The organism is Streptomyces sp. NPDC002536, assembly GCF_053594995.1.
In genome coordinates this window covers 1-57,671 of sequence record NZ_JBSFWU010000040.1, presented here as the reverse complement: position 1 = coordinate 57,671, position 57,671 = coordinate 1, and the positions used below count along the sequence as shown (strand labels likewise).

General features: G+C 73.5%; 45 protein-coding genes and 3 pseudogenes (1 of these 48 running past the window's edge). 21 read left to right on the top strand and 27 right to left on the bottom strand.

Translation table 11 applies throughout. The features are described 5' to 3' along the window. The 9 genes from ACWD4B_RS17075 to ACWD4B_RS17035 form a co-directional block, all read right to left on the bottom strand. Positions 1-1,175: the 5' portion of an acyl-CoA reductase gene (locus ACWD4B_RS17075; RefSeq protein WP_451421480.1), read on the bottom strand. 1,333 nt of this gene lie to the left of the window's left edge; only the first 1,175 of its 2,508 coding nucleotides appear in the window; it begins with the start codon at positions 1,173-1,175; the stop codon falls past the left edge of the window. Beyond that, positions 1,172-2,335 carry a LuxE/PaaK family acyltransferase gene (locus tag ACWD4B_RS17070; protein WP_451421479.1) on the bottom strand — a complete coding sequence of 388 codons (1,164 nt, stop codon included), beginning with the start codon at positions 2,333-2,335 and terminating at the stop codon, positions 1,172-1,174. The genes ACWD4B_RS17075 and ACWD4B_RS17070 overlap by 4 nt, the downstream gene beginning before the upstream one ends. After that, positions 2,332-3,468, bottom strand: a complete 1,137-nt coding sequence (locus ACWD4B_RS17065) for a GNAT family N-acetyltransferase (RefSeq protein ID WP_336410876.1) — start codon at positions 3,466-3,468, stop codon at positions 2,332-2,334. Before ACWD4B_RS17065 ends, ACWD4B_RS17070 begins: the two co-directional genes overlap by 4 nt. Beyond that, positions 3,465-4,763, bottom strand: coding sequence for an MFS transporter (locus ACWD4B_RS17060; protein WP_451421478.1), 1,299 nt, complete (start codon positions 4,761-4,763; stop codon positions 3,465-3,467). Before ACWD4B_RS17060 ends, ACWD4B_RS17065 begins: the two co-directional genes overlap by 4 nt. Further along, positions 4,760-6,031, bottom strand: coding sequence for a phenylacetate--CoA ligase family protein (locus ACWD4B_RS17055; protein WP_451421477.1), 1,272 nt, complete (start codon positions 6,029-6,031; stop codon positions 4,760-4,762). Before ACWD4B_RS17055 ends, ACWD4B_RS17060 begins: the two co-directional genes overlap by 4 nt. Before the next feature lie 229 nt (positions 6,032-6,260). Continuing rightward, positions 6,261-6,914 (bottom strand): response regulator, encoded by a 654-nt coding sequence (locus ACWD4B_RS17050; RefSeq protein ID WP_451421476.1) that lies wholly within the window; start codon positions 6,912-6,914, stop codon positions 6,261-6,263. 27 nt (positions 6,915-6,941) lie between these two features. Beyond that, complete coding sequence (locus ACWD4B_RS17045; RefSeq protein ID WP_451421475.1) at positions 6,942-8,627, bottom strand: sensor histidine kinase; 1,686 nt, start codon at positions 8,625-8,627, stop codon at positions 6,942-6,944. A 94-nt stretch (positions 8,628-8,721) separates the two neighbouring features. After that, on the bottom strand, positions 8,722-9,168 hold the full coding sequence (locus tag ACWD4B_RS17040; RefSeq protein WP_451421474.1) for a large conductance mechanosensitive channel protein MscL: 447 nt from the start codon (positions 9,166-9,168) through the stop codon (positions 8,722-8,724). A gap of 145 nt (positions 9,169-9,313) precedes the next feature. Further along, positions 9,314-9,583, bottom strand: a complete 270-nt coding sequence (locus ACWD4B_RS17035) for a DUF1876 domain-containing protein (RefSeq protein WP_171085443.1) — start codon at positions 9,581-9,583, stop codon at positions 9,314-9,316. 394 nt (positions 9,584-9,977) lie between these two features. Here ACWD4B_RS17035 and ACWD4B_RS17030 point away from each other — a divergent pair, with 394 nt between their 5' ends. The 6 genes from ACWD4B_RS17030 (at position 9,978) to ACWD4B_RS17005 (ending at position 15,935) form a co-directional block, all read left to right on the top strand. Continuing rightward, complete coding sequence (locus ACWD4B_RS17030) at positions 9,978-10,118, top strand: hypothetical protein (protein ID WP_451421473.1); 141 nt, start codon at positions 9,978-9,980, stop codon at positions 10,116-10,118. Then, complete coding sequence (pqqC, locus tag ACWD4B_RS17025) at positions 10,115-10,813, top strand: pyrroloquinoline-quinone synthase PqqC (protein ID WP_451421472.1); 699 nt, start codon at positions 10,115-10,117, stop codon at positions 10,811-10,813. Before ACWD4B_RS17030 ends, pqqC begins: the two co-directional genes overlap by 4 nt. A 3-nt stretch (positions 10,814-10,816) precedes the next feature. Continuing rightward, on the top strand, positions 10,817-11,113 hold the full coding sequence (pqqD, locus tag ACWD4B_RS17020) for a pyrroloquinoline quinone biosynthesis peptide chaperone PqqD (RefSeq protein WP_451421471.1): 297 nt from the start codon (positions 10,817-10,819) through the stop codon (positions 11,111-11,113). After that, positions 11,110-12,210 carry a pyrroloquinoline quinone biosynthesis protein PqqE gene (gene pqqE, locus ACWD4B_RS17015; RefSeq protein ID WP_451421470.1) on the top strand — a complete coding sequence of 367 codons (1,101 nt, stop codon included), beginning with the start codon at positions 11,110-11,112 and terminating at the stop codon, positions 12,208-12,210. The genes pqqD and pqqE overlap by 4 nt, the downstream gene beginning before the upstream one ends. Positions 12,211-12,267: 57 nt before the next feature. Beyond that, positions 12,268-15,390, top strand: a complete 3,123-nt coding sequence (locus ACWD4B_RS17010; protein WP_451421469.1) for a hypothetical protein — start codon at positions 12,268-12,270, stop codon at positions 15,388-15,390. Positions 15,391-15,476: 86 nt separating this feature from the next. Then, on the top strand, positions 15,477-15,935 hold the full coding sequence (locus ACWD4B_RS17005) for a hemerythrin domain-containing protein (protein WP_451421468.1): 459 nt from the start codon (positions 15,477-15,479) through the stop codon (positions 15,933-15,935). A gap of 134 nt (positions 15,936-16,069) precedes the next feature. Here ACWD4B_RS17005 and ACWD4B_RS17000 read toward each other — a convergent pair whose 3' ends face one another. Beyond that, positions 16,070-17,404, bottom strand: coding sequence for a wax ester/triacylglycerol synthase family O-acyltransferase (locus ACWD4B_RS17000; RefSeq protein WP_451421483.1), 1,335 nt, complete (start codon positions 17,402-17,404; stop codon positions 16,070-16,072). Positions 17,405-17,723: 319 nt separating this feature from the next. Then, positions 17,724-19,106, bottom strand: coding sequence for a condensation domain-containing protein (locus ACWD4B_RS16995; RefSeq protein ID WP_451421467.1), 1,383 nt, complete (start codon positions 19,104-19,106; stop codon positions 17,724-17,726). A gap of 190 nt (positions 19,107-19,296) precedes the next feature. Here ACWD4B_RS16995 and ACWD4B_RS16990 point away from each other — a divergent pair, with 190 nt between their 5' ends. Beyond that, positions 19,297-22,149, top strand: a complete 2,853-nt coding sequence (locus tag ACWD4B_RS16990) for a glycosyl hydrolase (protein ID WP_451421466.1) — start codon at positions 19,297-19,299, stop codon at positions 22,147-22,149. Between the two features lie 89 nt (positions 22,150-22,238). On the opposite strand, the gene ACWD4B_RS16985 is transcribed toward ACWD4B_RS16990, so the two are convergent. From ACWD4B_RS16985 to ACWD4B_RS16975, 3 genes are all read right to left on the bottom strand, one after another. Beyond that, on the bottom strand, positions 22,239-23,396 hold the full coding sequence (locus tag ACWD4B_RS16985) for an RNA-guided endonuclease InsQ/TnpB family protein (protein WP_451421465.1): 1,158 nt from the start codon (positions 23,394-23,396) through the stop codon (positions 22,239-22,241). Positions 23,397-23,694: 298 nt separating this feature from the next. Next, positions 23,695-24,441, bottom strand: coding sequence for a DUF998 domain-containing protein (locus ACWD4B_RS16980; RefSeq protein ID WP_451421464.1), 747 nt, complete (start codon positions 24,439-24,441; stop codon positions 23,695-23,697). Between the two features lie 11 nt (positions 24,442-24,452). Then, positions 24,453-25,325, bottom strand: a complete 873-nt coding sequence (locus tag ACWD4B_RS16975) for a DUF6777 domain-containing protein (RefSeq protein ID WP_451421463.1) — start codon at positions 25,323-25,325, stop codon at positions 24,453-24,455. A gap of 346 nt (positions 25,326-25,671) precedes the next feature. On the opposite strand from ACWD4B_RS16975, the gene ACWD4B_RS16970 reads away from it, so the two are divergent. From ACWD4B_RS16970 to ACWD4B_RS16960, 3 genes are all read left to right on the top strand, one after another. Further along, positions 25,672-26,961, top strand: coding sequence for a streptophobe family protein (locus ACWD4B_RS16970; protein ID WP_451421462.1), 1,290 nt, complete (start codon positions 25,672-25,674; stop codon positions 26,959-26,961). 47 nt (positions 26,962-27,008) lie between these two features. Next, positions 27,009-27,458 carry a gamma-glutamylcyclotransferase family protein gene (locus tag ACWD4B_RS16965; RefSeq protein ID WP_451421461.1) on the top strand — a complete coding sequence of 150 codons (450 nt, stop codon included), beginning with the start codon at positions 27,009-27,011 and terminating at the stop codon, positions 27,456-27,458. 276 nt (positions 27,459-27,734) lie between these two features. Further along, entirely contained in the window at positions 27,735-29,546 is a 1,812-nt protein-coding gene (locus ACWD4B_RS16960) for a M4 family metallopeptidase (RefSeq protein WP_451421460.1), read from the top strand. A 91-nt stretch (positions 29,547-29,637) separates the two neighbouring features. Here the strand turns inward: ACWD4B_RS16960 and ACWD4B_RS16955 are convergent, their stop codons facing one another. Beyond that, positions 29,638-31,251, bottom strand: a complete 1,614-nt coding sequence (locus tag ACWD4B_RS16955) for a carboxylesterase/lipase family protein (RefSeq protein WP_451421459.1) — start codon at positions 31,249-31,251, stop codon at positions 29,638-29,640. Between the two features lie 133 nt (positions 31,252-31,384). On the opposite strand from ACWD4B_RS16955, the gene lanL reads away from it, so the two are divergent. From lanL to ACWD4B_RS16935, 4 genes are all read left to right on the top strand, one after another. Further along, entirely contained in the window at positions 31,385-34,183 is a 2,799-nt protein-coding gene (gene lanL, locus ACWD4B_RS16950; RefSeq protein WP_451421458.1) for a class IV lanthionine synthetase LanL, read from the top strand. A 170-nt stretch (positions 34,184-34,353) separates the two neighbouring features. Continuing rightward, positions 34,354-35,586, top strand: a complete 1,233-nt coding sequence (locus ACWD4B_RS16945; protein ID WP_451421457.1) for a lanthionine synthetase C family protein — start codon at positions 34,354-34,356, stop codon at positions 35,584-35,586. Between the two features lie 177 nt (positions 35,587-35,763). Continuing rightward, positions 35,764-36,621 (top strand): helix-turn-helix transcriptional regulator, encoded by an 858-nt coding sequence (locus tag ACWD4B_RS16940; protein WP_336410899.1) that lies wholly within the window; start codon positions 35,764-35,766, stop codon positions 36,619-36,621. 61 nt (positions 36,622-36,682) lie between these two features. Next, complete coding sequence (locus tag ACWD4B_RS16935) at positions 36,683-37,606, top strand: phytoene/squalene synthase family protein (protein ID WP_451421456.1); 924 nt, start codon at positions 36,683-36,685, stop codon at positions 37,604-37,606. Positions 37,607-37,624: 18 nt separating this feature from the next. Here the strand turns inward: ACWD4B_RS16935 and ACWD4B_RS16930 are convergent, their stop codons facing one another. The 7 genes from ACWD4B_RS16930 to ACWD4B_RS16900 all read right to left on the bottom strand — a co-directional run bounded on the left by ACWD4B_RS16930 (position 37,625) and on the right by ACWD4B_RS16900 (position 48,145). Then, positions 37,625-38,680, bottom strand: coding sequence for a hypothetical protein (locus tag ACWD4B_RS16930; protein ID WP_451421455.1), 1,056 nt, complete (start codon positions 38,678-38,680; stop codon positions 37,625-37,627). Positions 38,681-38,729: 49 nt separating this feature from the next. Next, the gene (locus ACWD4B_RS16925; protein WP_451421454.1) at positions 38,730-39,518 is read right to left on the bottom strand and encodes a thioesterase II family protein; all 789 of its coding nucleotides are present in this window, start codon (positions 39,516-39,518) and stop codon (positions 38,730-38,732) included. Between the two features lie 108 nt (positions 39,519-39,626). After that, a complete protein-coding gene (locus tag ACWD4B_RS16920; protein WP_451421453.1) occupies positions 39,627-40,442 on the bottom strand; it encodes a DUF4142 domain-containing protein in 816 nt (271 codons plus the stop codon). Positions 40,443-40,627: 185 nt separating this feature from the next. Then, on the bottom strand, positions 40,628-42,310 hold the full coding sequence (gene nirD, locus ACWD4B_RS16915; RefSeq protein WP_451421452.1) for a nitrite reductase small subunit NirD: 1,683 nt from the start codon (positions 42,308-42,310) through the stop codon (positions 40,628-40,630). Then, complete coding sequence (gene nirB, locus ACWD4B_RS16910) at positions 42,307-44,844, bottom strand: nitrite reductase large subunit NirB (RefSeq protein ID WP_451421451.1); 2,538 nt, start codon at positions 44,842-44,844, stop codon at positions 42,307-42,309. The genes nirD and nirB overlap by 4 nt, the downstream gene beginning before the upstream one ends. Further along, positions 44,841-46,031, bottom strand: a complete 1,191-nt coding sequence (locus tag ACWD4B_RS16905; RefSeq protein ID WP_451421450.1) for an NAD(P)/FAD-dependent oxidoreductase — start codon at positions 46,029-46,031, stop codon at positions 44,841-44,843. The genes nirB and ACWD4B_RS16905 overlap by 4 nt, the downstream gene beginning before the upstream one ends. Continuing rightward, a complete protein-coding gene (locus ACWD4B_RS16900; RefSeq protein ID WP_451421449.1) occupies positions 46,028-48,145 on the bottom strand; it encodes a molybdopterin oxidoreductase family protein in 2,118 nt (705 codons plus the stop codon). The genes ACWD4B_RS16905 and ACWD4B_RS16900 overlap by 4 nt, the downstream gene beginning before the upstream one ends. Before the next feature lie 190 nt (positions 48,146-48,335). On the opposite strand from ACWD4B_RS16900, the gene ACWD4B_RS16895 reads away from it, so the two are divergent. Continuing rightward, on the top strand, positions 48,336-49,463 hold the full coding sequence (locus ACWD4B_RS16895; RefSeq protein WP_451421448.1) for a uroporphyrinogen-III synthase: 1,128 nt from the start codon (positions 48,336-48,338) through the stop codon (positions 49,461-49,463). Beyond that, complete coding sequence (locus ACWD4B_RS16890; RefSeq protein ID WP_451421482.1) at positions 49,463-50,242, top strand: sirohydrochlorin chelatase; 780 nt, start codon at positions 49,463-49,465, stop codon at positions 50,240-50,242. Before ACWD4B_RS16895 ends, ACWD4B_RS16890 begins: the two co-directional genes overlap by 1 nt. Here the strand turns inward: ACWD4B_RS16890 and ACWD4B_RS16885 are convergent. Beyond that, positions 50,137-50,487 (bottom strand): annotated as a pseudogene (locus ACWD4B_RS16885) (ATP nucleotide 3'-pyrophosphokinase); the annotation flags it as partial. The gene ACWD4B_RS16890 and the pseudogene ACWD4B_RS16885 overlap by 106 nt on opposite strands. A gap of 430 nt (positions 50,488-50,917) precedes the next feature. On the opposite strand from ACWD4B_RS16885, the gene ACWD4B_RS16880 reads away from it, so the two are divergent. After that, complete coding sequence (locus tag ACWD4B_RS16880; RefSeq protein ID WP_451421447.1) at positions 50,918-52,417, top strand: MFS transporter; 1,500 nt, start codon at positions 50,918-50,920, stop codon at positions 52,415-52,417. An 83-nt stretch (positions 52,418-52,500) separates the two neighbouring features. Here ACWD4B_RS16880 and ACWD4B_RS16875 read toward each other — a convergent pair. Then, positions 52,501-52,854: pseudogene (locus tag ACWD4B_RS16875) on the bottom strand (RNA-binding S4 domain-containing protein); the annotation flags it as partial. A gap of 135 nt (positions 52,855-52,989) precedes the next feature. Here ACWD4B_RS16875 and ACWD4B_RS16870 point away from each other — a divergent pair. Both ACWD4B_RS16870 and ACWD4B_RS16865 read left to right on the top strand, forming a co-directional pair. Beyond that, entirely contained in the window at positions 52,990-53,607 is a 618-nt protein-coding gene (locus tag ACWD4B_RS16870; RefSeq protein ID WP_451421446.1) for a DUF6875 domain-containing protein, read from the top strand. 127 nt (positions 53,608-53,734) lie between these two features. Then, positions 53,735-54,274, top strand: coding sequence for a hypothetical protein (locus ACWD4B_RS16865; RefSeq protein ID WP_451421445.1), 540 nt, complete (start codon positions 53,735-53,737; stop codon positions 54,272-54,274). Here the strand turns inward: ACWD4B_RS16865 and ACWD4B_RS16860 are convergent. Both ACWD4B_RS16860 and map read right to left on the bottom strand, forming a co-directional pair. Continuing rightward, positions 54,269-54,784, bottom strand: coding sequence for a DM13 domain-containing protein (locus ACWD4B_RS16860; protein ID WP_451421444.1), 516 nt, complete (start codon positions 54,782-54,784; stop codon positions 54,269-54,271). The genes ACWD4B_RS16865 and ACWD4B_RS16860 overlap by 6 nt on opposite strands. Positions 54,785-54,887: 103 nt before the next feature. Then, on the bottom strand, positions 54,888-55,655 hold the full coding sequence (map, locus tag ACWD4B_RS16855) for a type I methionyl aminopeptidase (protein WP_451421443.1): 768 nt from the start codon (positions 55,653-55,655) through the stop codon (positions 54,888-54,890). Positions 55,656-55,721: 66 nt separating this feature from the next. Here map and ACWD4B_RS16850 point away from each other — a divergent pair, with 66 nt between their 5' ends. Further along, on the top strand, positions 55,722-55,994 hold the full coding sequence (locus ACWD4B_RS16850; RefSeq protein ID WP_336410913.1) for a helix-turn-helix transcriptional regulator: 273 nt from the start codon (positions 55,722-55,724) through the stop codon (positions 55,992-55,994). 93 nt (positions 55,995-56,087) lie between these two features. Beyond that, positions 56,088-56,780 carry a helix-turn-helix domain-containing protein gene (locus ACWD4B_RS16845; protein ID WP_451421442.1) on the top strand — a complete coding sequence of 231 codons (693 nt, stop codon included), beginning with the start codon at positions 56,088-56,090 and terminating at the stop codon, positions 56,778-56,780. On the opposite strand, the pseudogene ACWD4B_RS16840 reads toward ACWD4B_RS16845, so the two are convergent. Then, positions 56,713-57,582: pseudogene (locus tag ACWD4B_RS16840) on the bottom strand (GlxA family transcriptional regulator); the annotation flags it as partial. The gene ACWD4B_RS16845 and the pseudogene ACWD4B_RS16840 sit on opposite strands and share 68 nt — an antisense overlap. Positions 57,583-57,671: the final 89 nt, after the last annotated feature.

Sequence of the window (57,671 nt, the reverse complement as noted above, 5' to 3'; positions counted from 1 at the left end):
TCCGCGGTGCTGCCCGCGATGCCCGCGGTCTGCAGGTAGCGGCGCATCGGGCGCAGGGTGGCGATCAGCTGCTTGCGGGGCAGCGGCTTGACCCACACGCTGCGGTGCAGCGGGGAGGCGGTGAGCGCGGCCCGGGTGTCGGCCAGGACACGGCAGGAGCCGTCGGGGGCGGCGAAGACCCGGGTCAGGCCCAGGTGTTCCTCAAGACGCGCGATGAGCTCGGTGGTGGTGAGCTCGGCCTCCTCGGCGGGACCGGGCTCGTCCTGCCGTACCGCCGCGGGCATGCCGGCCAGGACGACGGCGAAGCGCTCGGCGAAGGCGAAGACCTCGTCGTGGTCCTCGGTGTCGAGGTAGACCACCTGCGGGCTGGAGCAGGCCTGCTGTTCGTGCAGGCAGACGTCCGAGGCGAGGGCGTCCAGCACGGCCTCGTCCTGTGCGGCGTCGCGCGTCAGGTAGGCGAAGGAGATCTTGTGGCCCCACTCCACCAGGCGGCAGCCGGGCGGCACATGGGCGGCCACGCCCTCGACGGCGGCCTCGCCGCCCCACACCGCGACGGCGTCGGCGGGCGCGCACATCAGGCCCAGCCAGTCCTGGCGGGAGGAGGGGAAGCGCAGCACGATCACGCGCTCGGCGACGGCCCCGGTCGGGTCCAGCGCGGCGAGTTCGGCCAGCAGGTGCTGGGCGAGGAGGGTGTCGGCGCTGCTCGTCTTGAGGACGTTGACGTTCCCGGCGAGCAGTCCCTCGACGACGCTGAGGGGTGCGACGGTGACGGCGTTGCCGGGGGCGATGTGGGCGACGAGGCCGACCGGGGCCCAGGCCTCGTAGACGGTCTCCTTGGCGTCGGGGCGGCCCAGCCGCTGCGGGGCGGTGCCGCCGAGTTCGCAGCGGAGCTTGCGGGTGAGCTCCTCCCGGCCGAGGAAGACGCCGAGTTCGGTGAGGACGGACACGTCCTCACCTTCGGGCAGGTGCGCGGCGAGGCGGGCGTGCACCGGGTGCGCGGGGTCGCGCAGGGCGGTGCCCAGGGCGTCGCAGGCGGCCAGGAGCGTCTCGGTCTCCAGCGGCGTGGCCAGCGCGGCCTCGACGGCGGCGGGCAGGCCGGCGAGGCGTCGGCCGGCCTCGGCGTCGTCGACGAACGCGCCCTGCCAGTAGTGGTGTGCGGGGTTCTCGACGGTCACGACATGCCCTTCATCAGTTCGGCGGCGGCCACCGCGCAGCTGCGGTTGCGGCTCACTCCGGCGCGGCCGTGGATGGTGAACCACGGCGTGTCCAGCGCACACCCGCACTCCTCGCCGGGGTGCAGGGAGGCGAGGTCTCCCATCAGGACGCTCTGCGCCGGTACGGAGGTGATGTACGGCGAGACGAGGTGCAGGTAGCCGACCTCGCCGTACGGCAGCGGTTCGAGGGTGCGGGTGGAGCGGATGAACACCCGTGACCACACGGGGGCGTGCAGCCGGTGGTGGTCGCACTCGATGTAGGGGATGCAGTGCTCGACGGAGCCGAAGGTGTCGCGGATCCGCTCGGAGGGGATGCCCAGTTGTTCGGTGACGCGGGCGTAGAGCTCGTCCTTGCCGACCTGCCGGTCGGCGTGGCCCTTCCAGCCGCCGCCGAGGATCACCAGGGAGCCCTCGGGCAGGGTCAGGGGCGGCATGCCCAGGGCGCGCATGCGCTCCAGGGTGAAGAACAGGAATGCCGGGAAGCCGAGGATGCGGACGGGCGCGTCGTCCTGGGCGTAGCGCTGCAGGGCGGCGATGCAGCCGAAGGGGTCGAACTCGTGGCCGTTGCCGGTGTGGCGCAGGGCGTGTTCGACGTGCCGGGCCGGTGCGAAGTCGCACAGGTAGTTGTCGGTGAAGGAGGTGCCGAGCTTCAGGTCGCGGGCGGGCTCGTAGCTGTAGAGCAGGTAGTTGACCTCCTGCTCGGGGGTGATCCAGCCGTTGTGCTCGAAGATGCGGGCGACCATGCGCTGCGCGGAGCGGATGGTCCACTGGTCGAAGAACATCTGCGACTTCTGGCCGGTGGTACCGGAGGAGGTCAGGTGCAGGTCGACCTCGTCGCGCGGGATGGAGAGCACTTCGTGGCGCTTGAAGAAGTTGGCGTGCACCAGGGGTGCGCGGAACGGTGCGTCACCGTCTTCCGTACCGGCTTCCGTGCGCTCGTACAACGCGCTGAAGAACGCGGACCGTTCGCGGTGCCAGGCGTTGGTCTCCGCCATGGCGGCGGCGAACAGCTCGTCCTCGGCGGGGCCGCAGGCGTAGGGGGCGGTCAGGTCGCACAGCTGCTGCACGTGGGGCAGCAGGCCGGGGTCGGGGACGCCGATCGGGGCGAGATGGGGGTTCACGGGGCAACCTCGAGTGTGGGCAGGTAGGTCGACGCCCAGGCCGACAGGTAGGAGTCCAGGTAGGGCTGGAGCGGTGCGTCGACGACCACGCCGCGGAAGTCGATCTGCTCGGCGGTGCGGGACATCACCACGTAGTCGTGGAATCCGTCGCCCTCCGGGCGCATGGCCGGGTAGAGGGCGCTGGGGATGAAGCCCTGGTGCAGGAACGCGGAGATCGCGCGGTGGTGGTCGAGCGGCACGAGTGCCTCGACGTAGCCGGCGCCGGCGCGGGTGAGGGTCTGCGTGAGCGGCTCCAGCCAGGCGGCCGCGGCGGCCGGTTCGGGGTGGGCGGCCACCAGGGCGCAGTACCGTCCGGTGCGGTTGAGGTAGGCGTAGACCTCGAAGCCGCCGTCGTCGGGCATCAGCAGCACGTTGGGCGTGTGCAGCGGGTAGAACCACTGGGCGCTGTCGGGGAAGCGCTCGCGGAAGCGGCGGCGCACGAAGGCGGGCGCCTCGATCATCTCCAGCCGCGCCGCCGCGGGCCGGGGCGGCGCGGGGACGGGGGCGGTGGCCTCGGTGTCCGCGTAGCTGACGCCCAGGCTGCGCTCGACGTTGCGCAGCAGCGGGGCCAGCGGGGCGGGCACTTCGGGAACGGGGATGCGCCGGTCCAGCACACCCTGCGAGTAACGCGCGTAGAGTGCCAGGCTCTCCCGGGAGTTCAGGTCCACGGCGTTGGGCAGGATGCCCATGGGCCGGAAGCCGTTGCGCGAGACGACGCGCTGCGGTCCCGCGATGACGGTGCGGACGGTCGCGTAGACCGAGTCCAGCCGGCCCTGGTCGAGCATCTGCGCGCACAGCGCCTCGGTGAGCGCCCCGGCGAGGCCGCCCGCCCGGTGGTCGGGGTGCACGGCGAGGCCTTCGAGGCGGCCGATGCGGCTGCCGGGCTCGCTGTGGATGGCGGCGGAGCCGACGAGGACGCCGGTCGCCGCGCAGCGGGCGACGAGCCAGAGGGTGTGCGGGTCCCCGATGAGCCGGGTCATCTCGGCCGGGTCGGTGCCCAGGGCCGTGGGGTAGTGGGGCCCGTAGACGGCGTAGTAGAGCTGGCGCAGGTCGGCGATGTCGGCGCAGCCTGCGCGGCTGATCGTGGCGGTCATCGCTCCGCTCCCCCGGTGCCGGCGAGCGCCGGGGCAGTGTCTTCCACGGACTCCTCGTCCTCCTCGGACGCGGCCGGGGCGTCGCCCAGCAGGGCCAGCATGCAGGCGACGGGCAGGATGCCGGCCGCCTGGACCAGGCACAGCGTCCGGGCCGACAGGGCGTCGCCCAGCAGCCCGAAGAGCAGGGAGGCGACGGGGAAGGTCGCGCCGAGCACGGCCTGCATGACGGCGAAGAAGCCCGGCTTGTCCGCGGCGGGCACGAGCCGCTGGAACAGGGCCACGAAGCGCACCCCGATGACGCCCACGCACCAGCCGGCCACCACCAGACCGCCCGCGAAGGCGAGTTGCGAGGCGACGAGACCGGGCAGGGCGAGTGCGGCGGCCATCAGGCCGAGGCAGGACGCGCCGACGACCGTGGGCCTGCCCGGCACCCGGGCACCGGTGAACGAGCCGATCAGCGTGCCCGCGCCGAGCGAGGCCTCCAGCAGGGCGACGGTGCTGCCGCCGTTGTGGAGCACGGACTTGGTGTAGAGCGGGATGACGACGAAGACCGCGGTGGTGAAGAGGTTGGCCGCGGTGAAGCAGACCAGGATCTTCCGCACGAACGGCAGGCCGGACAGGATGCTGCGCAACGTGCGCTGCTTCCCGGCCTCTTCGCCGGCCTCGCCGTCGGCCGCGAGCGGGCGGAAGCGGGCGCTGGTGACGAGCAGGGCGGCCGTCGCGTAGGCGACGGCGCAGCCGACGGCCAGCCCGGCGATGCCGGCCCGGTCGACGATGAGCGCACCGAGCAGTGCGCCGCCGAGGCTCGCGAGCGACTGGGTGGACAGCTCGAATCCGGTGGCGGCCTCGATGTCCTCGTCGTCGACGAGTTCGGGCACCGAGGTCGTCAGGCAGGGGTCGAAGAACGCCTGGCAGGTGGACAGGGCCAGGGTCGCCGCGTAGGCGGCCGCGAGCGGCAGGCCGGCCGTGCCGGCCCAGACGGCCAGGGCGGCCGCGGTCGTTCCGGCTCCGGCGGCTGCGGTGCGCAGCACCGAGCGGTGCGCGCAGCGGGCGATCGCCCGGGCGACGACGGGGGCCAGGGCCACGGCGGGCAGGGTGCTGACGGCCATGAACAGGCCGGAGGCGAGGCCGCGTCCGCCGGAGACGGCGTAGGCGACGAGCCACCAGGAGACGCCGACCTGGAACATGCGGACGGCGGCCTGGGTCAGGACCTGGCCCAGCCAGACGGCCCCGAAGGCGCGGTTGCGCAGCACGAGCGGCCGTCGGCGGCCCGTGCCCATGGTCTCGGCGGTCATGCGGTCGGCCTCTCGTCCACGACGCGGATCAGCTTGCCGGAGCGGGTGTTGACCACCAGGTCGCGGTGGTGGACCCACTCGACGGCCAGGGGGTGCACGAAGCCGGTGCGCACGCTGTCGGGGTACAGCGGCCGGGCGTCCTCCAGCCCGGTCACCACGGCCTTGGCGAGGACCTCGAGTTCGGCCCGGTCGTCGTCGCCGGGGGCGGTGGCCAGGCGCAGGACGAGTCCGTCGCGGCCGTCCCAGCGGCGCACGACCAGCTGCATGCCGGTGATGCGGCCGTCGGTGTCGGCCCGGCCGACGGCGTCCTGGGCGTCCTGCGAGTACAGGGAGACGGGGCCGACGCGCACGCCCTCCTCGGCGCGGCCGAGGATGCGGAAGTGGCCGGCCTCGGGGTCGGTCCACTCTGCGCGGTCGCCCGCGGGGTAGCGGATGATGGGCATGAGCCGGCGGAACAGGCTGGTGACGACGACGCGTCCGGGCCGTCCTGCCTCGGTGATCGGCTCCCCGGTGGTCTCGTCGAGGATCTCGACGACGGAGTGCGGGGTGAAGGCGCGGTGCACCCGGGCGTCGGGGCCGGGGACGGGGCAGCCGAGGAGTCCGGCGTCCACGCTGGCGTAACCGAGCGAGCGGGCCTCGGCGTTGGGGAAGGCAGCGGCCAGCAGGCGGCGCTGGTCGTCGAAGAGGGCCTCGCCGCCGAACAGGACCAGCTCCATGGAGGGCAACTGTGTGCCCGTGGAGACGAGATGGTCGGCGAGCCGGCACAGGGTGGTCGGGGTGCCCGCCACGACCTGGACGGCGAAGTCCTGCAGGGTGGTGACCGTCGACTCCAGCGGTGCGGCTCCGCCGATGGGCAGCCGGACGTTGGCGACCGGGGCGTGCGCGAGCGAGTCGAGGATGAAGAGGAAGCTGGCGTAGAGCTCGCCGGCGTAGAAGAGGTCGGCGACCCGGTGCCCGGGTCGCAGGCCCGCTTCGGTCATGCCGTGGCCGAAGGCCGTGACGAACTCCTGCCACTCCTCACGGGTGTAGCAGGAGAACTTGGGTGCGCCGCTGGTGCCACCGGTCTTGAAGACGACCGCTTCATTCAGCGGTTCGGTGAGCACGCGGTTGTTCTCAAGGGTGTTGGCCTGCCAGAACTCTCCCTGGTCGATGACGGGGAGGTCGGTCAGGCGCTCCGCGCCGGGCGGAAGTGACGCATAGAGAGCGGCGTAGTACGGGGAGTTGCGACGGGCGAACCGTATGAGGTCCGGGAGTTGCTGGACGGGCATGCCTTTGCCTAGGGGTGTGGAAAAGGGGCAGGGACCGCGGCGTGGCGATATGGGTGGTCGCCGCCTGCGGAGTGTGAGGTGGCCCCCGCGCCCTCACATTGAGCAGGCGTCAGAGCTGACGCCAGGTCATGATGATGAAGGATCGAAGGCGGAAAGTGCAAAGCGAGCGGTAAACGTATGGCAAATATGGCCGGAACCCTTAGTTCTTCCGGTCATGCTGACGGGTCGGTCAGATTCCGAGTCCGGCGTCGCGAGCCAGCAGCGCGGCCTGCACGCGGTTCTCGCACTCGAGCTTGGCGAGAATCCGGCTCACATACGTCTTCACCGTGGCCTCGCTCATGTGGAGGCGGCGGCCGGCGTCGGCGTTCGACAGACCCTCGCCGAGCAGGGCCAGCACCTCGCGCTCCCGCTCGCTGAGCACCTCCACTCGGCGCCGTGCCTCCTCGCCGCGGGACGCGGCCGGGCCGGCCGCCAGGGAGTCCGCCACGTGCCGGGTGGCCGCGGGGGACAGATACGCGTCGCCCGCAGCTGCGGCGCGCACCGCGCCGATCAGCTCGCCCGGCGCGGAGTCCTTCAGCAGGAAGCCCGCACCGCCCTGCCGCAGGGCCCGGAGCACGTTCTCCCGCTCGCCGAACGTGGTGAGCACCAGGGCGCGCACCCCGGGAACGGCGCGGCCCAGCTCGGCGAGCGCGGCCAGCCCGTCCATGACCGGCATCCGGATGTCGAGCAGGGCGACGTCGACCCGGTGCGAGCGGGCCAGCTCCACGGCCGCCCGCCCGTCGGCGGCCTCCGCCACGACCTCGATGTCGTCGGCCGAGGTGAGAATCATCCGGATGCCCGCCCGGATGAGAGGCTCGTCGTCGGCAATGAGGACGCGGATCACCTGGTCTCCCGCTAAGAGAATTTTCAACTAATTCTGGACGTCGAACTCGCGCTTCTCGATCAGTTTCCCGTCCTTGAAGCAAAAGCGGAAAACGGTGTCCTTGGTCCCCTTCGAGCCCTCCGAGGACAGCAGGGACAGACAGCTCGCGCCGGCCGGCTGCGCCGGGCCCTTGTCCTTGAGGTCGGCGGTGAAGACGGACTTCCCCGACGGCAGCCTGTCCCGCACCTGCTGCTCGGGCTCGCCCACCCTGACCGAGTCGTAGACACTGCGATCCAGCAGCGCCTTGTCGGTCTCCTCCATCGTCTTCCCCAGCGCCAGGAAGGCCAGCGCCGCCAGCCCCACCAGGATCAGCAGGGCGATTCCGCAGCCGATCACGCAGCCGTTGCTCTTCCGCGTACTCATGATGTCCTTGAACTCCTCGCGGGGATCCAGTCGGTCGATGACCGGACCACCCTCGCCGGGAGTCCCCCACGCGGGCTGCTGTCGAAGGTCGTCCTCCGCATCGACGAAGGTCGCCCGCGTCTCCCCCGAGCCGTAGGGCAGCAGCCCCGCGAGCCGGAACCCGCCCTCCACCGGCCCCGCGAAGATGATGCCGCCGACCAGCCGGGCCCGCTCCCGCAGCCCCGTCAGCCCCTGCCCGCCGCTGACCGCCTCCTCGGGCCGGACCGGACCGTCCGGCCCGGTGGGACCGTTGGCCACCTCGACGACCAGCGAATCCGGCTCGAAGCGCACGGCGACGGTGATGGGGGTGCCCGGGGCGTGCTTGTACGCATTGGTGAGCCCCTCCTGCACGATGCGGTAGCCCGCGTGGTCCACGGCCGGGGCCAGTGGCCGTGCCTCCCCCGAGCGCTCCAGCGTCACCCGCATCCCGGCCGCGACCGCCGAATCGACGAGCCCGCCGATGCCCGCCACCACCCGGGCCGGCGGCTCCGCCCCGGAATCCTCGCCGAGCGTGCCGTCCTTGAGGATGCCCACCACCTCGCGCAGCTCGTGCATCGCGGCCACCGAGGCCTGGCGCAGCACGGCCACCGCCTCGCGCTGACGGCCCGTCAGCTCGCGGTCCACCTCCAGCGCGCCCGTCTGCACGGCGATCAGGGCCAGTTGGTGGCCGAGGCTGTCGTGCATGTCCTGGGCGATGCGCTGCCGCTCGCGCATCCGCGCCTGCCCGGCGATCATCTGGCGCTCGCGCAGCAGCTGGGCATTGCGCTCCTGCAGGGTCTGCAGCAGGGTGCGCCGCTGCGTCCAGTAGCGGCTGGCCAGCCCCGGGACCACGGCGAACACCAGGAAGAAGAGCGTGCCCAGCACGAGCAGCAGGGGCGCCGACCGCTGCTGGCTCCACAACGAGAGCCCCACGTAGAGCACGAGGGAAGTGCCGAAGACGCCCAGCGCCTTCAGCACGCCGTCGATCCTGCGCCCGGCGGACCAGGCGGCCAGCGGCAGGATCAGCTCGGCCGCATCCGTCACCGCCGACAGCGCGGAGACGGCGACGAGCGTGGTCACGGGCAGCCCGCGCCGCACGAGGGAGAGCACCGCCACGCCCAGGGCGGCCCCCGCGGACCGCAGCAGGCCGTGCCCGCCCGCCAGCTCGCCCCAGCCCGCGAGCAGGGCAAGCAGGGCGGCCAGCAGGCACTCCCACAGGAGCCGCCTGCGGGGCCAGTCCGCCGGATCGGTCACCCGCCGCCACAGGCCACGGGCCCACGATGTCGCATCCACCCCCGCACCATAGGCAGCCGGGGTGGCCCGTGGCGTTCACCGAAAGTCGCGTCGTGGATAGACGGAAGTCGCAGATGCGCGGGGCAGCCCGTCCTCAGGACGGGCGCGGCGCACCGGCCGCCGGGGGCTGGTCCGCGCAGCAGTGGCGGCACTTGGCCGCGGCCGCGGGCAGGTCCTCGGACAGGCAGGCCGGGCAGGTCTTGAGCGGCCCCGGCTCCCCGAAGACGACCACGCCGCGCCGGGCCTGCACGTGCTTGTAGGGCACGACGATGAAGAAGTAGACGACGGCCATGAAGATGAGGAAGTAGATCAGGGCCGAGATGAACGACCCCAGGTCCAGATAGGTCGCCTTGTTCCCCCGGTGCCCGAGCTGCCAGCCCAGCCCCATCGAACGGCCGCCCTGCATGCTCGCGATGATCGGGTTGATCACGAAGTCGGTGAACGCCTTGATCAGCGTGCTGAAGGCCAGCGCGATGATCAGTCCCACCGCGACGGTGACGATGTCACCGCGCATCACGAAGTTCTTGAATCCCTTGAGCATGACCGTGCTCCTGGCGTCCGTGCGGATCTCTCGGGCCAGGAGGCACGCTACCGCCGCCGCCCACCGCCCGCACCCGGGGCGCGGCACGAGCGGGACGTGCGCGAACGGACGTCACGGCCGCCCACGATGCACCGGGTGCCCCGGCTCACATCGTCGGGTGGGCCTGGACGTGGGTGACCTCCTCGATGTCGTGGCCGGCCTTCTGCATGAGCTCGCGGGAGAGCGCGTTCAGGGCCCGCGCCGCGGCGACCTCCTCGCCGACCCGCAGCTGCTCCGGGTCGTCCGGGTGCCGCGTGGCGTGGCCGCGCGCCCGCATCTCGGTCCCGTCCGGGAGCCTGAGCATGCACGCCGCTCGCGTCTTCTTGTCGACCTCTTCGAACTCGAGATCGACATGCCATCCAACGATCGTCTGCATGGCGTCCACCTCCTGCGTGACATTTCCAGCGTGCACCCGGCACGGCGATTGCGACACCGGTGCCTCGCCGGCAGGGCCCGTAAGGGGCGCGGGGCTGTTCCTTCCCCAGCTACCTCCCCCAGCTACCGCTGGGGGTGCCCCCAGGAGGTACCCCCAGCGGCTCCGCCGCGTGGGCGCGACCAGCCACGACGCGCCCGCAGACGAGGTTCTCGGGGCTTCGCCCCGGACCCCTGGGGTAGTACGTCGGCTGCAGGCCAGCGGTAGCTGGTCGCGCAGTTCCCCGCGCCCCTTACGGGGCGCGCCGTCCGCCCCCACGTCACCCGTTCCAGTGATTGCGGCGGTGTCCCGGCGCGCCGACTCTGGAACACGGACGGGTGACGAAGGGGGATACGCCATGACATACGCCACGACAAAGGATCAGCCCGCGCCGGACACGACACCGGCCGACGCCGCCCCGCTGCCCGCCTGGTTCCCTCCGGTGTGCACCGACATCGAGCTCGCGCACGAGGTCACCGCGTACGCCGGCCGCCGGTGACGGGCGCCGCCGCGCTCGGTTCCGGGGAGTTCACCGCGGCGCTGCACGCGCATTCCGACCGGTACTGGCACAAGCACCCGTTCCACCTCCGGCTGCACCAAGGAACCCTGGGCCGCGGGGAGTTGCAGCGGTGGGCCGCCAACCGCTGGTACTACCAGAAGTGGCTCCCGCAGAAGGATGCGGCCGTCGTCGCCAACTGCCCGGTGCCGGACGTCCGTCGCCGCTGGGTCCAGCGGATCTCCTTCCAGGACGGGACGGCCGAGGGCCGCGGCGGGCTGGCCGGCTGGCTCGCCCTGGCCGAGGCGACCGGCCTGGACCGGGCCGAGGTGCTCGACGAGCGGCACGTCCTGCCGGGCGTGCGCTTCGCCACCGACGCCTACGTGCACTTCGCCCGCACCCGCCCGTGGACCGAGGCCGTCGCCGCCTCGCTCACCGAGCTGTTCTCGCCGGGGCTGATGCGGCAGCGGCTCACCGCGCTGCGCACCCACTACCCGTGGATCGCCCCCTCCGGGCACGGCTACCACGCCACACGCCCGCAGACCGCCGCCTCCGACGCGCAGCACGCCCTCGCGGTGGTCGTGGCGTCCTGCACGACCCGTGGGGAGCAGGACGCGGCACTGGCGGCCCTGGCCTTCAAGTGCGACGTGCTGTGGAGCATGCTCGACGCCGTCGACCACGCGGGCCGGACGGGGTGACGCGTGACGGGCGGGGGCGGGGTCCGCTGGCGGCTGTGCAGGGGAGTCAGGCTCGGCCATGACACCGTGCGGGACACGGGCGTTCTGCTGCACCCCGAGGGCGTCCTGCTGCTCAACGAGACCGGCGCGGCCGTGCTCGCGCTCTGCGACGGCACCGCCGACGTCGACGGCATCGCGGTGGCGCTGTCGCGCAGGTACGAGGCCGTGGCCGCCGAGGACGTCGAGCGCTTCGTCCTCCAGCTGGCCCGGCGGCGCCTGATCGAGCCCAACAGTCCTGGTCCTACAGGCGCGGGCCGATGAGCGCCGCGCCGCAGGACGGCAGGCCTCTCGGACTGCTGGCCGAGCTGACGTACCGCTGCCCGCTGCGCTGCGCCTACTGCTCCAACCCCGTGGCCCCGGACGCGTCCGCCGGTGAGCTCGCGCTCGCGGAGTGGTGCCGGGTGCTCGACGAGGCCCGGGCGCTGGGCGTGCTGCAGGTGCATCTGTCCGGCGGCGAGCCCCTGGTGCGCCGCGACCTCCCGGCGATCGTCGCGCACGCGCACCGCCTCGGTCTCTATACGAACCTCATCACCGGCGGCCACGCCCTGTCCGCCGCCCGGCTGGCCGCGCTGACGGCGGCGGGCCTGGACCACGTCCAGCTCAGCGTGCAGGACGCACGCGCGGCGGAGGCCGATGCGATTGCGGGCCGCCCGGTGCATGCGCGCAAGCTGGCGGCCGCGGCACTGGTCGTGCGGGCGGGGCTGCCGCTGACCGTCAACGCCGTGCTGCACCGCGCCAACATCGGCAGCGTCGAGGCGCTCGTCGCGTTGGCCGAGCGCCTGCAGGCCGACCGGCTGGAGCTGGCCAACGCCCAGTACTACGGCTGGGCCCTGCTCAACCGCCGTGCCCTGCTGCCCACCCGCGAGCAGGCCGACGCCGCCGAGGCCGCCGTGCGGGCGGCGCGCCGCCGCCTGGGCGACGGGCGCCCGGAGATCGTGTACGTGCCGGCCGACCTCCACGACGACCTGCCCAAGCCCTGTATGCAGGGCTGGGGTGCGCGTCAGTTCACCGTGTCCCCCGACGGGCAGGTGCTGCCCTGCCCGGCCGCGGCGCAGATTCCCGGCCTCGGGATCCTGACGGTCCGTCAAGCATCCTTGGACGAGATCTGGTTCCGCTCGCCCGCCTTCAACCGCTTCCGCGGGACGGGCTGGATGTCCGAGCCGTGCCGCAGCTGCCCGCGCCGGCAGCTCGACCACGGCGGCTGCCGCTGCCAGGCGTTCCAGCTGACGGGCGACGCCGCGGCGACCGACCCGGTGTGCCGCCTCTCGCCGCACCACGCTCTGGTGACCGGGATCGTCCGGGAGGCCAGAGGGCGGCCCGCCGGCCCCGTCCCCCGCCGGTCGCCCCCTGCGGGCTGAACTCCCGCCGCGCCACGCACCGTACGCCCCGCCCCGCAGGCTCCCGGAGGCCCGACCATGTCCCTGCTGCCGCCCACCGTGCTCGGCCCGCTGTCGGAGTGCAGCGCCTGTGTCAGGGTCCGCCACCAACTCGTCGGCGCCCGGGTGACCCTGCGCGTCAACGGCTCGCCAGCGGTCTCCGGGATGCCGGTCGGGGGCGGCGTCGCCGCCTGGCCCGACCAGACGTTCCCGCTGGGTCCCGGTGTCGCGCTGCGGCCCGGCGACCGGATCACCGCGACCCAGACCCGCGACGGCCGCACCAGCCCCGCGTCCGTGCAGCCCGTCGTCGTCCAGAAGCGGCCCGAGGCCGTCGGCCCGTTGCGCTTCGGCAGTCATGTGTACGTGTGCGGGCAGTGCCTGCGGGTCGACGGGGCGGTGCCCGGTGCCGCGGTGACCGTGCAGCAGGGCCCGCTCGTGCTGGGCAGTGCGCCCGCGCCGGACGGCACGGCCCGCATCGCGCTGCTCGGCCCGGTCGCCGCCGGCCGGGCCCTGGTCGCCCGGCAGTCGGCGTGCGGCACTCCGGGAACGCCCACGCCGAGCCCGCTGCCCGACGCCCCGCCGCGGCCGCTGCCGCCCCCGGTGCTGCCGGGGCCGCTGCTGGCCGGGCAGCCGGGGGTGACGGTGAGCGGGGTGTGCGAGGGCGCCCGGGTCACGTTGCTGCGCGACAACGCCCCGAGCGAGCAGGCCTGTTTCGACCTCGCCACTCTCACGTTCCGCGTGCCTGCACCGGCCGAGGGCGAACAGGTCTCCGTGCTCCAGGAGTTCCCCGCCTGTTCCACGGCGAGCTGCGCAGCACCGCCCGTGCGGGTCGCCCCGGCCTCCCGCCTGCCCGCCCCGGCGGTCACCGGACCGCTGTGCGCGGGCGCAACCTCCCTGCGCGTGACGGGGCTTGTCCCCGGCGCCCTCCTCACCGTCCTGGCCGACGGCACGCCGCTCGGCACCGCGCAGGCCTTCCGGCCCGCTGCCGACCTGGACGTACCGCCCCTGCCCCGCGGCAGCCGCATCACCGTGTGCCAGCAACTGGGCGGCCACACCGCAGAGTCCGCGCCCGTACCGGTCGGCGCGCCTCCCGCGGCACTGCCCGCGCCGGTGGTCGTGGCCCCGCTGACCGCCGGCGCGGCGCGCGTCCGGGTGCGCAACGTGCATCCGGGGGCGCTGGTGCTGGTCTTCTCCACCGCCCTCGACGCTCCGATCGGCTGCCGGTACGTGCACACGACGCAGGCCTCGGTCCCGGTGGCCCCGCTGCTCGCCGCCGGCGACCGCATCGTGGCGCTGCAGGTGTACTGCGGCCTGGCGAGCGCCCGTTCCCTCCCCGTCCCGGTCCGGCCGCTGGGGGACGTACGGCCGCCGCAGGTGCGCACCCCGCTCGGGGCGCACCTGCGGCCGGTCGTCGGCGGTCTCGTGCCCGGCGCGGACACGGACGTGTACGTCAACGGCCGCTGGCGGGGCACCGCGAGCGCCGGGGGCGGCACCGTCCCCGTCGAGCTGTCGGGCGCCGCCCTCGACCTGGGCGACACGGTGACCGCCCGGCAGCGGATCGCGTCCGTCGTCACCGACTTCGGGCCGCCGGTGCAGGTGGCGTACGGCCCGGTGTCGGTCACGACGCAGCACAACGACAACCGGCGCACCGGCGCCCAGTTGCTGGAGGTCGCGCTCTCCCCCGCGACCGTCGGCCCCGACCGTTTCGGCAAACTGTTCAGCCGTGCTGTCGACGGCCACCTCTACGCCCAGCCGCTGTACGTCTCCGACGTCGCCGTGCCGGGCCACGGGCGGCGCAACGTGGTCTACGCGGCCACGATGCACAACAGCGTGTACGCCTTCGACGCGGACGACCCGGGTGCCGCCGCACCCCTGTGGCACACTTCGCTCGGTCCTTCGGTCCCGCTGCCCGATCCGGAGATCGGCCCGGGCGGCTACCGGGACATCGCCGTCGAGGTCGGCATCGTCAGCACGCCGGTCATCGACCTCGACCGCAACGTGCTCTACGCCGTCGCCTTCACCAAGGACGGGCAGGGGTACCACCATTCGCTGCACGCCCTCGACATCGGCAGCGGCCGGGAGATGCTCGGCGGTCCGGTGCGGATCGCCGCCACGGTGCCGGGCAGCGGCGACGGGAGCACCGGGGGAAGGATCGCCTTCACCAGCCACCGGCAGCTGCAGCGTGCGGCGCTGACCCTGGCGAACGGCCGGCTCTATGCCGCGTTCGCGTCCTATGGGGACCGCAGCCCGTACCACGGCTGGGTGTTCGGCTTCGACGCTGGGACGCTCCAGCAGACCGGGGTGTACGTCACCACGCCGGACACCGGGCTCGGCGGCATCTGGCAGGCGGGCCAGGGCCCGGCCGTCGACGACGACGGCTTCCTGTACGCCGCGACGGGCAACGGCGGCTTCCGGCCGGACGGTTCGGACCTGGGCGACAGCATCGTGAAGCTCACCCCCGGGCTCACCCTGGCCGACTGGTTCTCACCGTTCAACAACGCCGCGCTCAACGCCGCCGACGCCGACCTGGGTTCGGCGGGCCCGCTGCTGATCCCGGGGACGCGCCTGCTGCTCAGCGGGGGCAAGGAGAGCAAGTTCTATCTGCTGGACACCCGGGCGATGGGACATTTCCACGCCGGATCGGACAGCCAGATCGTCCAGAGCTTCTCCGTCGTGCCACCCGACGCCCAGACCCATCACATCCACGGCGGCGCCGTCCACTGGAACTTCCCGGGCGGGCCGTGGGTCTACGTGTGGCCGGAGAACGCGTTCCTGCGGGCGTACCGGTTCGCCGGGGGCCGGCTGGAGACCGCCGCCGTCTCGACGAGCACCACCACCGGCCCGGCCGGCGTCCCGGGCGGCGCGCCCGGCATGCCCGGGGGCATCCTCTCGCTCTCGGCGCACGGCACCGACCCGGCCACGGGGCTGCTGTGGGCCTCGCACCCGTGGCGGGCGGACGCGAACAACGCCGTCGTCGAAGGCGTCCTGCGGGTCTACCGGGCCACCGACCTCACGCAGGAGCTGTGGAACAGCAAGATGCACCCGGCCCGCGACGACGTCGGCTCGTACGCGAAATTCGCCCCGCCCACGGTCGCGAACGGCAAGGTGTACCTGGGCAGTTTCTCCGGCGCCCTGCACGTGTACGGACTGCTGACCGCCTGAGCACCCTCCGTCGTCACAGGCGAAGCCCGCTCCCCCGTGGCACCGTGGAAGGGAAAGCTCTACCCATAGACCCCGGGGATGGTGTCATGGCACGCGACAGCGACGTCATCAAGGAACTCGAGACCGACCACCGCGCACTCGAGGGGCTCTTCGACCAGTTCCACCGGACCCGCCTCGAGGACACCGCGCGCGAGACCCTGCTGGACGACGTGACCGCACAGCTGATGTGGCACTCGGCAGCCGAGCAGCAGTACCTGTACCCGGCCGTGCGCGAATTCCTGCCGCAGGGACCGGAGACGGCCGAGCAGGAGATCACCGACCAGACGCACCTGACGGACATGGTCCGGGACCTGGAGTCCAGCCGGGTGTACGAGCCGGGCTTCGACGGCCGCGTCCGCGCGCTGGAGCGGGAGATCGCCCAGCACATCTCCCACGAGGAGCACGTCCTCTTCCCCAGGCTGCGGCAGTCGTGCCCGGTCGACACGCTCGACGAGCTCGGCACCGAGGTGCGCCGCGCGCGGGCGTCGGCGGCGCGGGCGGGCTGACGCGCCCGCAGCCGACGTTGTCGGGGCTTCGCCCCGGACCCCGGGGTAGTGCGTCAGCTGCAGGCCGGTGGGGGCTGGTCGCGCCCGCGCGGCGGAGCCGCACATCGAAACAGCCCCGCGCCCCTTACGGGGCCCTAGTTGCCGCAGACGGCGACCAGTTCGGCGGCCTCCTCCGTGATCGACCGGGCGAGCAGGTCCAGGTCGGGCACGGCGACGGCGTCGGCGAGCAGGCCGTAGCAGACGCGGTCCTCGTACGTGGTGATGCCCACGGCGAGGGACTGCCCGGGCGCGAGCGGGGCGAGCGGGTAGGCCTCGCGGACGGGGCTGCCCGCGAGCGTGAGGCCCTGGGCGCCGCGCAGCGGGACGCTGGAGACGAGCAGGTCGTAGAACAGGCGGCCCGAGCGGGCGATCATGCCGCCGCCGAAGCGGTGGCCGAGGGACGGGATGAAGTCGGCGAGCAGCGCGACGGCGCCCGGGCCGCTGGCGGGTCCCGCTTTCTTGTTGCGTGCCATGTCCTCGCGCACCGCGCGCAGGCGGGCGAGGGGCTCGGCCTCGTCGACGGGGAGACGGGCCAGGTAGCCGGAGAGCCGGTTGCCCGAGGCGCTCGGGTCGCCCGGGTCGCGCAGCGACACAGGGACGAGCGCGCGGGGGCGTACGCCTCCGCTGCCGTCGCCGCGCTTGTCGAGCCAGCGCCGCAGGCCGCCCGCGACCACGGCGAGCAGGACGTCGTTGACGGTGCCGCCGGTGGCCGCGCGCACGCGGTTCACGTCGCGCAGGTCGACGACGGCGCCGTCGGCACGGCGAGCGCCGCTGGCGCGGGAGGTGAGGGCCGGCGCGGCAGGCACGAAGCGGGCGGCGAGGGCCATGGCGGAGGCGATGGACAGGCCCCGTCCGGCGTCGGTGACGGCACCGCGCACCAGGCCGGACAGCGTGCTCAGGTCGGGCAGGCGCAGGCCGGAGCCCTGCCGGCGCTGCCGCGGCGCACCGGCCGGGGCGGGTGCCCCGGCGACGGCGGCGGGGTCCAGGAGCGACAGGACGTACGACGCCGCGCGCATGCCGTCCGCGTGGGCGTGGTGGAACGTGAACAGGACGGCGAAGGACGTGCCGTCCGCGCCGGGCAGCACATGCGCGGCCCACGGCGGCCGGCCCCGCTCCAGGGGCTGCTGCATCAGAATCCCGGCGGCCGTGTGGAAGTCCCGTACGGGCTCGGCGAGATGGACGTGGTCCAACGGGTCGAAGTCGGGGGCGACATGCCGGGCGGCGGCGCCGACGGGGAGCCACACGGGGCGGATGCGGGTGTCGAGCCCGGGTATGCGGGCGGCGCGGGCGGCGAGCAGCCCGGCGGCGCGCCGGGCGGCGTCCGGGCCGTCGGCGTCGAAGACGAAGAGCCCGCCCATGTGCAGGGGGTGGCCGGCGGACTCGATGTTCCAGAAGGCGAGGTCGAGCGGGGTGAGCGGTTCGGGGGTCACATCAGAGGTCACGGGGTCTCCGAGGTCACGGCGCTGCTGGGCCAAAGCGAGCAGAAGTCAATCGCTGTCGGTCGACTACGGTCAAGTACGACCAGGCCACGCTGTGTTAACGGCACGTTACGACCCGCCGGTTTCGGCCACCGCCCCGTAAGGGGCGCGGGGAACTGCGCGACCAGCCACCGACGGCCTGCAGCCGACGCACCACCTCGGTTCCGGGGCGAAGCCCCCTGGGGGCACCCCCAGCGGTAGCTGGGGGACTCGACTGCAGGTCGTGCCGGGTTGCTCGCGCAGTTCCCCGCGCCCCTTACGGGGCGAAGCCCTACCGCTCCCCCAGCACGTCGTTCCGGGCGGCCACACCGCGCGCGTCCGCGACAAGACCGGCGACGGCGTTGCGGTACATCTCACCGATGGCGCACAGCTGTTCCTCGCTCACCTTGCGCATGTCGGCTTCGAGGTCCAGTGACAGCAGACCGGTGAAACAGTCCTCCGTGAAGGACACGCGCAGGGTGACGCCCGTGCGCAGGTGCGCCTTGGCGTCCAGCGACTCGACGTCCGTCGCCGCCAGCAGTTCCTCGAAGCTGCGGAACTGCGACCAGGCGAAGGCGATGTCGGTAGGTTCCCGCGGGCCCGCCAGGCGCTGCACCTCCGGGTACGGGCAGTGCTGCACCGTCCGCAGCTCGTGCTCCTTGTCGAGCACGGCGCGGATCAGTCCGCTCCAGTCGGCGTCGGCCGTGCGCAGCCGGTAGAACAGCACGTCCAGACGGACGCCGATGACGTCGGTTCCTTCGCCCCCGCCCTCGGAGCGGCCGTCGGACTCGACCGCCAGCACGACCTCCTCGCGCCCGATGAGCGAGGCCAGCACCCGGGCGTGGACGGCAAGCAGCACCTGCCGGAGCCCGGTGCGGTGGTGCCGTGCGAGGGCGGCCAGCTCCGCGCACACCGCGGGGTCGAGGTCGGCGCTGAGGAATCCCGCCGTTGCGGTGCCCGTGTCGCAGGTCTGGCATCCGTCCGACAGGCCGCGGTCCGCGACGGGAAGGAACATCGGTTCCACGCCCGCAAGTTCGGACGACCAGAATTCCGTGACCGCCGGGTCGGACAGCGCCTCCTCTTCCCGTGCGATGCACTCGGCAAATCGGCGCGCGGGACGGGTTACGGGACGGCTGCGCGGGGAACCGCCCTGTCCGGCCCAGTAGTCGGCGAGGATTTCGGTGATCAGTGACGACTCGCTCCAGCTGTCCAGCAAGGCCTCGTGGAAGGCGGGGCAGAACAGGAATTCATGGTCGCCGAGGACGTGTACGGCGAACCGCATGAGCGGGGGGTCCGTCCAGTCGTAAGACGTGCCGAGCTCCTGCTCCCGCCATGCATCGAGGTAATCCTGCTGTTCGGCACGGGAGTACAGGCGCAGGTCCGTCACGGCCGCCCGGACCCCGGCCGAGCGGTGCACCAGCTGGAGCGGCCGGGAATAGCCGGCGAAGTGAAAGGAGGTGCGCAGGATGTCGTGACGGGCCACAGCGTGTTCAACTGCCGTATGGAGAGCACCGTGGTCGTACGCGGTGTTCATGTGCAGCATGAACAGGTCACCGGCCGCGTCCGCGCTGCGGAGGAACAGGTCCGTCTGGAGGGCGCCGACCGGGTAGGCGTCCTCGGCCGTGCGGGGCAGCAGCGCCCGGTCCTCGGCGCGGATCAGACTGAAGGGCTGCACTGTTCCTCCCCGGCCGGAAATGCCTCTGGACTGGAGAGAATAGAGGCCGCCGCGCCCCGTGGAAATGTCCGTACCTGACGACTGGTCACTTCCCTGGCAGGTTTGGTGCGGAACCGGTCGGTCCGGCATGAGAATCCGTCAACAAGGTTACGATCGCGGCCTCTTGGAAGACCTCCCGAAAGGTTTCCCCATGGTGGACATTTCGCGCCGGACACTCGTCCGGATGACCGGGGCGGCCGCGGTCGCCGGAGCGGTGCCGCTCGCCGCATCCGCCGCCCCGGCAGCCGCCCGGACCCCGGTGGAAAAGGGTTCGTTCGCCCGTCCCGCGTCCGGATTCCGGCCGCGGATACGGTGGTGGATGCCGGGTGCACTCATGGACGACGCCGAAATCGACCGCGAAGTCGCGGCGATCGCGCAGGCAGGGCTCGGCGGTGCGGAGGTCGCCGTGCTCGCCCCGCGCGGAGTCGACCAGTCCGCGTACGGCTGGGGGACGCCGGCGTGGAACCGCAAGCTGCAGACGGTCCTCGACGCGGCCCGCCGCCACGGCATCACCGTCGACCTCACCATCGGCCCCGTCTGGCCCGCCGGCGTGCCCTCGCTCACCACGGACAGCGCGGCCGCCTCGCAGGAACTCCTGTACGGCAAGGCGGTCGTCGAGGGCGGCGCGGTCTTCGACGGTGCCGTGCCGCCCCTCATCGAGGTCGACCTGTCCGGCCCGCTGCACCGCCCCCGCACCCCCGGCAGGGCCTCCCTCGCCGCCGTCACCGCCGCCCGGATCGCGCCGGGCTCCGCCGCCTCGGACCGGACCGTCCTCCTGGACCCCGGCTCGCTGACCGACCTCACCGCGCACGTCCACGACGGCCGCATCACCTGGACCGCACCCCGGGACGGCACCTGGCTGCTGTTCTCCCTCTGGCACCGCGGCACCGGCCAGGTCGTCGGCCTGACCGACGGCACCGTCCACGTCGTGGACCACTACAGCGCCGAGGGCACCCGGGCCGTCACCGGCTACTGGGAACAGCACCTGCTCACCCCGCCGGTGCGCCGCCTGCTCGCGCAGACGGGCAGCGACCTCTTCGAGGACTCCCTGGAGATCTCCTTCGCCCTGCCCTGGACCCCGGGCATGGCCGCGCACTTCCGCGCCTCGCGCGGCTACGACCTCGCCCCGTTCCTGCCGGTGCTCTTCATCCCGGGGCTGCACACCTTCCAGGGCGCCCTGACCTCCGTGACACCCGACAGCCCCGCCGACTTCGACCTGCCCGGCGGGCTCGGGGCACGCGTGCGCAACGACTACTACCAGGCCCTGACCGAGCTCTACGAGCGCCACCACCTCGACGGCATCCGCACCTGGGCGCACGCCCAGGGCCTGCGCTACCGGGCCCAGGTCTCCTACGGGGCCGTGCTGGACATGTCCTCGGCCGCGGCGCACGTGGACCAGCCCGAGACCGAACAGCTCTTCTTCGCCGACGAGATCGACGCCTACCGCGCCATGGCCGGCGGCGCCCACCTCGCGGGCAGCCCCGCGCTCTCCAGCGAGATCGGCGCGCGCACCGAGGTGATCCTGCAGGACGCCTACGGGGTGACCTGGCAGCGCATGCTGGAGATCATCCACCAGAACTACGCGGGCGGCGTGGCCCAGGCCGTCGTCCACGGCTTCGCCTACGCCGACGCCCCCGGGGCCGCCTGGCCCGGCTGGGCCCCCTTCGCCGCGCCCAAGCCGGACGTCCCCGGCTTCGCCGAGGCGTGGGGACCACGGCAGCCGGTCTGGCACCATATGCCCGACATCACCGGGTACTTGGCGCGCCAGCAGTCGGTCCTGCGCGCCGGGCGGGCCCAGGTCGACGTCGCCGTGTACCGGCACGCCTACTGGGACACCGGCGGGCAGAAGCACTGGCCCGACACCGGTCTCCAACGGGCCGGTTTCGGCTACGAGTTCGTGGGGCCGGGCCCCCTCACCCTCCCGTCGGCCACGGTCGGGGGCGGCCGCCTCGCACCGCAGGGCCCCGGCTACCGCGCCCTCGTCCTGGACGGCCAGAAGGCGTTGGACGCCCCGGCCGCCGAGCGCATCCTGTCCTGCGCCCGGGCCGGACTCGCCGTGGTCGTCGTCGGCGACCCGCCGGAGCACGCCCCCTACGCGCACGACGCGGACCAGGCGGACGCGGCGGTGCGCGCGACCGTCCAGCGGCTGCTCGCCCACGCGCGCGTGCGGCACGTCGCCACGGAGGCGGATGTCCCGGGCGCACTGCGGCAGTTGGGCGTGCGGCCCTCGGCCGAGCCGTCCACCGGGGCCGACCTGCTCCATGTGCACCGACGGGACGGCGACCGGCAGCTGCACTGGTTCTTCAACCCCGGTTCCGCGCAGGCCGAGACCCGCGTGTCCCTGGAGGGGCGCGGGCACCCGTACGTCCTCGACGCCTGGACCGGACAGGTGCACCCACTGACCTGCCACACCCGCGAGTCCGGCCGCACCGAGGTGACCGTCCGGCTGGCACCGCGGCAGACGGCCCTGGTCGCCCTGTGCCGGGACACCCCGCCCGGGCCCGTCACCGGCACGACCCTGGACGCCGCGGGCACCCCGGCCGTGCCGGGCGGGGCCCGCCGGCAGGAACTCGCCTCCTGGCGGCTGACGGTGGACGACTGGCGCCCGGGCGCCACCGCGACACAGACCGAGCACGTCCGGCACGAGCTGCACCTCGACGCGCTCAAGCCGTGGCCGGAGATCGCGGAGTTGCAGGACGTCTCCGGGATCGGCACGTACAGCACGGAGTTCACCGTCGCGGACGTCCCGAGCACCGCCCTGCTCGACCTCGGCAACATCCACGGCACGTTCCGGGTCACCCTCAACGGCGAGCAACTGCCGCCCGTCGACCAGACCCGGCCCGTGGTCGCCCTCGACGGCCGGCTCAGGGCGGGCCGCAACACCCTCGCGGTGGAGGTGGCCACGACGCTGCGCAACCGCCTGCGCGTTACCAGTCCGTCGCAGTCGGGTACGGTGCGGCAGCCGTATGGGATGCATGGGCCGGTGACCCTGATGCTGTGGTGAACCGGTCAACTTGACCCGGCCGTTCACGGCCGGGTTTGGAGGTAGTGCCCAACTGGCTGCTGGGTGGGCTCCTCCGTCCAGACACCCCTTTATGGGGTGGCAGGGACGCGTGACTCACGCCCCGCATTCCACACAGCCTCGCCCTTGCGGGCGAGGTTGCGGGAAGCGTTCCGGTCCGCGTGGGCAACGACCCCGCAGCTCCGGCAGATGAAGAGGGCCTGGCCTGCCCGGTTCTTCTTGTCGGTATAGCCGCACTCGCAGCACTGCCGCGAGGTGTACGCGGGATCGACGAAGACCACAGGCACGCCGACCCGCCTGGACTTGTAGACGATGAAGCCTGTGAGCTGGGCGAAGGCCCAGGAATGGAGCGCGACCCGTTGGGGCTTGCGGAGCCGTACCCTCTGCCGGATCCCCCTGAGTTCTTCCAGGGAGATCCCGGACGAGGTGCGTTCAGCCTCGGTCACGATCGTCTTGGCAATGATGTGGTTGATGTTCGCGGCATGGCGCTGCTCGCGCCGGTTACGCTTCCTCAGCAGCCGCCTGGCGGACTTGGTGGCCTTCTTCTGGAGCTTGTGCCGCAGATTGAGCTGCCGGTTGCGGTGCCGGTTCAGGCCCCGCCCGGCCGCCTTGTAACCGGTGGACGTGGTGGCGATGTTGACGATGCCCAGGTCCACACCGATGAAGCCGTCCGGCTCGTACTGCCCGGCCTCGGGCACATCGCAGGTGGCGATCAGATAGAACGCGCCGTCGCGTGCGATCAGGTCGGACTCGCCCTTGCGGTACGCCTGGAGCGTCTTGAACGCATCGGCGGAACACGCGAAGCGGATGTTCTTCATGCGTCCGGCGGTGGTCCAGATCGACACGGTCTGTGTGTCGTACTGCCAGCTCAGGCACCGGTCGTCGTACGGCTGCGCGGCCTCGGCCCGGAAAGCGATCGGCTTCGCCTCCGCCTTCCGGCGCCGCTTCGATCCCGGCCTGCCCAGATTCCCTGCCCTGATGTTGGCCTTGAGCGTCGTGTAGGCGTCACGGACTTTCTTGATAACGTGCTGGGCGGCCTGCGCCCCCAGCCCTCGCGACCGAAGTTCGGCATAGGTGTGCTTGCGCAGCTCGTACTCACGCGGAACACCGCGCTCGAAAGCCACTGAAGACACCCAGTTCGCACACTCGTTGACAGCGCGCAGAGTCGCCGACAGCGCGGCGGCCTGCCCGGCCTCCGGCAGCAGCTTCACCTGCACAACGATCCTCACCCGTCCAGCCTATCGAGAGGCACTGACAACAGGGTGAGATCCGTGAACACGCCCACGTCAGAGCACCGTTGAGAAGCGATTCCTCCCGGGCGTGAACACCCGGGGTTCCTCGCTAGATTCAGCTGAAGCGGCACCACGTCGCCCCGTAAGGGGCGTGGGGAACTGCGCGACCAGCGCCCACCGGCCCGCAGCCGACGCACCACCCGGGGGGGGCGGGGCGAAGCCCCGAGAACCTCGACTGCGGGTGCATCGTGGCTGGTCGCGCAGTTCCCCGCGCCCCTGACGGGGCGCCATGGCTTCACGGCAGGAGTCCGCCCCCTCCGCCCCGCCGGGGTGACCGCAGCGCGGCGGCGAGGAGGACGAACCACACGCCCACGAGCACCAGATGGGCCCGCTGCGGCACCCCGTGCCAGCCCGGTCTGCCGAAGAGGGGCCCGACCGTCGCCAGTGCGGTGCCCAGGGCGGCGGCGAGCACCCACGGCCCGCAGCGGCGGACCAGCGGCATCGGGGGGCGGGTAGTGTGCGCCGCGACGACGAGCAGGGCCATCGAGGCGAAGAGCGCGGCATGCACCAGGGCACTGGTGGTGGTGTGCCAGGGGTTGACGGCCTCGCAGCCGCGCTCCACCGAGGGCGCGCAGCGCATCGGCACGACGACGTCCGCGACGGACGAGACGCCGAAGGCCACGAGCGACCACCACCCGGCGGCCGCCCACCGGCCGGGCCCGGGGCCGCGGGCCAGCAGCGCGCCGCCGATCACGAGGGCCGCGGCGGCCAGTTCGATGCTGCCGAACAGCACGCGGAAGCGCTGGTCGGCCGCGTAGAGCTCGCTGACGTAGGAGTGCCGGGGGTCCAGCCCGGTGGGGAGGACGAACTCCAGCAGCCAGTCGTTGTAGACCACCGCCGCCACGGTCAGCAGCAGCGCGGCCCACGCCTCGCGTGCGCCGTCCCCGTGCCGTCGGGCGGCGGCCTCCGGCCCGGCGGCTGCGGGGGCCGGGCGGGCGGTGGCGGTGGAGGCCTGCCGGGAGGCGGGGGACGGTGTGCTCATCGGCCCGCGGCTCAGTGGGACCGGCCTGCGGAGGAGCGGTCCGCGGGTGACGGCGCGTGCGGGTGCGGCGGGCCCGGGGGCAGGCCGCCCTTGGGCGCTGTCGCCCGGCTGTCGTTGTCGCCGCTGCTGCCCACCGGGCGCTCGAACCACTCGCCGTTCGCGGGGTCGTGGATCACGATCGCATCCAGGACCGACTCGGCGGGCGTGACGACGACGACCTTCGCCGGGTCGTAGGAGCCCCATGTGCCGCCCCGGGCCCGGGGCGTGCCCTGGACGGCGACGGGCGGGCCCAGCGGGTTGCCGCAGGCGCAGCGCACCCGGGGTGTTCCCCGGTCGTCGACCAGGACGGCGGTGCCGGTCTGCAGGACGGACTGGAAGCTGGTGACGGAGCCGTCCTTGTAGCCGTGGTCGGTCACCCGGGTGTCGGCGCGCAGGTGGACGGGGGTGAGGCCATGCAGGTAGGCGGGGATGGCGTCCGGGTCGATGCCGGCCGCGCCGGCGAAGGCGCGGCCCTTGCCCTGGTTCTCGGTGAAGTAGCCGATCTGCTGCTCGACGTCGCAGCCGGCCGCGTTGCGGGTGCCCGCGTAGAGGCCGGGCGTGGCCCCCGGCAGGCTGCGGGAGGCGCCGGCCGCCGCGGCGGCACCGGCGTCGTCCATCACGGAGGCGTACCGGCCGGTGCTGCGGGCCGTCGAACGGGTGAAGGGGTCCTGACCGTCGGCCGAGGCGGCCTGCAGGAAGACCTCTCCCGAGCCGCCGCCCTGGCGGAGGAAGCAGACGGCGAGGGCGGCGGCCACCAGCAGCACGCCCGTGACGATGGCGGTCCTGGACCGCCACCACGGTGTGCGGCCGGGGAGGCGGGGTGCTGACGGCGGTTCGGACGACACGGCCGTGTCTCATCTCCTGTACTGGAGCCGGTTCATTCTGCTTTGTACCGCATTCATGATTGATGCCGCATTTTGCGCGGCCCGCAAGCGGGGCGCCCCGTAAGGGGCGCGGGGAACTGCGCGATCGGCCACGACGCGCCCGCAGTCGACGTCCCGGGGCTGCACCCCGGACCCCTGGAGTGCTACGTCGGCTGCAGGCCGTCGGTGGCTGGTCGCGCAGTTCCCCGCGCCCCTTACGGGGCGCCGTGGCCGGGGATGGAATCCCCCGACAGCCCTCGCCCACGGGTGCCCGCCCCGTACCGGGCATAGGTTGGCCGCACCCGCATCGGGAGAGGACGGAGACACCATGAGCCCGGGACCGTTGCGTGCCTGGGGCGAGGCGCTCGCGGCCGTGGCCGCCGGGACGGTCGCGATGGCGGCCGTCGCCGCGGCGGGCCTGTGGGCCGCGGGCGCCGACGGGCTGCCCGGTGGCGCCTTTCCCGCGGTGGTCGCCGCCACGATGGTCTCGGCCGTCGGCGGCTCGGTGGAACTGACCGGCGGCGCGGGCTTCTTCGGGCACACCGCCGCGGAGCTCACGGCCGTGCCGCTGTCGGTGACGCTGGCCTGGGCCCTGGCGACGGGCGCGGTCTTCCTGCGCCCGCTGCGGCACCGGGCGGTGGCGGGCGGGGCGGAGCTGCTGGGCCGGGTCGCCCGGACGGCCGTGCTGTGGCTGCTGGTCCTGCTGCTGCTCGCGCGGGCCGCCCGGCACACCTTCACGCTGCGGATCGGCGGAGGCATCGTCAACGACATCGGCGAGGCGCTGGGCGTGACCCCGGCCGTGGGTTTCCGGGCCGCCCTCGCCCCCACTCTCGGCTTCGGCCTGCTGTGGCTGCTGGTCCTGCTCGCCGTGGCCCTCGCGGCGTCCCGACGGGCTCCGCTGCCCCCGCGGCTGCTGCCGTTCCAGGACGCGATCCGGCCCGCCGCCTTCGCGCTGCTCACCGTGCTGCTGGCCTACGTCGCGCTGGGCCTCGTCGTCGGCGTGGTCACCCTCTTCACGCACGGCCACCGCACCCAGACCTGCGCGGTGCTGCTGCTCGGCCTGCCGAACCTGGCCTGGATGGCGTTCGGCGTCGGGCTCGGCGGCTCCTGGACGGGGCATGTGCCCGCCGGCATCGGCATGCCGATGCCGGCCGCCCTCGCGGCGGTCCTGCGCGAGCCGCACGGCCGCGAGGCCACGGTGAACGCCACCACACTGGCCGAGCACGACGGCCGGGCCTGGCTGCTGGTCGCCCTCGCCGTGCTCGCCCTGCTCGCGGCCGGATTCCTGGCGGCGGTGCGCGCGCCCGCACGGACGCGGCCCTGGCAGCACGCGGTGCACCTGGCGGCGGCCCTCGCCGTGACGCTGCTGGTGGTGGGCCTGCTGACGAAGGTCTCGGCCCGCTACGGGCTGTCCCTGCTGGGCCTCGGCGACCTGGGCGACTTCGGCAGCGGCGAAGTGCGGCTGCACGCACGCCTGCTGCACCTGGTGGGGCTGGGCGTGCTGTGGGGGCTCGTGGCGGGAGTGCTCGGGGGGCTGTTCGCGGTACGGGTTCGCAGACGGGGGAAAGTTGAGGAGGAGGCAGAGGAGGAGGTGGAGGGGGAGGGCGCCGGTCCCTGACACCGGACGGAGCGATTCCGGTGCCGCGTACGCGAAGGGATTCCGACGTGACCCCGCAGGACCACCGGCAGTTGCCCGTCTTCGTCTACGGCACGCTGCGCCCCGGCCAGCGCAACCACGACCTCTTCCTGCGGGGCCGCACGACCGCCGTCCGGCCCGCACGGCTGCGCGGTGCGGTGCTGTACGAGGGGCCGGGCTATCCGTACGCGGTGGCCGATCCCGCGGGCGAGGTGTTCGGCGAGCTGGTCACGCTCGCGCCGGCCGGTTACGGCCATGTGCTCGCCGCGCTCGACGCGTTGGAGGATCACGTTCCGGGTGATCCCGCCGCCAGCCTCTACGACCGGGTCGAGCGCGAGGTGCAGCTCACCGGCTCCGATGAAACCGCAGAGACCGTCCGCGCCTGGGTCTATCTGGCGGCGGACCGGGTGGCCCGGGGGTTGCGCGCGGCGGGCACGCCCGTGCCGGGCGGCAGTTGGCCGGGGCCGCATCTCACATAGTGATCACTTCCTGAACGACGGCAACCCTCCGGGAGGTTGACCCGTCTTGGGGTGCAGCGGAACGGGAAGTTGCCCACTCGTTACGGGCTGTTGGTCCTTTGTTAACAGTTGATCAACTGTCCGGACAGGTCGCCCTTTCCCTCTTTTCATGCGCATGCCAACCCGGCATTGTCCTCGGCGGGACCACAGGTCCCCGTGGTGCCGATGTGACGGCACCCCGTGCATTGCGCGCGTCCGGGCCTGCCCGGACCGCCCAGGACAAAGGGCGCAGAACCAATGCGTACAACCCCCACACACAGACGAATAGTCACCGTCGCCGTCGCAGTCGTCGCGGCGGCGACCATGGCGGGCACGGCCACGGCCACCCCTTCGTCCGCCTCCGCGGCCAAGGTGACCACGGCCTCGGCCCGGCCCACCGGCAGTGCAGAGACCCAGCTCGTGAAGGCGGCCCGCGCCGCGGCCTTCGCCCACGCCGGAGCCACCGGTGTGAGCAAGGCCGACACGCTGACCGTCAAGGACTCCCTCGTCGACCCCGAGGGCAAGCGGCACGTCCGCTTCGAGCGCAGTCACAAGGGCGTTCCGGTGATCGGTGGCGACATCGTCGTCCACCTCGACGCCCAGCAGAAGTACGTCGGCGCGAGCCGCGCGGTCCGCCACGACGTCTCCGTCCCCACGGTCAAGCCCAAGCTGGCCGCCCACGAGGCCGCCGCCAAGGCCGCCGACTCCGCCAAGGGCACCGCGGGCTCCGCCCAGTTGGTCATCGACGCCCGCGACGGCAAGAGCGTGCTGGCCTACCAGGTCACCGTCACCGGCAGCCGCAACGCCGAGGCCGGCAGCGCCCATTCGGTGGTCGTCGACGCCGCCTCGGGCAAGGTCCTCAGCAACACCCCGCTCACCGACGGCTTCATCTCCCCGCAGCTCCAGGCAAAGCTCCGCGACCTGGGCCAGCAGGCCGCCCCGAGCCTCGGCGCGAGGACCCCGGCGAAGAAGCCCTCCAGGCCCACGGCCGGCAGCTTCCCCGCCCCGGCGACCGGCAGCGGCACCTCGTTCTTCGTCGGCACCGTGCCCCTGCTCACCACGCAGACCGGCCAGAACTCCTTCACCCTGAAGGACCCCTCGCGCGGCAACACCGAGACCCGTGACGCGGGCTCGAAGGAGCTGAACGCCTTCGCCAGCGGCAAGGAGCTGACGACCACCGACAACAAGTGGGGCAACGGCACCACGTCGGACGTCAACACCGCTGCGGTGGACGCCCAGTACGGCATCACCAGCACCTTCGACTACTACAAGAGCGTCTTCGGCCGCAACGGCATCAAGAACGACGGCGCCGGCCCGCACGCGCTCGTCCACTTCGGCAGCAACGTGGGCAACGCCTTCTGGTCGCCCGACTGCTCCTGCATGCTCTACGGCGACGGGGACGGAGAAACGTTCAAGCAGCCGCTGGTGGCCCTGGACGTCACCGGTCACGAGCTCACCCACGGCGTGGTCGAGGCCACCGCCAACTTCCAGCCCACGCGCACCGACGCGCGGGGCAACCAGTTCGGCGAGGCGGGCTCCCTCAACGAGTCGTTCGCGGACATCTTCGGCACCGCCGTGGAGTTCAAGACGAACAACCCGCAGAACCCGCCGAACTACCTGATCGGCGAGAAGCTCGGCCTGGAGCAGACCTTCCTGCGCCGCCTCGACCACCCCTCGCTCGACAAGCTCGAGGGCACCGTCGACTACTGGGACAGCGGCTCCTACGACCGTGAGGTGCACGCGGGTTCGGGCGTCTCCTCGCACGCCTTCTACCTGCTCGCCGAGGGCAGCGGCCAGAAGACCATCGGGGGCGTGGCCTACGACTCCCCGACCTCCGACGGCTCGACCGTGACCGGCATCGGCCGCGACAAGGCCGAGCAGATCTTCTACCGCGCGCTCACCCGGTACCTGGTCTCCAGCTCCGACTTCCACGACGCGCGGACTGCCACGCTGCAGGCGGCTGCGGACATCTACGGTCAGGGCAGCACCGAGTACCAGACCGTCGACAAGGCGTGGGCCGCGGTCAACGTGACCGCGGACAATGCGCCGCAGGGCAACGCGAAGCGCTGACGCTCCGCTGGAAGCGTGGTCCGTCGGCTGCAGGCCGTCTGTGGCTGATCGCGCAGTTCCCCGCGCCCCTTACGGGGCGCGGGGTTTCTGTTCAGGAGTCCCACGCCGGAAACGCGTAGTCGTCCCACAAGGCACGCTCCTCGTCCCGTGGTGCACTACGCACCACGGGATTCAAGTCCCACATGCGGGTGGCGCGGTCCGTGCCCCGGTACGCGCGCCAACCCGGGTCGCCCGTCCGGGCGAAGGACGACCAGGCGTCCATCATCGCCTGCGACAGCCGGGTGAGTTCCGGCCGCTGCGCCGCGAGGGTCTCCTTGCCGCGCGGGATCCAGCCCAGGTCGAGCGTGCCGAAGACGAACGGCAGCTCCAACTGGTGCAGGGCGCCCAGGTTCTGCGCGTCCGGCACGCCCTTCGCGTACGGCACGTGCCAGTCGAATTGGTAGACGTACGAGGGACGCCAGCGGGACTGGGCCTGCGCCAGCCGTACCGAGGGGATCCGCCAGATCTGATCGGTGAGCATGGCGTTCACCACCCGGCCCTCGGCCAGTCCCGGGCGGTCGGCGGCGTAGACGTCGTACATCTGCTGCTTGCGCGCCGCGAGCGGGGTGGGGAAGACCTTGTAGGCGCTGAGCGGCAGTTTGAGGACGTCCGGCTGGAACAGGGCCCAGAAGTCCGACTCATTGGTGTTGCTGCCGGTCATCACGTCGACGTTCCGGGCGCTGCCCGCCGCGACGCGGTCGAGCACCTGGCCGGGCACCAGCGAACCGTCCACGTACGGCCCGAAGAAGACCGCGCCGGCCAGCCCCGGCGCCGCTGCCCGAGCCGTGCGCTGGAGCTCCAGGATCTGCCGGGTGTCCATCGCGTCGAGGTCGGCCACCCGGTGGATACCTCCCACGGTGAAGACGCGCTGGGCGGCGGACTCGGCCGAGCGCCGGGTGTGCACCAGGTAGCCGGGCCCGCTCTCGGTGACGGCCCGGCGGAAGAGCCGCTCCGGGTGGTCCCCCGCCAGGAATGCGTTGATGGACACCGAGCCCGCCGACTGCCCGAAGACCGTGACGTTGCGCGGGTCCCCGCCGAAGGCGGCCGCCTGCTCGCGCACCCAGCCGAGGGCGGCGGCCTCGTCGCGCAGCCCGTTGTTCCCGGAGCCCGCGTACGAGCGGTCCAGCGAGCCGAGTTCCGTCCAGCCCAGGATGCCGAGCCTGTAGTCGGCCGAGACGACGACCGCGTCGCCGCGCGCGGCGAGGGCGGCGCCGTCGGTCATCGCATCGCTCGCGCTGTTGATGACGTTCTCGCCGCCGTGCAGGAACACCATGACGGGCCTGTGCGCCCCGTGCGTCCGCGGGGCCCAGACGTTCACGTGGAGACAGTCCTCGTCGCCACGGCCGTCCCCGTCGCTCAGGTCCTGCGGACACGGCGACTTCGCGGCGTCGGCGCGCAGCGTCCCCCGCCAGGGTGCGGGCGGCGCGGGCGGCCGGAAGCGCCGGGACCCGGTGGGCGCGGCGGCGTACGGCACGCCGAGATAGGCGCAGGTGCCGCCGCGAACCGTGCCCTGCACCGCGCCCTCCGACGTGGCGGTCCGGCAGTCCTCCGCACCGCCGCCCCCGGCACCGGCGGCCGCCGGCAGGCCGGTCGACCCGCACAGGGCCACGAGAACCGCCACGGCTCCGACGCGCCTGCGCCACCGGGACCTGCTCCGCTGGAACACGAAGGCCCTCCTCCCCTGCATGCCGGACACGGAACGTCACCCAGCATCGCGGCACCGATGGGGCCGCGCCATCCCCGATTCGGGGGAGGACGGAGCTCTCCCCTCCGATCCGCCGCTGTGCCACTCTGTGCGCGTGGCATCGGGATACCGGCACATCGTTGCTCAGATCCTTCACACTTCGGGCCTCACGCCCACCTGGCAGGTGCTGGACGGGGACTTCTGGTGCATGGTCACCCCGCCCCGGCACACCCGCCGCCGACAGGGCTGGAAGCTGCACCTGTCGGCCACTCCTCTCTCGGCACCGCAGGTGCTGGAGCAGGCGGCCGGAGTGCTCGTGGAGCACGGATGCGCCTTCAAGTTCGCCGCCACCCCGAGGATCGCCGCCGACCTCACCGCGGTCCGGGCCGACCGGTCGCAGTCGGGCAAGTTCCTCACCGCCTATCCCGTCGACGACGACCATCTGCGCGTCCTGGCCGAGCAGTTGCACCGGGCGACGGCGGGACTTCAAGGCCCGGCGATCTTGTCGGACCGGCGCTATCGGGCGGGCAGCCTGGTGCACTACCGCTACGGCTGCTTCAGCAGACCGCGCGAGCTGAACGACGAGGGCTTCTACGAAGGCTGGTTGGAGGCGCCCGACGGCACGCTGCTGGCGGACGAGCGGAACCCCTGGTTCTCGCCTCCCCCGTGGGCGGTGCCGCCGTTCCCGCCCGCCGCGGCTGCGGAACGTGCGGGGCGCCGGCGCGGTGAACCCGTGCTCCTCGCCGGCCGCTATCTGGTCAAGGAGGCGATCCGGCACTCCAACCGCGGTGGTGTCTACCGCGCGCACGACCGGCACGCCGGTGAGGACGTGCTGCTCAAGGAGGCCCGGCCGCACATCGGGGCCGATCTGCACGGGCGCGACGCCCGGGACTGGCTGCGCCATGAGGCGGCCGTCCTCCGCCGGCTCGCGCCGCACGGTGTCGCCCCGGCCGCACGGGACGTGTTCGAGTCCGGAGGGCATGTGTTCCTCGTCCAGGACCTCATCGACGGGCCGAGCCTCCAGCAGTGGGCCGTCGATGCCCTGCAGCAGGGGAACGGCCGGATCCCGCTGCCCGTCGCCCGCTCCCTGGCCCGTGACCTGACCCGGATCGTCGGCGAGGTGCACGCCGTGGGCCTGGTCCTGCGCGACCTCAAACCCGGCAACATCGTGATGCGGGCCGACGGCTCGCCCGTCCTCGTCGACATGGAGTGCACGGCCGAGGCGGGCAGTTCGGCCCATGTCGCGGGCACACAGGGCTTCACGGCACCGGAGTACCTGGAAGGGGCGCGCGAGCACTCCGGCGGGCCGGTGCCCGTGCCCGGGCCGGAGGCCGACTGCTTCAGCCTGGGCGCCACGCTCCTGCACGTCACCACCGGTATCAACCCCGTCCTGTGCCCGGACTCGCCCGGCCCCGGCCGGCCTGCCGGGGAACGCATCGCCGCCGTCGTCGGTGCTGCCGCTCCCGCGCATCCGACGCTCCGGGCGCTCGCCCCGCTGCTGCTCGGTCTGACCGCGGATGCCGGGCAGCGCTGGCCGCTGTCGCAGGCGGCCGCGTTCCTCCAGGACGAGCACGGCGAACTGCCGGTGCCCCACGGGCCGGTGCTGCGGGGCGACGATGTCGACCGGCTGATCGACGACGGGCTGGCCCACCTGTCGGACACGATGGATCCGGCCGCCGAATACCTGTGGCCGCGCCCCCTCTCGCTGCCGTACGGGGATCCGTGCAACGTCCAGATGGGCGCGGCCGGTGTGCTGGCCGTCCTCGACCGCGCCGTGCGCAACGGACGGCATGCGGCCGGACCCGCTCTGCGGAAGGCCGCCCAGTGGCTCGACGGGCGGCTCGCCCTGCCCGGCCGGGTGCTGCCCGGTCTGTACTTCGGCCGCTCCGGGGCGGCGTGGGCGTGGTACGAGGCGGCGCGGACCCTCGGTGACGAGGAAATGGCGGACCGGGCGCTGGCGTACGCCCTGCGGATTCCGCTCCGGTGGCACAACCCGGACATCTGCCACGGCCTGGCCGGAGCCGGGACGGCACAACTGCACCTGTGGCAGGCCACCGGCGACGAACGGTTCGCCGAACGGACCATGGAATGCGCGGAGTCGGTGATCCGCCTGACGGGGCGCGCCGACAGCGGGGTGGACTGGCTCGCCGGCCCCGGGCATCGCAACGACCTTGCAGGCTCGGCGCTGTACGGCTACGGGCACGGAGTGGCCGGGAACGCCGCCTTCCTGCTCGCCGCGGGCCGCGCTCTCGGCCGCCAGGATCTGGTCGACGTGGCGGCGGGCGGCGGACACGCCCTGTGCGCGGTGGCCCAGTGGCACGACGACGGGGCCGCCGACTGGCCGAAGGGGCCGGGCCGCAGCGAACGCACGGGGCTGAACTTCTGGTGCAACGGCACCTCCGGGGTCGGCTCCTTCCTCGTACGCCTGTGGCAGGCCACCGGCGAGCAGACGTTCCGCGAGCATGCCCGCGGGGCGGCCGTCGCCGTGCACCGGGACCGCTGGCGGCTCCCGCCCGGCACCTGCCACGGGGTCGCGGGCAACGCCGAGTTGCTGCTGGACCTGGCCGATGCGACCGGGGAGCAGCACTACCGGCGGTGGGCGGCCGAGTCCGCGCTCTGCGTCTTCGTCCGGGCCGTGCTGCGGGACGGCCTGCTCGTGGTGCCGGACGACACGATGCGCGACGTCTGCGCGAGTTACAACGTCGGGTCGGCCGGCGTACTGGACTTTCTTCTGCGGCTCAGGAACGGCGGCGGCCGTTCCTGGTTCGCCGACACCCCTTTGACCTCCGCCGGCGGAGAAGACAACCGACGAAACAGACCGGAAAGGAAAGTGATCCATGGAGACCCAGGTCCTCGAACTCCAGGAACTCCCGGAGACGGACGAACTGACGCTGGAGCCCGTGATGTGCTGTGACACCGGGCACACCAGCTTCGACTGTACGGACTACTGCACAGGGCACTACACGCGCTTCTGCTGACACCAGTGACACCAGCGTGACATCCGACGGCCGGTCGTGCGGCGGGCGCCAGCGGCACGACCGGCCCCTCATCCGTCCCTTCGCACCCTTCGCAGGAGAAGGCGACTTGGGCGACAGGCAGTGGACGCCTGCAGTGTCCGGCGAGCCGGCCGAAGCGGCTCTCCGGCTCGTCGCCGCACTGGCCGGGCCGCCGCGCGCGACCCCCGTCCGTGTGTGGCCCGATCTGGCCAGGGGCGGCGCGGGGCTGGCCCTCGCGTACCACCAGCTGGACACGTACCGGCCCGGGGAGGGCTGGGGTGCCATGGCCGACGGGTATCTCACCGCGGCGGCCGCAGGCGCTGCGAGCACCGGAACGACCGGACCCGGCCTGTACGGGGGCCTGTCCGGACCGGCGTTCGCCGCGTGGTCCCTGGCGGACCGTCACCGGGAGTTGCTGTCGGACCTGGACGCACGGATCGCCGCCACGGTGACCGGGCAGGCCGCGCGCTGCACCGGCGACGTTCACGGCGTGCCGTACCGCACCTTCGACGTGATCTCGGGTCTCGCCGGGACCGGGGCCCACCTGCTGTGCCGGGCCGGGGACGCCCCGGCAGCGGCCGGGGTGCTGCGCGCGGTGCTCACCGCTCTGGTGGCGCTGAGCGGTGAACGTGCCGGAGTGCCGCACTGGTTCACGCCCGTCGAGGCGTTGCACGACGACGGGCTGCGCAGCCGGTTCCCGCGCGGCGCGCTCAACTGCGGTCTCTCGCACGGCATGGCCGGCCCCCTGGCGCTGCTGTCGCTGGCGATGGCGGACGGTGTGCAGGTGCCGGGCCAGGAGGAAGCCGTCCGCCGGGTGGTGGACCGGCTCCTGATGCAGCGGATCGACGACGCCTGGGGGCCCGACTGGCCGGACCTCGCAGGAGTGGACGGAACCTCGAATTCCGCTCGTGCACCGCACAGTTCGTGGTGCTACGGCAGCCCCGGAGTGGCCCGTTCCGTATGGCTGGCGGGCACGGCCCTCGACGATCCGGCCCTGCACGCCCTGGCGGTACGGGCAGTGAAGGCCGCACTCCGCAGACCGGCCGCACGGCGCGCGGCCGGCGCGACATTGGGCCTGTGCCACGGCCTGGCCGGCCTGTTGCAGATCACGCTGCGGTTCGCACACGACACGGGAGATCCGGAATTCGCCCGGGCTGCAGTTGAACTGACCGTTCAACTGTCACAATGCGGTGATCCCAGCGGCGGGTTCGTCCAGGGCGGCCCCGGCTTTCTGGAAGGCGCAGCGGGCGTGGTGCTCGCTCTTCTCGCCGCCACCACCGGCAACGCCCCCACCTGGGACCGGGCGTTGCTGCTGGCCTAGCGGAGGCTGTGTCCCCGGGCCCTTCCGCACCCCTGTAGCGGAAGGACCCGGGCTGACGTTCTTGATCCTCCGCCAGGGAAGCTGTCGCGTACAGTGACCGATTATGCTGGTATCGACACCACTACTATCGGGACCACCACCCATACCCCCCGCCGGCCCTCGCGAGACGGGGGTTTGATGGCTGACCTTGAACGACGCCGCGCTCTAGCGGAGTTCCTCCGGTCCCGCCGGGCCCGGATCACCCCCGAGGACGTCGGCATTCCGGGCGGCTCCCGCCGCCGCACCCCCGGCCTCCGCCGCGAGGAGGTCGCCCAGCTCTCGGGGGTGAGCGTCACCTGGTACACCTGGCTGGAACAGGCCCGCGACATCACCGTGAGCCGCCAGGTCCTGGAGAGCCTGTCCCGCGCCCTGCAGCTGAACAGGGACGAGCGACGCCATCTGTACGCGCTGGCCGACGAGCCCCTGCTGGAATACCCCTGTCCGGCAGTTGTTCCCACGCCCGCGCTGCAGAAGCTCGTGGACGCCCTCGACCCGCATCCGGCCTACCTCAGCGATGCCAACTGGGACCTGGTGGCCTGGAACCGCTCCATGGCCGGCCTCATCGGCGACCCGGGCCGCCTGCCGGCCGCCGAACGCAACCTCATCCGGCTGACGTTCGGTGATCCCGGCATGCGCACCCTGATGGCCGACTGGGCGGGACAGGCCCAGTCGCTGCTGGCCCAGTTCCGGGCGGACTCCCGGCAGCGCATCGGCGATCCGTACCTGGAACGCATCACGGGCGAACTGCGCGAGACGAGCCCGGAGTTCCGCGACTGGTGGGACAAACACGACATCGCGGAATTCCACTCGACCCAGCGCGAGTTCCTGCACCCCGAGCTCGGCAGCCTCACGTTCGACTACGTGATGCTGGAGGCCCTGGAGTCCCCGGGTATGAAGCTGTTCACCTCCATGCCGTCGGACACCGCGACGACGGCCAGACTGCCCGCCCTGCAGGAGTACGGCACGAGGCACTCCCTCGCCGTACCCCTCCCCTAGCCCCGGCCGGCGGCGGGCACCGGCGGGTGTCCGCCGCCGGGCACGACGACGAAGAAGAACGATGATGACTTCGTGGGACACGATGCTGGATGCCGCAGGCATCCACGACCCGCAACTGCGCACCGACTTCACGCGTGCGCGCGTCCTGGTGGCCGGATACCGCCGCCAGGCCTATCTGGCCGCCCGGCTGCTGCTGCCCCCTGCCCTGGTGCCGCACGTCGTCGCCGCCACGGCCTTCATGCACCACACCGACCGTCTCCTCGACGAAGGCCGCCCGCTCGCAGAGCGCATCGCCGGGCACGCGGAGTGGGAGCGGCAGGTGCGCGAGGGCCTGGCCACGGGATCCGCCGGCCACCCGGTGCTCCGCCCGCTGCTGCACACCGCCGCCCGGTATCCCGTACTGCGCGGCCGCATCGAGGACTTCCTCGATGCGGCTCCGGCCGACCTGGACTTCAAGGGCTTCGCCACGGAGGAGGACTACCGGCAGTACGTCGACTCCTACTCACTGCCGGGCTTCATGCTCATCGCCTGTCTCCTCGCCCCCGACGACCGCAGCGACGCCTTCCGGGCGGCCTGCCGCTCCTACATCGACGGCAGCCAGCGGCTCGACTTCGTCAACGACCTGGCAGAGGACCTGCAGGACGAGCGCCTGGGCCTCTCCGAGGAGACGCTGCGCGAGCACGGCGTGACCCGCACGGACCTGGAGGACGGACGCGACACGCCGGGGGTTCGGGCACTGCTGGCCCGCCAACTGCACTCGGCGCGCCAGGACTTGGCGGCCGGGCGCAGAATGGCCGGCTTCGTCGCGCCGGCCCACCGGCCGTTCGTGCACGCGGCGGTGCGGATCGAACTGCTCACGGGAGAGGCCGTGGCGGCGAAGGGGGCGGGCATACTCCGCGGGTCGGCCCGCCCCTCGACGCCCGCGGCCCTGGCGGTACTCGTCGGCGAGTACCGCCGGACACGGCGGGTGCGCTACGCGGCGTAGGCGGCTCCGGGCCTGCTCCTACTTCCCCGCGCCGATCGCGAAGGGCAGCTCCTGTGAGGAGAAGGACTGGTCGCCGTTCGACACGGCGAGGCCCGACTCCCCGGTGGCCACGTCCGCCGGGGCGGTGCGGGCCACCGCGACCCGCAGCCGGTACTCGGCCGTCGCCCCCGGTGCGACGGACCGGGACGCCGGGCGCAGGGACGCGCTCATCCCGGGGTCGCAGCCGTTGGCCACCAGCGGGATCCGTTCCCAGCCGTGCCCGGCGCGGTACTGCTGGACGACCAGGTCGGCCGGGCGCAGGGCGTGGCTCTTGCCCGCCCCGTACGCGAAGTACGCGACGCCGACGGCCGGATACGTCCGGCCGGTGGTGTTCTTGACGGTCAGCGTGAACGGGCGCGCCGCTCCGCCCCGCGTCAGCGTGACGCCCTTGGCCGGCCAGCCCGTGACCGTCGTCGCCGGGCGGGTCGCGGTGGCCGTGCGGGCCGGGGCCCGGTAGGTGTGGCCGCGGCCGTCGTCGACGGAGGCGGTGACGGAGAGCGTGCCCGGGCGGTCGAGGTCCTGGAGCCGCAGGGCCACCGTCTGCGGGTGGCGGGCGTCCGCGGACGTGGTCACGGGGAAGGTGAACACGCCGTGGGTCGGCGCGCTGCCGCCGCCGGGGCCGGTCTTGAGATCCGTCCAGGTGCGGGTCGCGGGCACGTAGCGCTGCACGACGAGGGAGTCGGTGCTGAAGCCGCGGCTGTCGACGTCCAGCCGCACCGTCCCCTTCCGGACGGGCGTGCGCAGCGTGACGGTGGAGGAGGACCAGAGGCCGATGGGCAGTTCGGGCGCCAGGCCGTAGGAGATCTTCTGTGCGGCGTTCCCGACGGCCTTCATGTCGGGGGCCGGCGCGGCCACGGGCACGGGCGCCCGGCCGGTGAGGGCCCCGCAGCCCGGTTGCGCCGCCCGGCCGGCGGCCGCCTGTCCGGCTCCGGCCGCGCTCATGACGAGGGCCAGTCCGGCGGTCAGGACCACGGCCGGTCTCGCGGCGGACCGCAGTGCCGACGACGGCCGTTGTTGCGCGAATTTGTGCGTCATCCCGTGCTCCCCGCATGCGAGTTGTCCGTACGACTGTGCACCTTCGGCCTCAGAGAGTGCCTTCCACAGGGGATGGTTCCCCACCAGGAACAGAATTCCCTCGGATGTCGGTGACGATCCGGTGGATCAGGGCGGACGGGTCGGGCTGGAAGTGGAAGTGCCCGCCTTCCAAGACGTGTGCACCGACGAATCGGTTGCTGTGTGCCGCCCAGGTGTCCATCAGGTGCGGCAGGGCGCCCTTGTCGGCGGCGCCCGAGAACACCGACAGCGGCACGGGCAGCGGCGCGGCCCCGGTGCGGGGCTGCCAGGTGTCGACGAGCTGCAGGTCGGCGCGCAGGATGGGCTCGAGGTAGCCCCAGAGTCCCGGCTCCTCCAGGACCTCGCGCGGCGTGCCGCCCATCTCCAGGATGGCGGAGCGCAGTTCGGCGTCGGGCAGGTCGAAGCGGCGTCCGTCGCGGCGCGGGTGGTGTTCGGGCGCCCGGGCGGAGGAGAGGCCCAGCCAGCACGGCAGCGGCAGGCCCTGGTCGCGGAGGGCGAGGGTCAGTTCGTAGCCGGCGATGGCGCCCATGCTGTGGCCGAAGACCGCGTAGGGCCGGTCCGTCCAGGGCCGGACGTCCTCCAGGAGGACGCCGGCGAGTTCGCCCGCCGTGCGGGCCGGCGTGCCGGGGCGGGTGCCCCGGCCGGGGGCCTCCAGCAGGCACAGCTCCCACTCGGGCGGCAGGTGGCCGGCCCAGGCGCGGTAGGGGACGTGGGAGGCGCCCGCGTGGTGCAGGACGAAGAGGCGCAGGCGGGGGTCCGGGACGGGCCGGGGGCGGATGACGGCGTCGGTCGTGCTCACTGATCAACTCTGCACGAGCTGTTCGAAGGGCGTCAAGGCGCGCAGGAACGGCGACGGGCGGCCCCGCCCGCGGCGGGAACCGCCCGTCGGCCGCCCTGCCGGACGGCGTCAGTGCCGGTGCTTCTTGTGGCCGCCCTTGTGGTGGTGATGCGCACTCAGCTTCGCCACGTCCATGCCGGTCGTGTCCGGCGTGCCCGCCTCCGGCGTGGCGGCCTCGCTCGTCGTCGTCTGCTGCGGGTCCGCCGGCTCGGCCGCCGTGAGCTCCTTCACCCGGATCTTCTTCGCCGGGTCCTTCTTCACCTGGTCCTTCTTCGCCGGGCTCTTCTTCGCCAGGCCCATCTTGCCGGTCCCCTTCTTTCCGGCCCCCTTCTTGGCCGGGCTCTTCTTGGCGGTGTCCCTCTTGGACGGGTCCGCCTTCTTCATGCACGCGTGGATCACGTCGAGGTGCCGGGAGACGACCGGCCGCGCATCGCGGGCCGCTTCGCGCGCGGCCCGGTCCTGGCCGTTGGAGATCTCGTCGTCGAGGAGTGTCATCGTCTGCATGTGCCCGGCCTCTTCGGCCGCCAGCCACAGCTTGTCGTAGTCCTTGGTGCGGGCGTTCGCCCTGAGTGTCTTCATCACGGCCTGCTGCGCGGCCGGGATGTCGCGGGGCAGGGACACGTCCTGCCGGTGGGCGATGTCACGGACGATGTCGTCGAGCTTCTCGTGGTTCTTGACCATCATCTTGCCGGCGTCCACCGTGCACCGGTACACCGCGTGCTTCACGGCGTCCTTGCTCGCCTGGATCTGGGCCACGTTGGCCTGGTGGAAGCTTCTCAGGAAGGCCTCGTCGTAGTGGCACTCCGTGGCCAGTGCCGTGCCCGCCGACGCCCCGGCCAGTACGAGGGCCGCAACCGCTGTGGTCACCCGGTGTGGCATGCGCATCTTTCGCTGCTCCCTATTCCTCGACGGGGCGTGCCGATGCGACGCCCCACGCAGAGCAGATGCCTGCCCGGCCGCGCCCGGCGTCCGCGCGCCGCACGCCTCCAGTCGCCCCAATGGAGCAGGCGGAGGGGGAGATCCCGGTGGCGGCGGCGGGGCCGTTGGTGTTGAATGCCCCGCCGCCGGCCTCAGACTCCGGCCGTCCGGCGGGCCGGCCGCAGGTAGCCGGCCCAGGTGACGGCGAGGCAGAGCAGGTAGAGGGCGAGGAAGGCCGCGTAGGCCGCTTCGCCGGTGCCGCTGTCCAGGAACGCCTGGCGGAAGGCGACGTTGACGATCACTCCGCCGAAGGCGCCGACCGCGCCCGCGATGCCCATCAGGGCGCTCGCGTGCCGGTGGGACCGTTCCTCGGCGGCCCGCGTGTCCGTTCCCGCGGCGGCCCGGCGGCGCACCTCGGCGCGGAAGATGCCGGGGATCATCTTGTACGTCGAGCCGTTGCCGAGGCCGCTGAGGACGAAGAGCAGCACGAAGCCCGTCAGGAACAGCGGCAGGGAGTGGTGCTGCGAGGCCGCCAGGACGAGCAGGGTGCCGGCGGCCATGGCGGCGAAGGCCCAGAACGTGACCCGGGCCCCTCCCCACCGGTCCGCCAGCCAGCCGCCGACGGGCCGCGCGAGCGAGCCCAGCAGTGGTCCGAGGAAGGTCAGCGAGGCGGCCCGCACCGGGGTCGGGAAGGCGTCGGGGAACTGCACCAGCAGCACCTGCCCGAAGGCGAAGCCGAAGCCGATGAACGAGCCGAAGGTGCCGATGTAGAGGAGGGAGACCAGCCAGGTGTGCGGGTTGCGGCTCACTTCGCGCAGCGGCCGCCCGGCGGGCCGCACATGGGCCAGGTCGTCCATGCGCAGGTATGCCGCCACGGCCGCGGCCACGACGAGCGGGATGTAGAGGAGCGGGAGGATCCGGGGGTGTGCAGCGCCCGCGGTCGCCAGGACGGCGAGTCCGAGCAGCTGGACGGCGGGGACGCCGAGGTTGCCGCCGCCCGCGTTGATGCCGAGGACGCGGCCCTTGAGGCGCTGCGGGTAGAAGGAGTTGATGTTGGCCATGGAGGAGGCGAAGTTTCCGCCGCCGACCCCGGCGACCGCGGCGACGGCGAGGAGCGTGGTGTAGGAGACGCCGGGGTGCAGGACGCAGGCGGTCAGCACGGTGGGGACGAGCAGGACGAGCGCGCTGACGACGGTCCAGGTGCGGCCGCCGAAGACGGCCACCGCGACGGTGTAGGGCAGCCGCAGCGCCGAGCCCGTCAGGGTCGGTACGGCGGTGAGGAGGAATTTCCCGGCCGGGTCGATGCCGTACTCGGGCCCGAGGAAGAGGACCAGCACCGACCACAGGCTCCACACGGAGAAGCCGATGTGCTCGCAGAGCACCGAGTGCACCAGGTTGCGCCGGGCGGTACGGGCTCCGGTGGTCTCCCAGAAGACCGGGTCCTCCGGCCGCCAGTCCGTGATGCGGTGCGGCCGCGGTGCGGGGGCCTCGGTGATGCGCACCGGCCAGACGGGCAGCGCGGCCGGGGCGGCGCCGGTGGCGCCCTCCTCGTCCAGGCAGGCCCCCGAGCGCAGGTCGAAGGCCTGCTTGTACATGGGCGAGGCGACCACCGGCACGCCGGCCCGGCTGCCGAGGATGCCCCGGGAGATGACGTGGGCCCCGCTGAACGGGTCCTGGTTGCCGACCGCGTAGAGCTCGCCCGCGCGGTCGCGGAAGAGCGCCACCTGGTGTCCGTCGACGAGCACGGTCACCCCGCGCCCGGGCTGCAGTTCGTCGTAGCCGCACACGGTCCGCCAGCCGGCGCCCGCGTCGATCTCGACCGTCCGTGTGCTCATCGCGCCGCCACCTCCGCCGCCGTGGCGGGGCGGATCTGTCCGCGCTCGGGCACGAAGCGCACCGTGGGATCGGGCGTTCCCGGGGCGTTGGCGAACGAGACGAAGCGGCGCAGCCGTTCGGGGTCGTCGAGGGTGGCCCGCCATTCGTCCTCGTAGGTCTCGACGTGCCGGTCCATGAGGGCGTCGAGTTCGGCGCAGATGCCGAGTGCGTCGTCCATGACGACGGCCCTCAGGTGGTCGAGCCCGCCCTCCAGCCGTTCCAGCCAGGGGGCGGTGCGCTCCAGGCGGTCGGCGGTGCGGATGTAGAACATCAGGAACCGGTCGACGGTGCGCAGCAGGGTGGCGCGGTCGAGGTCGGCGGCGAGCAGGTCGGCGTGGCGCGGGGTGGTGCCGCCGTTGCCGCCGACGTAGAGGTTCCAGCCCTGGGCGGTGGCGATCACGCCGAAGTCCTTGCTCTGCGCCTCGGCGCATTCGCGGGCGCAGCCGGAGACGGCGGCCTTGAGCTTGTGCGGGGCCCGCAGGCCGCGGTAGCGCAGCTCCAGTTCGATGGCCAGGCCGACCGAGTCCTGCACGCCGTAGCGGCACCAGGTCTGTCCGACGCAGGACTTGACGGTCCGCAGGGCCTTTCCGTAGGCGTGGCCGGACTCGAAGCCGGCGTCCACCAGGCGGCGCCAGATCTGCGGGAGCTGGTCGACGGTGGCGCCGAACAGGTCGATCCGCTGCCCGCCGGTGATCTTGCTGTAGAGCCCGAAGTCCCGGGCGATCTCGCCGATCGTGATGAGTCCGGCGGCGGTGATCTCACCGCCGGGGACCCTCGGCACCACCGAATAGGAGCCGTTGCGCTGGAGGTTGGCGAGGAAGTGGTCGTTGGTGTCCTGCAGCGCGGCCTGCTCGCCGTCCAGCACATGGCCGTTGCCGAGGGTGGCGAGGATCGAGGCGACGACGGGCTTGCAGACGTCGCAGCCCTCGCCCCGGCCGTGCTCGTCGATCAGACGCGAGAAGGTGGTGATGCCCTTGACCCGGACGATCTCGTACAGCTCGGCCCGCGTGCGGTCGAAGTGCTCGCACAGTCCCCGCGGCCGGGACGCCTGCGGGCCGAGCGCCTCGCCGACGATGCGCTCCAGCGCCTTCGTGCAGGAACCGCAGCCGGTGCCGGCCTTGGTGAGCCGCCTCACCGACGGGACGTCCGTGCAGCCGTCGTCCGTGACGGCGGAACACAGGGTGCCCTTGGTGACGTTGTGGCAGGAGCAGATCACCGCCTCGTCCGGCAGGGACGCCGGGCCCGCCGCGGCCGGCCCGGCGGATGCGGGCAGCACGAGCTGTTCCGGCGGGGTGGTGAGCGGTTTGCCGGTGGCGGCGAGCGGGCGCAGCAGGTCGTAGGAGTCGGCGTCGCCGACGAGGACGCCGCCGACGAGCCGGCCCTCCGGGTCGATGCACAGCTTCTTGTAGACGCCCTCGCGGCTGTTGGAGTAGAGCACTTCGAGGACGCCGTCGCCGGTGCCGTGCGGGTCGCCGAAGGCGGCGACCTCGACACCGAGGAGCTTGAGCCGGGTGGAGGTGTCGGCGCCGGTGAAGCTGCCCCGGCCGCCGGTGAGTTCGGCGGCCGCGGCCTCGGCCATGGCGTAGCCGGGGGCGACGAGCCCGTACACGCGCCCGTCGGCGGCCCGGGCGCACTCGCCGATGGCGAGGATGTGCGGGTCGGCGGTGCGGCAGGCGGCGTCGACGACGATGCCGCCGCGTTCGCCGACGGGCAGCCCGCAGTCGCGGGCCAGCTGGTCGCGGGGGCGTACGCCCGCGGCGAAGACGACGAGTTGGGCATCGAGGGAGTCGCCGTCGGACAGCACCATCCGGCCGGCGGAGCCGTCGGTGCCCGCCTCGACGGCCTTCGCCGCGGTGCCGGTACGGACGGTCACGCCCATGCCCTCGATCTCGCGGCGGAGTGCGGCGCCGCCGCCCTCGTCGACCTGGACGGCCATCAACCGGGGCGCGAATTCGACGACATGGGTGGTCAGGCCCATGGCCAGCATGGCTCCGGCCGCCTCCAGGCCGAGCAGCCCGCCGCCGACGACGACGCCCGTGGTGACCCCGGGGTGCTCCGCCCGGGCGCGGATGGCCTCCAGGTCCTCCAGGGTGCGGTAGACGAAGCAGCCGGGGAGGTCGTGCCCGGGAACGGGCGGCACGAAGGGGGCGGAGCCGGTGGCCAGGACGAGGGTGTCGTACGCGACGGTCCGCCCCGAGCGCGTGGTGACGGTGCGGCGGTCGCGGTCGACGGCGGTGGCGGGGTCGCCCAGGTGCAGCTCGATGCCGTGCGCGGCGGCGAAGTCCGCGGGCCACAGGGAGAGTTCCTCGGCCGTGGTGCCGGAGAACCACGAGGTGAGGTGCACGCGGTCGTAGGCGGGCCGGGGCTCCTCGGCGAGCACGGTCACGTGTCGGTCGAGCGGGCCGCGGTCGGCGAGCGCCTGGAGGAAGCGCTGGCCGACCATGCCGTGGCCGACGAGCACGAGGTGGTGGCGGGGGTCGCTGGGGTCCCTCATACGAGAACTCCTTCGGCGGGGGCGGCGGATGCGGCCGTGAGCAGGTGCAGGGGTTCGGGCGGCAGCGGCTGCCCGTGCGCCACGGCGTCGGCGAGGTCGCCGACGGTGGAGAGGTCTCCGACGAGCACCGCGCCGACGGGGCGGGAGTCGCGCAGGGCGAGGCTCCTGAAGGTGCCGCGGGTGGCGTCGGAGAGCCGGATGGTGTCCGTGTGCGGCCCGGGGGCCGCGATGTCGCCGAAGGCGGCGACCTGCAGGGGGCCGGCGGAGAGCCGGAGCCGGGCGGGCGAGCCGGGGTAACGGGCCTGCGGCCGGGCGCCGGAGAGCCGGGCGGCGAGGATGTCGGCCTGGTCCCAGGCGGGTTCGGCGCGGCCGTGGACGGTGCCGCGGTGCTCGGCGCAGTCGCCGATCGCGAACACCCCGGGCGCGGAGGCGGCCAGGGTGTCGTCGACGACGATGCCGGTGCGCACGGCGAGTCCGGCGGCGCGGGCCAGGCCGGTGCGGGGCCGGGTCCCGCAGGCGAGGAGGACCGGCCGGTCCTCCGGCATGCTCATGGTGCGGACGCCGGTGAGGACGTCGACGCCCGCGGCTTCGAGGGTGCGGCGCACGACGGCCGCGGCCTGCTCATCGAGGTGACGCTCCATCAGATGCGGTGCGCGGTGGACGAGCCGCACCGCACACCCCAGGGAGGCCAGGGCCTGGGCGGCGGCGACGCCGAGGACTCCCCCGCCGAGCACGACGGCCTGCCCGGCGGCCCGCACGTCGCGGACGATCGCGGCACAGTCGGCCAGGGTGCGCAGCACGTGGACGCCCGGCCGGAGTTCACGGCCGCCGGAGGCGAACAGGCCGCTCACGGGCGGCAGTACGGGTGCGGACCCGGTGGCCAGGACGAGGACGTCGTAGGCGGCCGTCTCCCCGGTGGCGGTGCGCAGCGTGCGGGCGGCCGGGTCGAGCGCGACGACGTCGGTGCCCGTGCGGACGACGGCCCCGCCGGCGGGCAGTGCCAGCGTGTCCGGCGCGTAGCGGCCGGTGAGCACGCCGGCGAGCAGGGCACGGTTGTAGGGGACGTGGGGCTCCTGCCCGTGGAGCGTGATCTCCAGGTCCGCGTCCGGGGCGTGGAGGCGCAGTTGCTGGGCGAGGCGGGCGGCGGCCATGCCGGCGCCGACGACGGCGATGCGGCGGGCGGTCACGAGGCCTTCTCCACGCGTACCGCGCACACCTTGAACTCGGGCATCCGCGACACCGGATCGAGCGCCGGGTTGGTCAGGGTGTTCGCGCGGCCCTCGCCGGGCCAGTGGAAGGGCATGAACACGGTGTCGGCCCGGATCGCGGCCGTCAGCCGGGCCGGCGCCGTGACGCGGCCGCGCCTGCTGACGACGGTCAGCCCGTCGCCGTCGGTGACGCCGAGGCGGGCCGCGAGGCGGGGGTGCAGTTCGACGAACGGGCCGGGCGCGGCCTCGGCGAGGGCCGGGGTGCGGCGGGTCTGGGCGCCGCTCTGGTACTGGGCGAGCACCCGGCCCGTGGTGAGCCGGAGCGGATAGTCGGCGTCGGGCTCCTCGGCGGCGGGCCGGTGCGAGACGTCGGCGAAGCGGGCCCGGCCGTCGGGGGTGGCGAAGCGGTCGAGGAACAGGCGCCGGGTGCCCGGGTGTTCGGGCTCCCCGGGGCCGCTCGCGGGGCACGGCCAGAAGACGCCGTCCTCGGCCACGATCCGGTCGTAGGTGATGCCGGAGTAGTCGGCCTGTCCCCCGGCGGAGGCCGCCCGGAGCTCCTCGAAGACCTCCTGCGGGCCGGCGGGGAAACCCTTGGCCACGCCCAGCCGTTCGGCGAGTCCGTGCAGGATCTCCAGGTCGGTGCGGACGTCCGGCGGCGGGGCCAGGGCGGCCCGGCGCAGGATCACCCGGCCCTCCAGGTTCGTCATGGTCCCGTCCTCCTCGGCCCATTGGGCGGAGGGCAGGACGACGTCGGCGAGCCCGGCGGTCTCGGAGAGCACCACGTCGCAGACGACCAGGCAGTCCAGGGCGCGCAGGCGCTCGGTGACGTGCTGCGCGTGCGGCGCGGAGACGACGGGGTTGGAGCCCATGAGCAGCAGCGCCCGGGCCCCGCCCGGGGTGCCGAGGGTGTCCAGGAGTTCGTAGGCGCTGCGCCCGGGTCCGGGCAGTGCGTCGGGTTCCACGCCCCACACGGCGGCGACGTGGGCGCGGGCCGCCGGGTCGGTGATCGAGCGGTAGCCGGGCAACTGGTCGGCCTTCTGGCCGTGTTCGCGGCCGCCCTGGCCGTTGCCCTGCCCGGTCAGGCAGCCGTATCCGGCGGCGGGGCGGCCGGCGCGGCCGGTGGCCAGGCAGAGGTTGATCCATGCGCCGACGGTGTCGACGCCCTTGCTGTGCTGTTCGCCGCCGCGGGCGGTGAGCACCATGCCGGTGCGGTCCGGTGTGCCGCAGAACAGTTCGACGGCGCGGCGCATCAGGGCCACGGGCACGCCGGTGAGGTGTTCGACGCGCTCGGGCCAGTGCGCGATGGCCGCGGCGCGTGCCGTCTCGTACCCGGTGGTGCGGGCGGCCACGAACTCCTCGTCGACGAGCCCCTCGGCGACGACGAGGTGCAACAGGCCGAGGGCCAGCGCGAGATCGGTGCCGGGGGCGGGCTGCAGATGCAGGTCGGCGAGGGCGGCGGTGCGGGTGCGGCGGGGGTCGACGGCGATCACCGCGCCGCCGGCCTCCTGCAGTTCGCGCAGGTAGCGCACGGCGGGCGGCATGGTGTCGGCCAGGTTGCTGCCGACGAGCACGACGCACCCCGCGCGCGGGATGTCCTCCAGCGGGAACGGCAGCCCCCGGTCGAGTCCGAACGCGGCGCGCTGTGCGGCGGCCGCGGAGGACATGCAGAAGCGGCCGTTGTAGTCGATGTTGGCGGTGCGCAGGGCGACGCGTGCGAACTTGCCCAGCAAATAGGCCTTTTCGTTGGTGAGCCCGCCGCCGCCGAACACGCCCACCGCGTCGGGCCCGTACCGGCGCGCGGCGGCGGTGAAGCCCCCGGCCGCGCGGTCGAGCGCCTCCGGCCAGCCCGCTGCGCGCAGTTGCCCGGTGTCCGCGTCACGGACCAGCGGCGCGGTGAGGCGGGCGTGCGCGGCCAGGACGGCGGGGGCGCTGCGGCCCTTGCCGCACAGCGCGCCCCGGTTGACGGGGAAGTCGGGGCGCTCCTCGACCTCCACGGGAGAGGGCGCCTCCGCGGCCGGCCGCAGGCGCATGCCGCACTGGAGGGAGCAGTACGGGCAGTGCGTGTCGGTCGTCCACGACGGCGGAGTGGTCATGCACCAAGCGTGACGGTTCCGTGTTCCGGCGACGAGACCCCGGTGTTACCCCGTTCGTACGGTTCACGCACCTGTGCCGGGGGCCGGTGTGCGCGGCGCGACACATGCCCGTAGGAAAACGTCCTTCGAACTAACGGTCGCGTGACACCGTCGCAACGAGAGGTTAACGCCGCTCCGCGACCCTCGCCCCATGACCACCAGCACGACCCCGGGACCTCTGACGGGCTTCACCGTGGGTGTCACGGCGGACCGCCGCCGCGACGAGCTCACGGCACTCCTGCAGCGCCGCGGCGCCTGTGTCGTCTCCGCGCCCGCCCTGCGCATCGTGCCGCTCGCCGACGACCGGCTGCTCCGCCGCGCCACCGAGGCCTGCCTGGCGGACGGCGGCCCGGACTTCGTCGTGGCCACGACGGGCGTGGGCTGGCGCGGCTGGATGAGCGCCGCCGAGGACTGGGGCCTGGGCGCGGCCCTCGTCGGGGCGTGCCGGGGGGCCGTCGTCGTCAGCCGGGGCCCGAAGGCGGCGGGCGCGCTGCGGGCGTGCGGCCTGCGGGAGAACCACGCCCCCGGCTCCGAGGCCCTGGACGACGCCCTGGCCTGGCTGTTGCAGCACGACCTTCGGGGGCGGCGCGTCGTCGTCCAGGAACACGGCGCGCCGCTGGAGGAGTTCACCGCCGTGCTGCGCGGGCGGGGCGCCTCGGTCGTCGCGGCGCCCGTCTACCGGTGGGGCCCTCCCGAGGACCCCGAGGCCCTGCGCCGCCTCGCCGAGCAGACCGCCCGCCGCGAGATCCACGCCCTGCCCTTCACCAGCGCCCCCGCCGTCGAGGCGTTCCTGTCCGCGGCCGAACGCACCGACGTGCTGGACGCGTTGCGCGGCGACGTGCTGCCGGTGTGCATCGGCTCGATCTGCGCCCGCCCGCTGCTGGCGGCGGGCGTGCCGTGCGTGTGGCCGGAGCGGGGCCGGCTGGGTGCGCTGGTGCGCACGCTCGTCCGCGAGCTGACCGAGCGATTCCGCCGTGAACTCGTCACCCCTGCGGGGAACTTGGTGCTGCAGGGCAGCGCGGTGCTCGCGGACGGCGCGGCCCTGCAACTGCCCCCGCTGCCCGCTGCGGTGCTGCGCGCCCTGGCCGAGCGTCCCGGCGCGGTGCTCAGCCGCGCGGACCTGCTGCGCCGCGTGTGGACGGGCCCGCAGGCGCGTCCCCTGCCGGACGAGCACGCGGTCGAGGCGGCGGTGGCACGGCTGCGCACGGCGCTCGGGCCGCGCGGCCACCTGGTCCGTACCGTGACGAAGCGCGGCTACCGGCTGGCGGTCGCGCCGTGATGCCGCTGCTGGCCGTGGTGCACGGCACGCAGGACCCGCAGGGCACGGCCACGACGGCCGAACTGCTGCGGCGGGTCGCCCGGTTGCGGCCGGACGTGCCGGTCCGCCTGGCGTCCGTGGACAGCGTGCGGGAGTCCCTGGCGGGCCTCGGCGGTGACGTGGTGCTGGTCCCGCTGCTGCTGGGCGCGGGCCACCACGTCCGTACGGACATCCCGCGGGCCGTCGCGGCGGCCCCGTGGGCACGGGTCCGGGTGTGCCCGCCGCTGGGCCCGCACCCCCTGCTGGCGGTCGCCCTGGAGGACCGCCTGGCGGAGGCGGAGGCGTCGTGCGGGGACGCCTCCGCCGTCGTCCTCGCCGCCGCGGGCTCGACGGACCCGGCGGCGAACGCGGCCGCGCGGACCACGGCCCGGCTGCTCTCGACCCGCCTGGGCCGCCCGGTCGCCGCGGCCTTCCTGCACGGAGGAGCCACTGCCGCCCCCTCCCCTGCCGCGGCGGTGGCCTCCTTCCGGGCGGCGGGCCACGCCAGCATCGCCGTGGCCCGCTACCTCCTCGCCCCGGGCTGGTTCGCCCAGCGCGCGGCGGACGCCGGGGGCTGTGCGACGTCGGCGCCGCTGGGGGCGCACGAGGCCGTCGCGCAGCTGGTGTGGGAGCGGTACGACGCGCAGGTGCGGGCTCAGCCCGCCGCGGGCAGGGTACGGGCGAGCCGCTCCGGCGCCCTCAGCTCCTCCGCCCCCGGGGGCACCGGTACGGCCGCGAAGATCGCGTCCTGCTGGTCCTGAAGTTCCTTCGCCCGCTCGGGCGTCGTGCTCGGCAGGCGCTGCTCCTCGTAGAGCTTGTGGGTCGCCTCCTGGGCCCACTTGCTCTGCGGCGTGTGGAACTGGACCTCGAAGGTGTGACCCTCGAAGGGGTCGCGCCAGGCCGAGTTGACGGCCTTGTACCCCTGCTTCCGCCCCCAGGTGTCGGACCACTTGACGCTGTCGTTGCCCCAGCCGGCCAGCACACCGGCCGCGAGGGCCCGGCCGGCGGCTCTTCACTCATCGGTGCGGCAGCGCCCCGTAAGGGGCGCGGGGAACTGCGCGACCAGCCACGACGCGCCCGCAGATGACGCCCGCTTCATCGTTCTCCCCCGGCTGCCCCTGAAGGTACCTCCAGGGGCTTCGCCCCGGACCCAGGGGTGGTGTGTCGCCTGCAGGCCGTCGGTGGCTGGTCGCGCAGTTCCCCGCGCCCCTTACGGGGCGCCGTGGTGCCGCATGACGAAGATCCGCCGGACGGGCCCCAGGGCGGCGGTGAGGAGGGCGGCTGTGGTGATGCGGTTGATCTGCATCCGGCAGATCCAACCGGAACGGCCCGTTACGGCAGGCCCGTACATGTCCCGCAGGCAAACTTTGACGTGAACGCAGCGGTATGGGGCGCAATACCGTCTGTCCGGAGAGACACTGTTCCGAGGAGGCGGCATGGGCATACGCCACAGAACCCCGCAGCCGACGCGGCCGGCACCGCCGGGCCGGCATCCGCTGCTTCCCTCCCTGCTGGTCGAGGAGCGGGCCCGGCCCGCGCGGATACGCGAGCGGCCCGGGGCCTGGCGGCTGGCCGTGGCCACGGTCTGCTTCGGGGCGTTCATGGGGCAGCTGGACGCGAGCATCGTGACGCTGACGTACGGCGCCCTGCGCAGTGAGTTCCGCGTCTCGCTCGCCGCCGTCGAGTGGGTCTCGCTCGCCTATCTGCTGACGCTGGTGGCGCTGCTGGTGCCGGTGGGCAGGCTGGCGGACGCACACGGCCGCAAGCTGTTCTACCTGTACGGCTTCGCGGTGTTCACCGTGGCCTCGGCCGCCTGCGGGCTGGCCGGTTCGCTCACCGCGCTCGTCGGCTTCCGGGTCGCGCAGGCCGCCGGCGCGGCCATGATGCAGGCCAACAGCGTGGCCCTGGTGACCACCAGCGCACCGCGCGAGAAGCTGCGCAGCGCACTCGGCGTGCAGGCCGCGGCGCAGGCGCTCGGCCTGGCGCTCGGTCCGACGGTGGGCGGTGCACTGGTGAGCGCGTTCGGGTGGCGGTGGGTGTTCGCCGTGAACGTGCCGGTCGGGATCGTCTCGCTGATCGCGGGCCACTACCTGCTGCCGCGCACGCGCAGCCGCACCGCGGCGGCCGGATTCGACTGGCCCGGCCTGGCGCTGCTGGCCACCGCGACGACGTGCCTGCTGCTGGGGGTGTCGGCCGCCTCCGGTCTGCCGTTCCCCGCCTGGGCCGTGGCCGCGCTGTTCGCCGCGGCCGCCGCGGCGGGCTGGGGCTTCGCCGTGCGCCAACTCCGGGCCGCCAGGCCCCTGGTGGACCCAGCCCTGCTGCGGAAACGCGAGATCGCGACGGGCCTGGCCGGGGCGCTGTGCAGCTACCTGGTGCTCTTCGGGCCGCTGGTGCTCGTCCCGGTCGTGCTGACCGCCCGGGGCGCCTCCGAGCTCACCGCGGGGCTGGTGCTCACGGCCCTGCCCGTCGGCTTCGCGCTCGGCGCCACCGGCGCGGACCGGGTCCTGCCGGCCACGACAGCCGACCGGGGGCGGTGTCTGCTGGGCGGGGTGATCTGCGCGGGGACGCTGGCCGTGATGGCCGCCGTGCCGCCCACGGCCGCGGCGCTGGCCCCGCTGCTGGTCGTGCTGGGGCTGGGACTGGGGACGTTCACCCCCGCCAACAACGCGATCGTCATGGCGGCGATACCGGCCCGCTCGTCCGGAACCGGCGGCGGGCTGGTCAACATGGCCCGGGGGCTGGGGACGGCCCTGGGCATCGCACTCGTCACACTCGCCCTCCACCTCGGCGGCAGCGAGACGCCGGGCAACGACGGCCCGCGCTGGGCCGTCGTTGCGTTGTTGCTGGTGTCCCTGCTCGCGCTCGCAGCGGCTTGGCTCGGCGCCAGGCGCTCCGCGGGAGGGGCGGTGCGTCGACTGCGGATTCGTCGTGGCTGATCGCGCCCACGCGGCGGAGCCGCTGGGGGTACCTCCCAGCGGTAGCTGGGGGAGTATTGGCTCCGCGCCCCTTTGGGGCGCGGTCATGCGCGGTCGCCGCGCAGCTGCTCCATCTCCCGCCGGTCGCGCTTCGTCGGCCGTCCCGTGCCGCGGTCCCGCTGCCCGGGCGCCGCGACGAACTCGCGCGGGGGCGGGCTGTTGTCCACGTAGCACTCGACGGCGACGGGCGCGCCGACCCGCTTCCGCACGATCTTCGAGATGACGGCGATGCGCTCGCGCCCCTCGTGCCGCAGCCGCACCTCGTCGCCCACCCGCACCGGCTGGGCCGGCTTGGCGCGTTCGCCGTTGATCCGGACGTGGCCCGCGCGGCAGGCCGTGGCGGCCATGGAGCGCGTCTTGACGAGACGCACGGACCAGATCCAGACGTCGGCCCGCACCGTCCCCTCGTCTGCTGTACTCATGCCCGCACTGTAGGCCACACCGCCGACAGGAAGCCGCGGGCGCCTCTGCGGACACCTGTTCCCGCTGCAGCACGGCTGGTCAGCACAGGCGCGTGCCCCTACCGTCGGACCGTGTCCCTGCCGCCCGCGCCACCCCCCACCGGGGAGCTGCACCGGCCGGACCCGGTCGTGCTGGGCGGCGGCGCCCACGGCACGGAGCTGGGTGCGGCCTTCCACCCGTACCTGCGCGACTGCATGGGCCTGGTCTGCCCGTTCGCGTCCCAGGCACTGCTGGCCGGTGCGGTGCACTACGCGGAACTGCGGGTGACCGGCCGTACGGCGCTGCGGGCCGTGGCGCGGGCACTGGCCGGATATCTGGCGTGGTTCGACGGGGCCTCGCGGCGGGAGCGGGACGAACAGCCCGGGCTGGTGGTGGCGTTCCCGGGGCCGGCGGGGCCGGTGCTGCCGCTCATCGCCGCGGCGCACGAGGTGGTGCGGCCGGCGGTGTACGCGAGGGGCTGCACGTCCTCCCTGCTGCACTCGGCCGAGGCCCCCTGCGCCGTGCCCGCCCCGTTCTGCGTGCTGCGCCGGATCGTTCCGGCGGACCTGCTGCTGTCGATGCGGGTGTCGCGCATGTTCCCCGTGTACTACCGGCTGTACGCGGCGGAGGCCCGGCGCACCCGGCTTCTGACGGCGGACATCTCCGAGCGGTGGAACCGGGCGTGCCGGGAGCACGGCCTGGCGCCCTGACAACAGGCCGCGGACGCTTGTGTGTTGACTTCTCCGCCACCCCGTGCCACTGATGACGTGTTCACATCAGACCCCCCGGCTCTTCGCCCCGGCGGCGGCCCCGCCGCGGACGGAAGGGAGCACGGCGATGAACACGACTTCGAGAACGCACCGCAGGCGGACGGCGGCCGGCGCGGCCCTGGTGGCGGTGCTGGCGAGCGCGGGCGTCGGACTGGGCGCACCGCAGGCCATGGCCGACACCGTGTCCGTCGGCTACACCTGTACCGGCCCGGGCGCGCCCAGCGGCGTCCAGTCCCTGCAGGTCACCATGACGGCTCCGGCGAGCGTCCCGCAGGGCGGCAACGCCGACCTGTCCATCAGCGTCGTCACACAGCTGACGGTGCCCATCGACGTTGCCGCGGGCAGCGTGACGGGCGAGATGACCGTCAACCTCGGCGGCGCCGGATCCGGCAGTGTGACCGCCTCCGGCTTCACCAACCCCGATGCCATACCGAGCGGTTCGACCGCCACCCTCACCGGCGGCACCGCCTCCACCCAGCTCACCACCGCGGGCACGACGACCTTCGCACCGGGCGACGCCGCGGTGCACGTCTTCGGCGTGACGGTCAACTGCACGGTCTCCGGCGACGCCCCGGTCGCCGCGCAGACGGACGTCACCTCCTCATAGCGCACGCGTGAGGGCGGCGGCACCGAAGGAGACGTCGAAGCGGTCGCACCAGATGCTGACGCTCCGGTACGCCTCCAGGTCCAGCCCGGCGGGCAACGGGTAGTTCTGGTCCCCCTTGTTGCCCTTGAGCCTGCCGAGCTCGGTGTGGGCGCCGTCGTCGAACACGAACCAGCCGGCCCGGCCCTCCCGCACCGGAGCGTCGGTGATCAGCACCCGCAGGTCCGGGCCGTTGCTGGTGTCGAGGTTCTCCAGCCGGAGCGTCCGGCTGCCGTCGGGCAGCTCCAGGATGCGCACGGTGCCGCTGGTCGCGTGCTCGTGACTGATGAACTCGCCGGTCGCCAGCGTGCGGGCCCCCTGTTCGCGGGCGACGGGGGCGGCCTCGCGCACGGTCTCGTTCACCCACAGCTTCCACGGCTGGAACCAGACCGCGCCCACGGCGACCGCCACGAGCCCGCCCACCAGCAGCCCGATGCCGACCCGCCCGGTCAGTACCCGTCGTATGCGTCCCATTGCGGCCTCCTGCAGCCGTCCGTCTCCGATGTCACTCGTGAAACGGCGCGCAGGGCGTCCCGTGCTCCGGGAATCCGATGACGGAAGTCTTACGGCGGACGTCCTACGGCAGCGTGAGGATGCGGGGCCCCTCCTCGGTGATGGCGACCGTGTGCTCGACGTGCGCAGCACGCGAGCCGTCGGCGCTGCGGAGCGTCCAGCCGTCAGGGTCGACGACGTATGCGTTCCGGCCGCCCGCCATCAGCATCGGCTCGATGGCCAGGACCAGGCCGGGGCGCAGCGGGTAACCGCGCCCGGGACGGCCGGTGTTGGGGACGTCCGGCTCCTCGTGCATCCGGCGGCCGATGCCGTGGCCGCCCATGTCCGCGGGCATCCCGCAGCGGGCGGCGCGGGCGACCGTGCCGATGGCGTGCGAGATGTCGCCGACGCGGCCGCCGGCGACCGCCGCGGCTATACCCGCCTCCAGGGCCCGCTCCGTGGTGCGGATCAGCTCCAGGTCGGCCGGGTCCGCGGTGCCGACGACGAAGCTCACGGCGGCGTCGCCGGACCATCCGTCGAGCTCCGCGCCGCAGTCGATGCTGACCAGGTCGCCGTCGCGCAGCCGGTAGCCGTCCGGGATGCCGTGCACCACGGCGTCGTTGACCGAGGCGCAGATGACGGCGGGGAACGGGGTGGGGGCGAAGGCCGGCCGGTAGCCGAGGAAGGGCGAGCGCGCCCCGGCCCTGCTCAGCACGGCCCGGGCGGCCTCGTCCAGTTCCCGCAGGCCGACCCCCACGGCGGCCGCCTCCTGTGCGGCGGCCAGCGCGTTCGCCACCACGCGGCCGGCCTCCCGCATCGCCGCCAGGGCCGCTTCCGACTTGATCTCCACCATGTGTGCTGCTCCGATCCGAACCAATTCTTATACCGGTTGGCGCCAAGCGGTATTAATATCACGGTCATGGTGAGAACTCCTCTGACCCCCTGGGAACGGCAGCGCGGCGAGCAGCTCGGCTCGCTGCTGCGGGAGGCGCGCGGGGCGCGCAGCATGGTGGAGGTCGCAGCGGCGGCCGGCCTCTCGGCGGAGACCCTGCGCAAGATCGAGACGGGCCGGGCGCCCACACCGGCGTTCTTCACGGTGGCGGCCGTCGCCACGGTGCTGGGACTGTCCCTGGACCGGGTGGCGGCGGCCTGCGTCGAGGGGCTGGAGGACGAGGTGCGGCTCGCGGGGTAGGGGCCCCGTAAGGGGCACACCCCCAAATCGGCCGATCGGACGACACCCGCAGCCGCCACCCACCCGTACCGTGGGCGGAAGGAGGTGTTCCCCATGTCCCACACCGCCGCAGCCATACGGCTCCTGGCCCGGAACCCCGAGCGCGGCGTCACGGTCCACCGGCTGATGGCGTACCTCGGACTGCCCGCCGACTCCGTCCGGGCCCTGCTCCGCGACCTCCGGTCCGAAGGACTGGTGCGCGACGACCCGGACGGCGAGGCCTGCCTGCCCGCCGGGCCCCTGGCCCCGGCGGAGCCGCCCCTGGCTCCGCCCGACTGCAACGACCTGCGCGCGTCCGCCATGAACTGGGCCGACGCCCTCGCCGCCCGCAGCGGCATGAGCGTCTGCCTGGCCGTGCCCCACCCGGTCGGGGTGCAGATCGTGCACCACGTCTTCCGCCCCGACAACACCCCGCAGCAGCTGCTGACCGGCGGCATCCGCCCCGCCACCAGCGCCATGGCCCGGGCCGTCGCCGCCCCGCACGACCGGCGCTGCGTCTACGCGGCCGACACCGGCCGCCCCGGCGACGCCTCGCTCGCGACCGCGATCCCGTGCACGGCCTCGTACGCCGTGGCCCTGGGCCTCACCGGCCCGCGCCGCCGCCTGGATCCGTCCTGCGACGGATCCGCCCGCTACGCGGAACTGCTGCTCGACACGGCCGACGCCGTCACCGACGCGCTCAAGGGGCGGCCGGCCTGCGGAACGCACGTCGATACGCCTGCGGACTCGTCCCGACAACACGCTTGAACCGGTCCCGGAAGGCCGTCGGGGACCCGAAGCCCGCCTGGGCGGCGATCCGCTCCACGGAGTGCGCGGTCGTCTCCAGCAGGTACTGCGCCTGCTGGATGCGGACCCGGTGCAGCCACTGCAGCGGCGTGGTGCCCGTCTGCTCGCGGAAGCGGCGGTTGAGGGTACGGGCGCTGGTGCCGGCGTGCGCGGCGATGTCGGCCAGCGTCAGGTCGCGGCCGGCGTTGTCCCGCATCCAGCGCAGCAGCGGCTCCAGGGTGGTCCCGTCGGGGGCGGGCGGCGCGTGGACGATGAACTGCGCCTGCCCGCCGTCGCGTTCGAGCGGCATCACGCTGAGCCGCGCGGCGTCGGCGGCCACCGCCGAGCCGTGGTCGCGCCGCACCATGTGGAGGCAGAGGTCGAGCCCGGCGGCCGCCCCGGCCGAGGTGAGGATCGCGCCGTTGTCGACGTAGAGCACGTCCGGGTCGACGTCGATGCGCGGGTACAGGGCCGCCAGGAACGGTGCCGCGATCCAGTGGGTGGTGGCCCGGTGGCCGTCGAGCAGTCCGGCCGCGGCGAGCGTGAAGGCGCCCGCGCAGATGGAGGCGATGCGCGTGCCGCGCCCGGCCGCCCGGCGCAGTGCGTCCAGCACGTCGGCCGGGACGGGTGCGGTGACGTCGACGGTGCCCGGCACGACGATCGTGTCCGCGTCGGCGAGCGCCTCCAGCCCCCAGGGCGCGCGCAGGGCGAACGCCCCGGCGTCGACCTCCTCGTGCGGCGCGCAGACGCGCACCCGGTAGGCGGCCCGGCCGTCGGGGGGCCGTCGGCTACGCGCGGGTCCGGCAGGTGTGGGACGTACCGATCGGCGCCCACCAGGCCATCGCGCACCCGCTCGCCCAGGCGCACATCGAG

Bases quoted from the DNA above. Each gene is read 5' to 3' on its own strand.
- ACWD4B_RS17035 (WP_171085443.1), bottom strand. From the start codon at position 9,583: ATGCAGACGATCGTTGGATGGCATGTCGATCTCGAGTTCGAAGAGGTC.
- nirB (WP_451421451.1), bottom strand. From the start codon at position 44,844: ATGAGGGACCCCAGCGACCCCCGCCACCACCTCGTGCTCGTCGGCCAC.
- ACWD4B_RS16890 (WP_451421482.1), top strand. From the start codon at position 49,463: ATGCCGCTGCTGGCCGTGGTGCACGGCACGCAGGACCCGCAGGGCACG.
- pqqE (WP_451421470.1), top strand. From the start codon at position 11,110: ATGAGCGCCGCGCCGCAGGACGGCAGGCCTCTCGGACTGCTGGCCGAG.
- ACWD4B_RS17040 (WP_451421474.1), bottom strand. From the start codon at position 9,168: ATGCTCAAGGGATTCAAGAACTTCGTGATGCGCGGTGACATCGTCACC.
- ACWD4B_RS16880 (WP_451421447.1), top strand. From the start codon at position 50,918: ATGGGCATACGCCACAGAACCCCGCAGCCGACGCGGCCGGCACCGCCG.
- ACWD4B_RS16990 (WP_451421466.1), top strand. From the start codon at position 19,297: ATGGTGGACATTTCGCGCCGGACACTCGTCCGGATGACCGGGGCGGCC.
- ACWD4B_RS16900 (WP_451421449.1), bottom strand. From the start codon at position 48,145: ATGACCACTCCGCCGTCGTGGACGACCGACACGCACTGCCCGTACTGC.
- ACWD4B_RS17005 (WP_451421468.1), top strand. From the start codon at position 15,477: ATGGCACGCGACAGCGACGTCATCAAGGAACTCGAGACCGACCACCGC.
- ACWD4B_RS16940 (WP_336410899.1), top strand. From the start codon at position 35,764: ATGGCTGACCTTGAACGACGCCGCGCTCTAGCGGAGTTCCTCCGGTCC.
- ACWD4B_RS16930 (WP_451421455.1), bottom strand. From the start codon at position 38,680: ATGACGCACAAATTCGCGCAACAACGGCCGTCGTCGGCACTGCGGTCC.
- ACWD4B_RS16935 (WP_451421456.1), top strand. From the start codon at position 36,683: ATGATGACTTCGTGGGACACGATGCTGGATGCCGCAGGCATCCACGAC.
- ACWD4B_RS16920 (WP_451421453.1), bottom strand. From the start codon at position 40,442: ATGCGCATGCCACACCGGGTGACCACAGCGGTTGCGGCCCTCGTACTG.
- map (WP_451421443.1), bottom strand. From the start codon at position 55,655: ATGGTGGAGATCAAGTCGGAAGCGGCCCTGGCGGCGATGCGGGAGGCC.
- ACWD4B_RS16860 (WP_451421444.1), bottom strand. From the start codon at position 54,784: ATGGGACGCATACGACGGGTACTGACCGGGCGGGTCGGCATCGGGCTG.
- ACWD4B_RS16895 (WP_451421448.1), top strand. From the start codon at position 48,336: ATGACCACCAGCACGACCCCGGGACCTCTGACGGGCTTCACCGTGGGT.
- ACWD4B_RS16845 (WP_451421442.1), top strand. From the start codon at position 56,088: ATGTCCCACACCGCCGCAGCCATACGGCTCCTGGCCCGGAACCCCGAG.
- nirD (WP_451421452.1), bottom strand. From the start codon at position 42,310: ATGAGCACACGGACGGTCGAGATCGACGCGGGCGCCGGCTGGCGGACC.
- ACWD4B_RS16980 (WP_451421464.1), bottom strand. From the start codon at position 24,441: ATGAGCACACCGTCCCCCGCCTCCCGGCAGGCCTCCACCGCCACCGCC.
- ACWD4B_RS16970 (WP_451421462.1), top strand. From the start codon at position 25,672: ATGAGCCCGGGACCGTTGCGTGCCTGGGGCGAGGCGCTCGCGGCCGTG.
- ACWD4B_RS16850 (WP_336410913.1), top strand. From the start codon at position 55,722: ATGGTGAGAACTCCTCTGACCCCCTGGGAACGGCAGCGCGGCGAGCAG.
- ACWD4B_RS17030 (WP_451421473.1), top strand. From the start codon at position 9,978: ATGACATACGCCACGACAAAGGATCAGCCCGCGCCGGACACGACACCG.
- ACWD4B_RS17065 (WP_336410876.1), bottom strand. From the start codon at position 3,468: ATGACCGCCACGATCAGCCGCGCAGGCTGCGCCGACATCGCCGACCTG.
- ACWD4B_RS17055 (WP_451421477.1), bottom strand. From the start codon at position 6,031: ATGCCCGTCCAGCAACTCCCGGACCTCATACGGTTCGCCCGTCGCAAC.
- ACWD4B_RS17060 (WP_451421478.1), bottom strand. From the start codon at position 4,763: ATGACCGCCGAGACCATGGGCACGGGCCGCCGACGGCCGCTCGTGCTG.
- ACWD4B_RS16865 (WP_451421445.1), top strand. From the start codon at position 53,735: ATGAACACGACTTCGAGAACGCACCGCAGGCGGACGGCGGCCGGCGCG.
- ACWD4B_RS16960 (WP_451421460.1), top strand. From the start codon at position 27,735: ATGCGTACAACCCCCACACACAGACGAATAGTCACCGTCGCCGTCGCA.
- ACWD4B_RS17010 (WP_451421469.1), top strand. From the start codon at position 12,268: ATGTCCCTGCTGCCGCCCACCGTGCTCGGCCCGCTGTCGGAGTGCAGC.